This is a genomic window from Microbacterium sp. NPDC056234 (assembly GCF_042267585.1).
Lineage (GTDB): Bacteria > Actinomycetota > Actinomycetes > Actinomycetales > Microbacteriaceae > Microbacterium.
In genome coordinates this window covers 501546-557741 of record NZ_JBHJTE010000001.1, presented here as the reverse complement: position 1 = coordinate 557741, position 56196 = coordinate 501546, and the positions used below count along the sequence as shown (strand labels likewise).

The window sequence follows — 56196 nt, the reverse complement described above, 5'->3', positions numbered from 1 at the left end:
GAGATCCGTGGAGGGGCCGCCACCCGTGCTCGCGACGTCGGACACCCGAACGGAGTACGTCGTCTCATCGTCGAGGGGGACGGTGAAGCGGACGCCGACGCTGCGCCCGGCGGCGTCCACGGTGAAGGGCACAGCGGGCTCGACGGTGACCTGCTCCGCGTCGATCGGAGTCAGCGGCTGGTTCGTGGTGAGGATCAGGCGGCTTCCGGAGACCTCGATCGCCTGTGCGGGGTCGATCTGCTCGGCGACGAGTCGCGGTCCCTGCGTGAGGCTGATGACGCCCAATGTCGCTCCCACGATGGCCAGGACGCCGAGGACCGATACCAGCAGGATGCCGAAGCGGTGGTCGCGCCGGGTGCGGGTCTTCTCGGGTGCCGGGCTCTTCGCCGCGGGCGAGGCGGCGGGTTCGGGAGCATCGGAGGGCGAGGAGGGGACGGCGGGTTCGGGGGCAAGCGTCGTGTCCGGTTCCGTCTCGCCCTGTGCGACGACCATATCGGCCGCCTTGGCGGCCGGGACCGGCTCGGGAGCCGTCTCCGTCACCGGCTCGTATCCCGAGGAGGTGGCGCGGATCGCCGCATCGAAGGCCGTCAGGCGGCCATCCGGGGCACGTTCCGGCGCGGGCGCCGACGCCTCTGCCGCGGCATCCGGAGCGTCGCGGGTCGCTGCGCCTTCCGCGGCCGCCGCCTCCGCGGCCGCGCGCAGTGCGCGCGCCTCGGCCCGACTCCGAGGCGTCGGTGAATCAGTACTCATACGGATCCCCCGGCTCGTCGATCGGGGTGACCTCGGTGGGCTCGACGCTCAGAGTGCCACCGTCATCCGCCGTGATCGTGCCGGTGATCTCGACCCACTGGCCCACCTCGTAGTCGCTCGACCACGAGGCGGAGATCACCGGGATCGACGCCGGCTGCGCATCGATCACGCAGTGGGTGATCACGAGGCGGGAGAGGTTCATCTCGTCATCCCCGTCGCCGGGCGTGACGAAACCGGTGAGCGTGACGGTCGAGCCGTCGTAGCTCTCCGGACGGGTCGCGGTGGCGAACACGCTCGACCAGTCCCCCACGCCGAACGTCGACGTGTCCGCGACGCCGAGCGTGACCGTGTCCGCGCCGGCGAACAGGGTCCCTGCCTCGCCGGCCCGTGACATCGCCAGCTCGACGGACAGGGATGCCGGCGGCAGCACCAGTCCGGCGATCACGACGCCCGATGCCACGACACCCGCCGAGATGCTCCCGACGGTCGCCAGCGAGCGCCTGACCGATGAGGCGTCAGCGTCCGCGGCGTCCGTCCCGTGGTCGTGGTCGTGATCCAGCTCCGCGCCGAGCGGGAGGGTGCACGACCAGACCGCGCCGGCGAGCGTGACGATGGCGCCGGCGACAGCGAACCAGACCGACTCGGGGCTGATGTAGAGCGACAGCCGTCCCGTGAACGCCAGGCCGAGCGTGACGACGGCGAGGCCCGTGGCGAGGCCGACGCCCAGCCACCGCGACCACAGTGCGCGCCGACGGGAGACCTGCTCAGACAAGGACGTTCACCCCGATCCCGATGACGAACGCGTTCAGCAGGACGACTCCGACGATCCCCACCAGGGTGCGGCTGGTGAAGGTGGTGCGCATCAGCGCGAGCATCTTGATGTCGACGAGCGGGCCGACCAGAAGGAACGCGACGATGGCACCGGGCGAGAACGTCGAGGCGAACGACAGCGCGAAGAACGCATCCACGTTCGAGCAGATCGCGACCGTCATGGCGAGCGCCATCATCGCCACGATCGACAGGACGGGATTCGATCCGATCGCGAGCAGCACGTCCCGCGGGATGAGAACCTGCACGGCTCCGGCGACGGCCGAGCCGATCACGAGCGCCGGCATGACGGCGCGCAGTTCGATCAGGAACTGCGTGAGGCTGCGGCGGACGGGCGTGCCGTGCTCGTGGGTCACGCGGTCGCACGTCGCGATGAAGCGCTCGGTGAGCAGGGCATCCGGCGAGGGGTGACGGCTGTAGATCCAGCCGATGAGGTTGGCGATGAGGTAGCCGCCGACGAGCCGCGCGACCAGGATGCCGCCGTCCCACCCGAAGGCGGCATGCGTGGTCAGGATCACGATCGGGTTCACGATCGGCGCGGCCATGAGGAACGTCAGCGCTTCGGCGGGGGCGAGCCCGCGCATCATGAGCCCGCGCGCGAACGGCACGTTGCCGCATTCGCACACCGGGATCAGCATTCCGAGCAGCGACAGCACAGCGCGGCGCGCCCAGGCGCGCTTGGGCAGCCAGCGCTGGATCGCATTCGGGGGGAGCCACACCTGCACGACGATCGACAGCACGACGCCGAGGATCACGAACGGCAGCGCTTCGATCAGCACGCTCAGCGACAGCGTGAGGCCGTCCTGCACGCGGTTGGGCAGCGACACCGAGTACAGCGTCGGCAGCACCAGATCGATGACGAACAGCACCACGAGGATGCCGAGACCGACCGCGATGCCGACGATCGGCGACGGGCGACCCGACCCGGCCGAGGTCGTGAAGCCCGTCGAGGGCCGTGAGGTGAGCACGTTCACGCGGTCGCCGACTCCTGTGCCTGCTTCTTCTTCGCACACGGGGTGCACAGACCGAAGATGTCCACGACGTGGGCCGCCTCGGTGAACCCGTGCAGAGCAGCGGTGCGGTGAGCCCAGGCCTCGACGTCCTTGGCCTCGATCTCGACCGTCAGGCCGCACGAGCGGCAGATCAGGTGATGGTGGTGCCCCTGCGTCGAGCAAGCACGGTAGAGGGCTTCACCCTCTGGGCTCTGCAGCGAATCGGCGTCTCCGGATGCCGCGAGACCTGCGAGGGCGCGATAGACCGTCGCCAGACCGATGCCGGTGTTGTCATCCCGCAGGGTGGCGTGCAGTGTCTGGGCGCTGACGAATCCGCGCGCATCGGCGAGGGCATCGCGCACGCGCTCGCGCTGCCAGGTGTTGCGCTGAGCCATACCCACGATTCTAGGCGGCGGGCCTTGTGCGGGGCTGGGAGCCCTTCAGGGCAGCGCGCAGCGCGACTCAGGCGGTCCGTCGCACGCGCCCCCGACGGTGCTGGATGACCCAGCAGGCCACGTAGATCAGGAACGAGATCGTGGTGATGTACGGGCTCACCGGCAGCGTGCCGGCGAGCGCGAGCAGGATCCCGCCCACAGCGGAGACGAACCCGAACAGCGCCGCCAGCAGCGGCACCACGAGCGGCCCTGCCGTCACGCGCATCGCTGCCGCGGCGGGGGTCACGAGCAGCGCCATCACGAGCAGGGCGCCGATGATGTGCACCGCGACGGCGACGATCAGCCCCAGCAGGATCATGAAGGCGAGGCTGATGCCCCTGGTCGGGATGCCTCGAGCCGACGCCGCGACCGGATCCAGCGAGTCGAAGCGCAGCGGATTCCACATCAGCAGCAGGCCGAGCAGCACGAGGAGGCAGATGCCGATCAGCCAGCCCAGATCAGGGTTGGACACCGAGACGATCTGGCCGGTGAGCAGGCTGAAGCGGTTCGCGCTCCGGCCGTCGTAGAGCGACAGGAACAGGATGCCCAGACCCAGGCCGAACGGCATGAGCACGCCGACGACGGAGTTGCGGTCTCTGGCCTTCGAGCCGAGCAGTCCGATCAGGATCGCCGCGACGAGCGCGCCGCCGATCGATCCGACCACGACGCTCCCGCCGAACAGCAGGGCGGCCGCGGCGCCCGCGAAGGACAGCTCGCTGATGCCGTGCACCGCGAACGCGAGATCGCGCTGCATCACGAAGACGCCGACGAGACCGCCGACGAGTCCGAGGACGGCTCCGGCGATGATCGAGTTCGACAGCAGCGCCACGAGCGCGCCGTAGTCCTCGAACGAGAAGACGTCGCTCCAATCGACCATCGGGGCGATCATGCGTGCTCCTCGTGGTCGTGGTCGTGGTGCGGCTCGGCATCCGGGATGCCGACGACGACCAGGCGGTCGCCGGCCCGCAGCACGAAGACGGGCGTGCCGTACAGGTCGGTCAGCACCCGGCTCTGCAGCACCTCGTCCGGCGTCCCGAGAACGAAACGGCCACCCGCGATGTACAGGATGCGGTCGACACGGCCGAGGATCGGGTTGATGTCGTGCGTGACGAACAGGACGGCCGCGCCGCGATCACGGCGCTGGCGGTCGATGATGTCGGTGACCGCCCGCTGGTTGGCGAGGTCGAGCGCCGAGAGCGGCTCGTCGCACAGCAGCAGATCCGGATGGTCGGCGAGCGCCTGACCGACCCGGAGTCGCTGCTGCTCTCCGCCCGAGAGCTGGCCCACCCTGCGGTCGGCGAACTCGGTCGCTCCGACCGCTGACAGCAGGCCTTCGACGCGCTCGGAGTCCCCTCGTCGCGGCACCGGGAAGCCGAACCGGGTCCCCTGCACGCCGAGGGCGACGACATCGCGCGCCCGCATGCTGGTGTCCGGCGGGAAGGGCCGCTGCTGCGGGATGTACCCGATGCGCGGATTGCCGCGGTGCACAGGCGACCCTCCGACGCGGATGCTCCCTGCGGAGAGGTCCTGCAGCCCGAGGATGGCGCGCAGCAGGGTGGTCTTGCCGGAGCCGGACGGGCCGAGCACCGCGATGAACTCACCGGGTCGGACGTCGAGGTCGAGCCCTGCCCAGAGCTCCCGGTCGCCGCGCTGGATCGCGGCGTCACGGATCGTCAGGATCGGTGCGGCGTCGTCGTGCGCGGGTTCGAGGCCCGCCGCGCTCACGATGCGAGCGCGTCGGCGAGGTTCTGGATCGCGTCGGCCATCCACTCAGAGTACGACGATCCGTCCTCGAGCAGTTCCGTGAAGGCGACGACGGGGATGCCCGCGGCGTCGGCGGTCTCCTCCACGCGCGTGGTCTCGGCGCCACCGGTCTGCGCATTGGTGAGCAGCACGGCCGCGTCACCTGCTTCGATGACCTCGATCGCGGCCAGGAGAGTCGCCGGGGACACATCGCTGCCCTCCTCGACCGCCTCGGCGAAGCCCTCCGGAGTGACGTCGGTGAGACCGGCGGCCTCGGCGAGGTATCCGGGCAGCGGCTCCGTGATGAAGACACCGGTGCCCGCGTACTGCGTGTTCAACTCGGCGAGGTCGGCCTCGTAGCCCTCGAGGTCGGCGATGATGTCGTCCGCGGCTGCGGTGAAGTCCGCCTCGCCGTCCGGATCGAGCGCGGAGAGTTCGGCGGCGATGTCCTCGACGACGTGGATCATCGTGTGCGGGTCGAACCAGACGTGCTCGTTGAACCCCTCGATGTGGTCGTGACCCTCGTGCTCGTCGGCGTGCTCGCCCTCGGCGTGTTCACCTTCAGCGTGCTCTTCTTCGGCGTGCGCTTCGTCGACGTGCTCTTCCTCGTGCGCGTGGGCGTCCGCATCCTCTTCGTGCCCCTCATTGCCGGGGTAATCGTGCGCGAACTCGACGGCCGTGAGGATCGCGGCATCCGACCCCTCGAGGAGGTCCTCGATGAACGAGTCGTATCCGCCGCCGTTCTCGATGACGAGGTCGGCGTCCTGAACGCTCAGTCGGTCGCGGGCAGAGGCCTCGTACGAGTGCGGGTCCTGCGCTGCGGAGTCGATGATCGAGGTGACCGAGACGCGCTCTCCGCCGATCTGCTCGGCCAGCGAGCCGTAGATGTTGGTCGTAGCGATCACGGTGAGGGCGTCGGTACTGCCGGTACCGCCTTCCGCGCTCGGGGTGGTCGCACATCCGGCCAGAGCGATGGCGGAGGCGGACACGAGCGCGAGGGCGGCGACGGGCTTCTTCATACCCTCATCGTACGTTCATGAGAATGATTCTCAAAATCGAGTAGATCGATCTAATGCCAGGCGAGTGCCACGATGACGTCGCCGATCGCGAGAACTCCGATCGCATACAACAGGCCGCGCAATCCGGCATCCGAGGACTCGCGGTTGCGGAGAGCGCGCTGGCGCACCATCGCGACGATGACGATCGCCAGGATCACGACGGCGATCGCCAACTTCACGATCATCTTCGACTCGACGACCTCGAGACCGTCGAACTTGCGCACCGCGATCAGGGCGCAGCCCGAGACGATCTGCACGATCGAGCCGACCAGCATCGGCGAGAAGTCGAAGGACTTGCGCCACGGCATCTGAAGGATGAACGCGCCGACGATGGCCGACGTTCCGACGATATGCACGACGAGCAGGACCAGGCGCAGGATCTCCAGAGCGGACACGAGGACTCCCGGGGGTAGGTGAGTGTTTACTCACCCGATGCTACAGTGAGTGAACACTCACCTGTCAACCCACCGCGAGGAGATTCGCATGACAGCCCGCGAACGCATCCTCGATGCCGCAGCCCGCATCATGCGCGAGCAGGGCATCGTCAGGGCGACCACCAAGGAGATCGCCCGAGCCGCTGCATGCTCGGAAGGGTTGCTGTACAAGAACTTCGCCGGCAAGCATGAGCTGTTCGTCGCGGTGCTGCAGGAGCGGCTCCCCCGCCCCTTCGCCGGGATCGAGCCGGGGATCGGTGACGCCGTCGAGAACCTCGAGCGCGCGACGGTCGGGCTGATCGAGTTCTTCGCGGAGGGCTTTCCGATCGCTGCCGCATTGTTCGGCGATCGGGAGCTGCTGTCGGCCTGGCGCACCCAATCCGATGCGCGCGGAGGCGGCCCTGAAGCGCCGCAGCGCATGCTGACCGCGTACATCCGAGCCGAACAGACGGACGGCAGGATCCGTGCGGATGCCGACGCCGACGCGGTTTCGGCTCTGCTCGTCGGCGCCGCGCTGCACGAGGCGTTCCTCGCGAGCTTCTCGAATCGGCGCATCGATGCACCGGAGTCGCTCGCTCGACGCTGGGTATTCAGCGCACTGGGCTGATCCGGGGACGCGAATGGCCGCCTCGACGCGATCGAGACGGCCAGTCGCGACACCTAGGTCAGTCGGTCGGTGCGATCCAGACCGTGGTCTCACCGGGGACGGATGCCTCGGCATCCGCACCGCTGGAGAGGAGGACCGAGCCGGCATCCGCGTCGAGGGCGAAGGGCTCGGTGCCGAAGTTGGTCACGACCTGCCAGCCGTTCGGCCGGACGAACCGCAGCACATCCGCTCGCCCGGTCTCGAGCCATTCCAGGCTCTCGTCCGTCTGCAGTTCGTGCCGCAGCGCCAGCGCACGACGGTAGAACGCCAGCGTGGAGGCCGAGTCGAGAGCCTGGCCGTCCACCGCGTACTCGGCGAACCACGCCGGCTGCGGCAGGTGAGAGCCCGCCGAGCCGAAGCCGAAGGAAGAGCCGTCGGCGGTCCAGGGCAGCGGAACGCGGCATCCGTCGCGGCCGAGGCCGTCGAACGCGCCGCCGCGGAAGAAGGCGGGATCCTGACGCTGCTCGGAGGTGATCGCCGCGACCTCGTGCAGACCCAGCTCCTCGCCCTGGTAGAGATAGGTGCTGCCGGGAAGGCCCAGCAGCAGGAGCGTGGCTGCGCGCGCGCGGCGCAGTCCGCCCTCGCGATCGAGCTGGTCCTCCGGTCCGCCTGCGGCCACCCATTCGGTGCCCTGCTTGACCGCACGTCCGGCGAGCGGGGGCAGACCGTAGCGCGTCGCGTGCCGGGTGACGTCGTGGTTCGACAGCACCCACGTCGTCGACGAACCCGTCACCAGCGCCTCGGCGAGGTTGACCGTGATGAGCCTGCGGAACTCCGTCGCGTCGAAGTCGGCCACGAGCAGGTCGAAGTTGAACGCCTGACCGAGCCCGTCGGCCGACGCGTACTTCGCCCGGCGCTCCGGAGTGTCCACCCAGGCCTCGGCGACGGCGGTGCGCGGCGGGTCGTACGAGTTGAAGACCTTGCGCCATTCGGCGTAGACCTCGTGCACGTCGTCGCGGTCGAACAGCGGGTGGTTGCCGTCGCGCGGAATCGCCTCCAGCTCGGCCTGGCTCGGCAGAGGGTCGGCGAGATCCTTCGTGAGCATGTGGGCGACGTCGATGCGGAAGCCGTCGACTCCACGGTCCGACCAGAAGCGCAACGTCTCGAGGAAGTCCTCGCGCACCTCCGGGTTCGACCAGTTCAGGTCGGGCTGCTCGACGGCGAAGTGGTGGTAGTACCACTGGCCGTCTTCGACGCGCTCCCACGCGCCGCCGCCGAAGGTCGAATACCAGTCGGTCGGCGGCTCGGAGCCGTCGACGCCGGTGCCCTCGCGGAAGATGTAGCGGTCGCGCGCAGCGGAGCCGCGGCCCGCGGCGAGCGCCTCCTGGAACCAGACGTGCAGGTTCGAGGTGTGGTTGGGCACGATGTCGACGACGACGCGGATGCCGCGCTCATGCAGCGCTTCCACCATCGCGTCGAAGTCCGCGAGCGTCCCGAGGCGGGGGTCGACGTCGCGGTAGTCCGCCACGTCGTACCCGCCGTCGGCGAGCGCCGACGGGTAGAACGGGCTCAGCCAGACGGCGTCGATGCCCAGCTCGGCGAGGTAGTCCACGCGGGACAGGATGCCGGGGATGTCGCCCAGACCGTCGCCGTTCGCATCGGCGAAACTGCGCGGATAGATCTGGTAGACGACCGCCTGGCGCCACCAGGCAGGTGTCTCCTGGTCTTCGGGGGTGTCGATGATGAGCGCATCGGTCATGAGTGCGAGAGCTCCTTCGGTGTTCGAGATGGTTCGGATGGTCGGCGGAGGCCGCGTCAGCCCTTGACGGCGCCCTGGGTGACGCCCTCCATGACCCAGCGCTGCGTGAACAGGTAGGCCACGATCGCCGGCGCCATGGCCATGAGGTACGACGCGAACGAGATGTTGTAGTTGTTGCTGAACTGGTTCTGGAACAGGTTCTGCCGCACCGGCAACGTCTGCATGGCAGGGTCCGAGATGATCAGCGACGGCATCATGAAGTCGTTCCAGGCGTACAGGAACGCGAAGATGCCGACGGTCGCGCTCATCGGGGCGAGCAGCGGGAAGATGAGCCTCCAGAATGTCTGCCAGGTCGTCGCTCCGTCGATGCGCGCGCTCTCCTCCAGCTCGAGCGGGATCGAGCGCAGGAATGCGGTGAACAGCAGGACGCTGAAGCTCAGCTGGAACATCGTCGCCAGGATGATGACCCCCAGCGGGTTGTCCAGTCCGACGCGTCCGGTGAGCTGGATCTGCGGCAGCGCCACCACGGGGAACGGGATGAACATCGCCGCGAGCAGGTAGAAGAACGAGTACCGGAACAGCCGGCGGTCCCAGTTGCGCACGATCGCGTAGGAGGCGAACGCCGCCAGGATAATCGTCGCCACGACGGTTCCTGCGGTGACGATCAGCGAGATCGCCGCGCCGACGGGGAACTTCGTCAGGTTCCATGCCGCCACGAAGCCGTCGATCGAGAACGGCGCCGGCAGCGAGAAAGCATTGCCGTCGACGGCCTGACCGGTGGTCTTGAAGGCCATCGAGATCGTGACGTACAGCGGCAGCAGCACCGTGACCGTGCACAGGATCAGGATGATCGTCCCCGACCAGTTGACCCGCTCCATGCGGGTGCGCGGCTTCCCGCCGGAGGCGGTCCGGGTGGTGATGGTCTCGGTCGACATCAGAATGCGTTCCTTCCGCGCGTCAGCGAGAGCTGAAGGAGGGAGATGAGGACGGCCACGACGAAGAAGATGGTCGCATTGGCCATCTGGTACGCGTAGTCGCCGCCGTTGAAGCCCGTGATGATCGACATGGCGACGCTGCGGGTGGAGGTGCCTGGACCGCCGTTGGTGAGGCCGACGATGATGTCGTACGCGTTCAGGAAGCCCTTGAACCCGAGGATGACATTGATCACCACATAGCCCGCGACGAGCGGCACGGTGATCCGCATCAGCTGCTGACGCTTGTTCGCACCGTCGATCGATGCCGCTTCGTAGACCTCGCCCGGCACCGACAGGAGCCCGGCGATGTAGATCAGCAACGTGCCGGGTACCGCCTGCCACGCCGTCACGAACACGATCGCGACCCACGCGAGATCGGGATTGGCGAGCAGGCTGGACTCCAGCGCCTCGATGCCGAGCGCGGACCCGAGCGCGGGCAGCGAGTTCGAGAACAGGAAGTTGAAGACGTAGGCGATGATGATGCCCGAGATCACCATCGGGATCACGAAGATCGTCCGAAGCCCCGTCTTGAACCGGATGCGGGACGTGAGTCCGACCGCGAGCAGGAAGGCCGCGATGTTCACGACGATCACGGTCGCGATCGAGAAGCCGAACGTGAACAGATAGCTCTGCAGGATCGCCGGATCGCTGAACAGGGCGATGTAGTTCGTCAACCCGACGAAGCTCCACTCGCCGATGCCGATCGAATCAGTGAAGCTGAAGAAGATCCCGATCACGCCGGGAACTGTGATGGCCAGGGTGAACAGCAGCAGGCTCGGCAGCAGGAACAGGTAGTAGATCGGCTCGACGCGGCGAGTGCTGCGCCGGATCTTCGTGTCCCCGGCCGTGACGACGGTCGTCGTGGTGCTCATCCTTCGGACTCCTTCGTCTCGGCCGACGGGGCGGGCGCGCGGAAGGCGAGTCGCGCCCAGTCCGCATCCAGGGTGGCGAGGATCGCGTCCGGGTCACCGCCGAGCACCAGGGCCTGCGTGTAGTTGAAGACCGGGATCGTCTTGGGCACGAGCACGGACGGACCCTGGTAGACCTTGCCCTCTTCGTAGTACGGGATCATCCCTGCGATGCGCGGATCGTCCGGGGCCTCGGCATCCTCCATCGGGGTGAAGCCGAGCTGGGAGGCGTTGTAGGACTCGATGTTCTCGGGGAGGTACAGGTACTCGAGGAAGTCGCGCGCGGCATCCTTGTGCTTCGAGCCCTCGGGGATCATGGCCGCGAGGTCCATGTTGACCCGCACGGCGAGGTCCTCGGGGTCCTCGGTCATGGGCAGTGGGAACGTGCCGAGTTCGAGGTCCGGCGAGGTCTTCGCGATCTCGCTGAACGCCCACGGCCCGTGCATGTACATCGCCGCCTCGCCCTTGGCGAAGGCGAGGTTGCCGTCGCCGTAGCCACGGCTGGGAGCGTCCTCGTTCACGTACGTCTGCATGAGCTGGAGCATCCGATCGATCGGTTCGGCGAAGTCCTTCTGGAACGAGACGTCCGAATCAGGTCCGACGTCGCCGCCTTCGGCCGCCAGGTCGTCGAAGAACTCCAGGACGTCGAGGGATCCGCCGAGCGCGTAGTCGTACCAGCCCTGACCGACCGTCCAGTCGTCCTTGAACGTGGCGTAGAACGGGGTGACGCCCGCGGCCTGGAGTTCGTCGCAGACCGCGAGCAGCTCGCTCCACGTCTCGGGGACGTCGAGGCCGTGCGCGTCGAAGATCTCCTTGTTGTAGATGACGGATGCCGCTGTCACCGAGTACGGCAGCGCGCTGGTGCGTCCCTCGCACGATCCGTACTGGTTCATGAGGGGCTCGAGGTCGGCGCGGATGCCGGCGGCGGCCTCCGTGTCCGAGACATCGCTCAGCGCGCAGCGCTGGATGAACCTGGCGACCTCGTGGTTGTAGTTCGCGAGCATGATGTCCGGCGGGTTGCCGCGGACGAAACTCGCGGAGATGACATCGGGTCCCGAGGTGTCGATCTCGACATGGACGTCGTCTTGCGATGCGTTGTAGGTCGCGACCAGGTCGGTCACGAACCCGATCGCCTCACGCTTGTTGAAGGTGAAGCGGATGGTCTCGCGGCCATCGGCCGAGCACCCCGCCAGGGCCGTGCCGACCAGCGCCAACGCGGCTGCGCCGGCCGCCCAGCGCGCCATGGATGTCGATCTCACAGACACCGTCGTCCTTCCGTAGATACACGGATCTTAGATCCGTGGAGTAAATCTAGTGAGCGAATTTACTTCGCTCGACGGTACTCTCTCATTGGAAGACTGGGAGGTCAAGCCAGTGGAGGAAGTCACCGTGAACCTCGGCACCGGACGCGCGAGCGTCGGCGCCGTGCTCGACTTCGCCTGGACGGCCGGGGATTTCACCGCCACGGAGGCGATGGCGAGCACCTCGCTGACCCGGTCGACGGCGATCGACGCCATCGACACGCTCGTGAGCGTCGACATCCTCCGCGAGCTCCCCAACGCCCGAGCGGCCGGCAGCTACCGCTCCGGTCGTCCGGCCCGCCGTTTCGCCGTCTCGCCCGACCTCGGCGTCGTCGTCGGCGTGGATGCCGGAGACATGCACCTCGCCGTCACCATCGCCGATCCGCTCGAGGCCACGCTCGTGCACCACCGCATCGACCTCGATCCCACCCACTCCCCCGACCAGCGGCGCGCGGAAGTGCTCGCCCGCCTGCAGCAGGCACTCAAGGAGGCCGGTGTCACGCAGGACGCGATCCTCGCGATCTGCGTCGGCGTCGCCGCCCCCGTGAATCGCGACGGCATCTCGCCGCCGCATCCCGACGGCTTCTGGGAACGCACGAATCCCCACCTGGCCGAAGCGCTCGGCGGCTGGGCCCCGATCGTGGAGATCAAGAACGACGCGCTGCTCGCCGCGGTCGCCGAGGGCTCGGATCCCCGAGGCGCCGCGATCGGATGCCGCGACTACGTCGCCCTGCTCGCCGGCGAGCGCTTCGGCGGCGGTGTCGTGGTCGACGGACACCTGCTGCACGGCGCGCACGGCGGCGTCGGCGAAGGCATCGTGTTCGATCACATCATCGGCGTCGGATCGGCGTTCGGGCTCAGCTATGCGCTGCACGACCGGGTGCGCGAAGCCGTCGATGGCGGCGAGATCGCACGCGACTCGGTCGTCGGACGGCTCGCGGACGCCGACCGCGCCGACCCGCGCTCCATCCTCGCTCTCGCCGCCTCCGGCGATGCGGACGCCGAGCTCGTCACGAGTCGCGTCGGCGCGACGCTCGCGAGGATCGTCGGCGTCCTCGGCAGCATGTACGACCCCGCCACGGTGATCGTGTGCGGCGCGGTGGCCGAGAGCATCGAGCCGGTGCTCACCGCCGCCCGCGGCATCCTCCCCACGCAGTTGCACCTACCGGCTCCCGAGCTCGTGGCCTCGGCGCTGGGTGCCGAGGTCGTCTCGCTGGGTGCGGTGGCCACCGCTCGCCGCGCCGCCCGGGAGCGGACCGTTCCACGGCTCGCCGAGCGGCGGCTTTCTCGGGCGATGTAGCCCCATCGTCGAGATCTCGGCCAGACTGACGAGATGGTTCACGTCGTACTGATGTGCGGTCCTGCCGGGTCGGGCAAGACGACGGCTGCCCGCCGGCTCGAGGCTCAGGGATACGTGCGGCTGTCGCTCGACGATGTCGCGTGGACCCGCGGTCATCGTCGGCATCCGATCCCACCCGAGGTCGAACACGCCATCCGCGCCGAACTCCGCGAACAGGCCATGCGCCTTGTCGCCGACGGGCGCGACGTGGTGGTCGACGGCTCGTTCTGGTCGCGCAGCAGCCGTGACGAGTACCGCCGGATGCTGGCCCCGCTCGACGTCATCCCGGAGGTCCACTATCTGGCGACGCCGCGCGACGTCGTGCTGGCGCGCGTCGCGCGGCGCGACAACAGTGCGCCGGATTCCCTCGCGCTGCCGCCTGAGCTCGCCGCAGCCTACGTGGATGGGTTCGAGGTGCCGTCGCCCGAAGAAGGCCCGCTGCGGATGCTCCGCAGCTGACGCGCCGTCCTCAGTCGACGAGCAGCGCCGGCTCCTCGAGGATCGCCGCGACATCCGCGACGAAACGGCTCATGCTGTCGCCGTCGATCACGCGGTGGTCGAACGAGCCGGCGACGGTCGTGACGTAGCGCGGTCGCACCTCGCCGTCCACGACCCACGGCTTCTGGCTGATCGTGCCCATCGCGACGATGCCCGCCTCGCCGGGGTTGATGATCGGGGTACCGGCATCCATGCCGAACACGCCGATGTTCGTGATCGTGATGGTGCCGCCCTGCTGGTCAGCCGGCGGGGTCTTCCCATCGCGCGCGGTCAGCGTGAGGCGGTTCAAAGCGCGGGCGAGATCCTTCATGCTGAGATCCTGCGCGTCCTTGATGTTCGGCACCAGCAGACCGCGCGGCGTCGCAGCCGCGATCCCGAGGTTCACGTAATGGCGCACGCGGATCTCGGCGCCGTTGTCGGTCTCGACCCAGGCCGCGTTGACCATCGGGTTGCGGCGGACCGCCCAGATCACGGCACGGGCGACGATCAGCAGCGGAGAGACGCGGATGTCGGCGTAGTCCGGCGACGCCTTCAGGCGCTTGACGAGCTCCATCGTCCGGGTGGCGTCGACGTCCTTCCACACGGTGACGTGCGGCGCGGTGTAGGCGCTCTGCACCATCGCGTTGGCGCTGGCCTTGCGCACACCCTTGACCGGGATCGCCTCGCTGCGCGCCTCGGCATCCTGTGCGGGCGCCGTCGACGCCAGGCCGCGGGCGACGCCGACCGGTGCGGACTGCGGCGCCGGCACGGTCTCTTCGCGCACCTCGCCCCATTCCGGCGTCTCGATGTTGCGGAACACGCTGGCCTGCGACGCATGCTTCACGACGTCTTCGCGCAGGACCTCGCCATCCCCACCGGTCGGAGCGACCGAGGCCAGATCGACGCCGAGGTCGCGGGCGAGCTTGCGGATCGGCGGCTTCGCGATGACGCCGACCGACGAGCGCACCGAGCGCTGCGCCGTGCGCTTGCGCCGCGAGGTCGCCCCCGTGCCACTGCCGTAGCCGACCAGCACCGAACCGCCGCCCTCCTCGGCCGCCGGGGCAGCCGCAGGCGCAGGGGCGGCGACGACGGCATCCGCCACGAAGGAGATGATCGGCGTGCCGACCTCCACGGTGGTCCCCTCGGCCACGAGCAGCTCGCCGACCGTGCCCGCGTGCGGCGAAGGCAGTTCGACGAGCGACTTGGCCGTCTCGATCTCGCAGATGACGTCGTTGATGGCGACCTGATCGCCGGGGGCGACCTTCCACGCGACGATCTCGGCCTCGGTCAGGCCCTCGCCGACGTCCGGGAGGGTGAAGTTCTGCGTGCTCATGTTCATGCCCTTCGACAGGCTCGGGGAGCGGATGGGATCAGTAGGCGAGGGAACGATCGACGGCCTCGAGGATGCGATCGGCATCCGGAAGGTAGACGCCTTCGAGCTTCGCGGGTGGGAACGGTACGTCGAAGCCGGACACGCGCAGCACCGGCGCCTCCAGCGCGTAGAACGCCTGCTCCATGACTGTCGCGGCGATCTCGCTGCCCACGCTCACGAAGCCCTGCGCCTCCTGGGCGTAGACCATGTGGCCCGTCTTGCGGATCGAGTCGAGGATCGGTCCGTAATCGACGGGCGACAACGAGCGGACGTCGACGACCTCGCAGCTCGTGCCTTCGGCATCCGCCAGCGCAGCGGCCTGGAGCAGGGTCGTGACCATGGCTCCGTGCCCCACGAGGGTGACATCCGTGCCCTGGCGCACGACGCGGGAGGAGTGCAGCGGCACGGCCGGGGCGGACAGATCGACCTCGCCCTTGGTCCAGTAGCGACTCTTCGGCTCCATGAAGATGACCGGGTCGTTCGAGCGGATCGCGTCCTGGATCATCCAGTACGCGTCGTTCGGCGTCGACGGGCTCACCACGCGAAGACCCGGAGTGTGCGCGAAGTACGCCTCGGGGCTCTCCTGGTGGTGCTCGACGGCGCCGATGTGGCCGCCGTAGGGGATGCGGATCACGATCGGCAGGCTCAGCCGGCCGTCGTGACGGTTGGTGAGCTTCGCCAGCTGCGTCGTGATCTGATCGAAGGCCGGGAACACGAAGCCGTCGAACTGGATCTCGATGACGGGGCGGAACCCGGCCATCGCCATGCCGATCGCCGTGCCGACGATCCCGGATTCCGCCAACGGCGTGTCCAGTACGCGCCGGGTGCCGAAGTCGCGCTGCAGGTGCTCGGTGATGCGGAAGACTCCGCCGAGCTTGCCGATGTCCTCGCCCATGAGCAGGACCTTCGAATCGTCCTCCATGGCCTTGCGCAGCCCGGCGTTGAGCGCCTTGCTGAACGGCATCGTGTCGATGCTCATGCCGCTCCCCCGTCCTCGAACGATGCTTCGTACTGCGCCAGCCACTCCCGCTGCTGTTCGAGCAGCGGGTGCGGCTCGCTGTAGACGTGGGTGAACATCGTCTCGGCCGTCGGGGAGGTCAGCTCGAGTGTGCGCACGCGCAGATCCTCTGCGGCATCGGCGGCTTCGGCCTCGACCTCGGAGAAGAAGGATGCCGCCGCTCCCCTGCCTTCCAGGAAGGCGCGCATGCGGGGAATCGGGTCGCGTTCGGCCCACGACTGCTCTTCGTCGCTGCCGCGGTACTTGGTCGGGTCGTCGCTCGTGGTGTGCGCGCCGAGGCGGTAGGTCACGGCCTCGATCGCGCGCGGACCCTGGCCGCTGCGGGCCTCGTCCAGTGCGACGCGCGAGACGGCATAGCTGGCCAGGACGTCGTTGCCGTCGACGCGGACGCTCGGGATCCCGTAACCGGCACTGCGCTCGACCAACGGGACGCGGGACTGCGTCTCGACCGGCACGGAGATCGCCCAGTGGTTGTTCTGCAGGAAGAACACCGTCGGCGCCTGATAGCTCGCGGCGAACACCATGGCCTCGTGGACGTCGCCCTGGCTGGACGCGCCGTCGCCGTAGTAGACGATGACCGCCTCGTCGCGCTCGGGGTCACCGGTTCCGGTGCGTCCGTCGAACGTGAGGCCCATCGCGTATCCGGCGGCGTGCAGCGTCTGCGAGCCGAGCACCAGCGTGTACAGACGGGTGTTGCCGTTCTTCGGGTCGGCCGGGTCCCATCCGCCGTGCGAGACGCCGCGCATCAGCTTGATGATGTCGACGGGGTCGACGCCACGGATGCGGGTCACGACGTGCTCGCGGTAGGACGGGAAGATCGTGTCCTGCGTGCGGGCGGCGCGGGCGGAGCCGACCTGAGCGGCCTCCTGCCCACGACTCGGCGGCCACAGCGCGAGCTGCCCCTGACGCTGCAGGTTGGTGGCCTGGGTGTCGATGGCGCGGATGACGACCATGTCGCGATAGAACTGCTCGAGCTCGGCGTCGCTGATCGCGTCGATCAGCGACAGATACGGCTCGGCGGCAGCGTTCGGCGCGAAGCGGCCATCCGCCTCGAGGACGCGGACGAGTTGGGTCTCTGACGAGGTCACGACCCCCACGCTACCGGCGTCCGCATGCCCGGTCACGCATACCTAGGGGGCCCTTGTATCTGCCCGGAATCCGGATGAAACCGGGTCAGCGGAGGGATGCCGCGACGGTCAGCACTCGTTCGATCGAGGCCTCTTCGCCCACCGAGATGCGGATGCCGTCGCCCGAGAACGGACGCACCATGAGGTCGGCAGCGACGAACGCCGCCGCGATCTCGTCGGTCCGCTCGCCGGTGGGGAGCCAGATGAAGTTGCCCTGGGCATCCGGCACCTCCCAGCCCTGCGCGCGCAGACCGTCGCGCAGGCGCGTGCGGCGTTCGACGATGACGGCGACCCGCTCGCGCAGCTCGGCTTCGGCATCCAGGCTGGCGATCGCGGCCCGCTCTGCGGCGGAGGTGACGGACAGCGGGATGCCGGTGCTGCGCGCGGCATCCAGCACGCGAGGGTGACCGATCGCGTAGCCGATGCGCAGCCCGGCGAGTCCGAACGCCTTCGAGAAGGTGCGCAGCACCACCACGTTGGGATGCGTCTCGAAGATGCGCTCCGTCAATCCGTCGACGGCACCCGGAGCGGTGACGAACTCGGCATAGGCCTCATCGAGGACGATCAGCACGTCGGAAGGAACCCGCGCGACGAAGGCGGCGAACTCCGCGCTGGTCACGACCGGACCGGTGGGGTTGTTCGGGGTGCACACGATGATCGCGCGGGTGCGGTCGGTGACGGCGGCCGCCATCGCCTCGAGATCGTGCGTCGCGTCGGCGCGCAGCGGCACAGGCACGGAGGTGGCACCGGCGATCAGCGGGATGCCGGGATACGCCTCGAACGAGCGCCAGGCGTAGATCACCTCGTCGCCGACGGATGCCGCGGCCCCGACCAGCTGGTAGAGGATCGAGACGGAACCGGCCGCGACGTGCACGGCGTCAGGGTCGACGCCGTACCGCTCCCCCAGCCTGACGCGCAGGGCACCGGCCGAGGCATCAGGGTAGCGATTGACGGGCACCGCGCTCTGCAGCGCCTCGACGACCGACGGCAGCGGGTCGAACGGGTTCTCGTTGCTGGAGAGCTTGAACGCGTCGGCCCCGGCCTGCTTGCCCTGCCGGTACGGCGGGAGTGCGGCGATCTCGGGACGGATGCGGGGCAGCGTTGGCTCGGTCACGCTCTGAAGTCTACGAGCGAGGGAAGGACCCGGGGAGCCGGCCTTCCGACGGTCTCCATGGAACGGCATGCGAGAGTGGATGCCGTGAGACACGGATGGCTGCGCGAACTCCTCGGCTGGCTCGGCGCTGCGGCGATCGCGGTGATCGTCACGGGGCAGGTCGCATCGACCGCACGCGAAGCCCTGCTGCTGCGGGACGGCGACTCCCTGGTCGTGCCGATGTTCGTCCGCTCGATCCTGGAGGGTCAGGGGTGGGACTGGGCGATGTCCACGGTCCTCTTCCTGCCCGAATCGGCGATGTTCGCGTTGCTGCGGCTGGCTCTTCCGGTCGGCATCGACGCGTCGCTGCTCGTCAACGCGGTGATCAACGTGATCGCGCTGTACGGCGCCGTTCGGCTCGTCGCCGGTCGACGCGCCCCCGGCAAGGCGCCGGTTGCGTGGTCGCTCGCCGCGATCGCCGCATGGGGTGCTATCGCGGTGACCGAGACCAGCGCGGTGCGCGAGTCCGCCGAGCTGGCGTCGCTGCTTCTCACGACCACGTACTACTCCGCGACCGTGATCGCCGTCGTCGCGTCGATCGGCATCGCGCGGCGGGTGAGCGATCGGTCTGGCCGGCGCCAGGGGATGCTGATCGCGCTCGGCGTCGTGGCCGCCGTCGCGACGCTCTCGAACCCGCTGTACCTGGTCTGGGCCACTGTGCCGCTCGGCGCGGTGCTCGGCGTCGCGGCGCTGCGCTCAGACGATCGCGCCCGCATGCTCGCGCTGCTGTGGTGGCTCGTCGGCGGGACCGCTGTCGGCCTTCTGGGTCGCATTCCGTTCACGGCATGGATTGAGAACTCCGGCCTCGGATACGCGCAGCCGCAACTCTGGCCGGAGTCCGCCGCGTACTACGGCGGGCTCGCTCTCGACCGCCTGTCCACTCCGCTGGGGTGGGGCGGCGCGGTCGTCATCGCCGGTCTCGTGGTGCTCGCCGCCGTCCGTACGGCACGAGCGTCCCGCCGAGGAGAGCGGCTTGTCGCGGCATCCGCCTGGATGCTGCCGCTCCTCGTCGTGATCGGTGCGATCGCTCTGGGCACGCACGCGGCGCGATACCTCGAGCCGGTCGTGTTCGCGCCGTTGCTCGCGCTCGTCGCCGACCCGAAGGTCCTCCCGCGCCTGTCCCCCGCCCTGTCGCGGATCGCCACCGCCGTCGTCGCGGTGCTGCTGCTCGTCGGCGCCGGGCTCAGCGTCCCGCGGGTCGTGTCAGCCGCGACAGCGTCCGATGCCGACCTCGCGTGCGTCGTCGACTGGGTCGACGAGTCCGACCGGTCCGGGGCCGGCCAGTTCTGGACCGTGCGTCTGCCGAAGCTGCACCTCGAGGACCCGTCCCGGCTCGTACAGGTCGACCACCAGCTCAACGGATACTCGTGGCTCGTGAACCGCCGCGATTTCGACACCACCGCCGTGAGCTTCCTGGTCGTCGACGACCAGTCGGCGAACTGGGAGCTGTCGCTGGGCGCCAGGCAGGTCGACGTCGTCGAGTGCGGCCGCTACGCGATCTACGACCTCGCCCCCGAAGAACTGCCGCTGGGCTTCCCGCACTCCTGAGCCCGCGCCCGGATCATCGTGCCGGCGGAGTCGCCGTCGTCGTCCCGGCTCTGAACCGGCACGTCAGATGCTGGGAGGCCGAGGCCTCGCCGCGCAGCATCCGTGTCGCCTGCTCCCCTGCGGCGCGACCCTTCTGCGTCGCCGGCTGCACCGAGGTCGTGAGGATGTGGCGGCCGATACCGTCGACGGTGACGCCGTCGAAGCCGGTGACCGAGAGGTCCTGCGGCACCCGCAGTCCGCGTTCCTCAGCGGCGCGGATCACGCCGGCAGCCAGAAGGTCGCTCTGCGCGAGCACGGCCGTCGGTCTCGTATCCGCATCGGCGAGAAGTGCGCGACCCGCGATGACCCCCTCATCGATGGAGCTGTGGGCGGCGGAGACGGCGGGAGCATCGGGGAAGACCTCGCGCACGCCGTCCAGTCGATCGAGGGTGACGTCGACGGTCGCGGACGCGAGGCGTGCCGGTGTCACCGGCCCCCGCGCGCGCGCACTGTCCAGCGGCAGGGTGAGCACGGCGACCTCGCGGTGACCGAGCCCGTGCACGTGCAGGGCGACGTCGCGCGAGGCATCCCTGTTGTCCAGCGTGATCTGGGGAATTCCGTCGCCGGCATCCCCCTCGATGACGACGACGGGGATGCCTCGGCCGCGCACGATCTCGAGTGAAGCCCTGGTACGACCGGAGCAGCCGATCAGGACCGCCGCGTCGACCGGCGCGTTGGCCAGGTTGGCTGATTCTTCGGTGGCGTCCTCCCGAAGCAGCAGCACGGCGGCGCCCAGGTCGGACAGCCCATCGGTGATGCCGTCCATCATCGCGATCGTGACCGGATCGAGGAAGACGGTGCGCAAGGGACCGTCCAGGACGACCGCGACGATGCCGCTGCGTCCGGTGCGCAGGGAGGCGGCCCTGGGGTCGGGACCTGCGTATCCGAGGGATGCCGCGGCCGCGAGGACCCTCTCGCGCGTGGCCTCGGCGACCTGCGCCTTCCCGCTGAAGACCACGGATGCCGTCGAGGGCGCGACACCGGCGGCACGTGCGACATCGGCGATGGTCGCGCGTCGGGGAACTGGGTCCATCCTTCGAGGATATACGCGCCCGGTTTCCGCCGCTCGAATCGATTCGATACGCTGTAGTGATGGATGCCGAACTGACCCGATCGCAGTACGTGCGGTGGCGCAACGCGATCTTCGCGATCTTCCTCGCCAGCGGCGTATCGATCGCGACCTGGGCCGCGCGCGTGCCCGACATCAAACTCGCGCTGGACATCGACAACGCCCAGATCGGTCTGCTGCTGCTCGGCATGGGCATCGCCTCGATCCTCGGCATCTCCACGAGCCCCGCCGTCATGGCGCGCACCGGAGCCCGCCGCGGGATGCTCGGGCTGCTGATCACGCTGGCGATCGGCATCGCGCTCATCGGCATCGGCGCGACCGTTCTCGGATCGTTCCCCGTGGTCATCATCGGTCTCGTGCTCTTCGGCTTCGGCAACGGCTGTCTCGACGTCATGATGAACGTCGAGGCCACTGCGATCGAACAGCACGCGGGAAAGACGATCCTGCCCCTGTTCCACGCGTTCTTCAGCTTCGGCACCGTGATCGGCGCCGGTGCGGCGTGGGCCGCGACGAAGCTCGACATCGAGGTGGCCCCGCACGCCGGACTCATCGCCGTGCTGATCCTCGTGACGGCGTTCGTCAGCATCGCGAATGTGCCGCGCCGCGCCGAGACGCTCGATCCTTCCGAGCCGGGGGAGAAGCCGCACTGGCGCGAGCGCATGCACGTCGCGCTGTCGGCCTGGCGGGAGCCGCGCACCTACGTGCTCGGCATCGTCATGCTCGGCATGGCCTTCGCCGAGGGGGGAGCGAACGACTGGCTGGCGCTCGGCGTCAGCGAGGATCACGGGTTCGGCACTGAGAACGGCGCCTTGGCCCTCACGGTGTTCTCCATCGCGATGACCACGGTCCGCGTCTTCGGAGGCCCGTTGGTCGACCGCTTCGGCCGTGTGCTGGTGCTGCGTGTGCTGGCCGTGTCGGCGGCGGGCGGCATCCTGCTGTTCATCCTCGCGCCGACGCTGCCGCTCGTGTTCCTCGGTGCAGCGCTGTGGGGCGTCGGCGCCTCGCTCGGCTTCCCGCTCGGGATGTCGGCGGCGGCGGACGACCCTGCCAAGGCAGCGGCTCGCGTGAGCGCCGCCGCGACGATCGGCTACGCGGCGTTCCTGTGCGGCCCGCCGATTCTCGGCCTGATCAGCGAGCACATCGGCCTGCTGAACACGCTGTACATCCTCGTGGCGCTGGTCGCGGCATCCGGTCTCGCATCCGGTGCGGCCCGCCCGCTCACGGAAGCCGAGAAGACGCCGGTGCGCTGAGCGGAGATCGTCTCACGCTTCGCCGCGCACGCGGACCTCACCGGACCGCACGAGGGCTGCGGCATGCGAACGACTGCGTGCACCGAGCTTGGACAACACGTTGGACACGTGGGTCTTGACCGTCGGAATCGAGATCCCCAGCCGCTGACCCAGCTGGGCGTTCGACAGTCCGTTCAGGATGCCGTCGAACACCTCCCGCTCCCTGGCCGTGAGCCCGACGGCGACCGCACCATCCGTCTCCGACGCCGGCGCGACAGCGCCGACGATGGCGGCGAGCGCACGCCGCGTCACTCGGGGATCCAGCACACCGTCGCCGGCTGCGACGGCGGCGACCGCCTGCACGAGCGTCTCGGCATCCGCCGTCTTGAGCAGGAACCCGGCCGCACCGGCTGCGAGCGCTCCGAGCACGAGGTCGTCCTCGTCGAAGCTCGTCAGCACGAGGACATCGGCGAGGCCCCGTTCGACGATCTCCCGCGTGGCCGAGATGCCGTCGCGCCCCGGCATCCGCAAGTCCATCAGGACCACATCCGGGCGAAGAGCCGCGGCGTTGCGCACCGCGACCTCGCCATCGGCCGCCTCGCCGACGACGACGAGACCGTGCGTCTCCAGCATGATCCGCAGTCCGGCGCGGATCGCCGCGTGATCGTCGGCGACGAGCACCGTCACGGATGCCGTCATGGCTGTCTCCCGTCCGGTATGGCCGCCCGCACCGACCAGCCGTCCGCGATCGGGCCCGCCGAGAACGTCCCCTCCAGCGCGCGGACGCGTTCGCCGAGCATGCTCAGCCCCCACCCGCTCCCGGTCGCCTGCGCACGCGGGGAGCCGCCACGCGACTCGATCGCGACCCGCACCCACCCAGGCTCCTGGTCGACCTCCACCTCGACGACGGCACCCGCGGCATGTCTCTCGCAGTTCGTGAGCGCCTCGCGCACGATCCGCAGCACCGCCTGCTCCACGGGGGCGGACAGCCCCAGCGGCGGCGCGCCCGCGTGCACCACCAGCCCGGAACGGCGCGCACCGTCGACGGCTCTGTCCCAGTCGGCCGGCCCCAGAGGAACGGCGAGGTCGCTCTCGCCGTCGCGCAGCACCGCGATCATCGTGCGCAGCGCCGCGTGCGCGTCCAGCCCGGCATCCCGCACGGCCTGAAGAGCCGCCCGATCTGTGCGCTCATCCGGGGCGACGGACAGTGCGGCCTCCGACCGGATCGCCATCGCCATGACGTGACCGGCGATCGTGTCATGCAGCTCTCGTGCCATGGACTCCCGCTCCCGGCGCACGGCTGTCTCACGCTCCTGCAGCGCCTGCCGCTCGACCTCTTCGGCGCGCTGCCGATGAAGCTCGGCGAGTTCGTGCGCCTGCGATACGGCGACCGCCCACCAGTAGTCCGTACCGAAGATGGCGCCGAATTGCAGCGAGATCACGAAGGCGGCGGGAAAATCGCCGCCCGTGGTGATCATCGCCGTGACGAACAGGACGATCGCCGCGCCGATGAGCAGCCAGGAGAGGATCCTTCTCGTCCGCGGACCGGCCACGAAGACCGCCGTCCAGAGGACATCCAGGAGCACGACCAGCGTTCCGATCCCGCCGACCGTGACGATATCGGCGATGAAGAGCACGCTGACCAGGACGAGCACGATCATGGGATGCCGCCGCTTGCCCAGCGCGAGCGCGCAGGCCGGAACAGCGAACACGAGCGCCGACCAGGGGGAGAGCTCCGTACCGGAGACGAAGAACGATCCCCAGATCCCGTGGAAGCCGAGAGCGGCGAAGACCAGGCTGAGCAGCGCCATCGCGGCCGGATCCAGCACCCACCGATGGCGCTGATACCACGCACCCATCCGCGGCCGCCTTCTCCCGTGCATCCCACCATGCAACCACGCGGCCGTGACCCACGCATCCGACCAAGGGATGAGTGCCCACCGCGACCTTCGCCCGATCCGCTGCATCGCGTCGCGCAGAATCCTGGGGTGATGGAGATCTTCGCCGGAGCCCCGATGATGCTGTCACTCGCCGCGCTGGCGCTGCTGGACAGCCTGAGCATCGGCACGCTGCTCATCCCTGTGTTCCTGCTGCTCTCGCCGGGTCGTGTACGAGTCGGGCGGATGCTGCTCTATCTCGCCACGATCGCCGGCTTCTACCTCGCCGTCGGACTGCTGTTCCTCTGGGGGCTGGTGAACGTCGTCGATGTGGCGGCCGATCTGCTGTCGTCGCCCGCCGGTGCGACGGTCAGGCTGCTGATCGGCGCTGGGCTTCTGATCGGATCGTTCTTCATCCCGACGTCCTCGAAGCAGAAGACCCCGGTCGTCGCGGGCGCCGGCAACGGCATGTCCGCCGCGCCGGACGTCGCAGCGCCAGGCCGCATCACGCGGTGGCGGGAGCGCCTGCTCGCGCCGGGCGCGACGCGCTGGGCGCTCGTATCGGTGGCGATCGCCGCCGGAATCGTGGAGGTCGCCACGATGGTGCCCTACATCGTCGCGATGACGATGCTGGCGGACTCCGGCGTCGGTGCCCCGACCCGCGTCCTCGCACTCGTCGGCTACTGCCTGGTGATGATCGTCCCCGCGCTCGTCCTGCTCCTGGTGCGCCTGGTCGCCGCCCGCGCGATCACCGGTCCGCTCGAGCGCTTCGCCGCGTGGATGCAGCGCACCGCCGGTGAGACGACCGCCTGGATCATCGGCATCCTCGGGTTCCTCATCGCGCGCGCCGCCGCGACCGAACTCGGACTGTTCGATCTGCTCACTCGGCTCGGGGACGGCTGAGGGCTCCGACGGCGAGCACCAGGACGTCCGTCGGCTGCAACTCGACGCGCGAACCGGCCGCGTACGCCGTTCCGGTGAGCAGATCCGTGCCGTCGGCGTGCAGCACGATCGTCGCCGGATCCGGGCCGTGGTGCAGGACGAAATCGATCCGCTCACCGCCCGGCGCGACCCGCGTCGCGAGCTCGACACCCGCCGCATCCGCGTACGGACCCATGAGGTCATGGCGCTCGAGCGCGGAACGCACGATCCGCGCCAGGCCGGACTGCGCGAGCTGCGTGCCGAGATACCAGACCTGTCCGCCGGATGCCGCAGTGCGCCGCGTCACGGCCGGCTCACCGGCATAGAAGTCATCGCCGTAACGGGCGATGACTTCGGCATCCTCGGCGACCAGGACCTCGAACACGAGGCGGCCTTCGGTCACGCCGTCCGAGAAGAGGATCCGATTCGCCAGGCCCGGATCGGCGGCATCCGTCTCTGCCACCCGGATGCCGGCGAGACCGGCCAGGGGACCGGGAGCGTCCATGAGGAACCGCCGGTCGTCCTCGTCCACCCGCCCGGACAGGCAGCCGGTGAGGACCGTCCCGCCGCGCTCGACGACCTGCTCCAGCCGTTCGATGAAATCGCCCTTGATCATGTGCAGCAGGGGAGCAGCCACGACGTCATAGCCGGAGAGATCGGCGGTGACCGGCACCACGTCGACCTGCGCCCCGGCATCCCAGAACGCGCGTCCCCACTCCTGAAGGGTCGGCATGTAGCGCAGCAGGCGATTGGGACCGTCGGCCATCTCGACCGCCCACCACGAGTCCCAGTCCACGACCAGCGCGCAGCGGGCCGGGGTGCGGGCGCCCAGGACGGCGTCGCCGACTTTCCCGAGCTCCGCGCCGAGGCCCGCCACCTCGCGGAAGGTCCGGGTGTCGCGGCGACCGGAATGGTCGAGCACCGCGCCGTGCGTCATCTCGCACGCGCCGCGCGATGCGCGCATCTGGAAGAACAGCACGGAGTCGGCACCGTGCGCGACCGCCTGCCAGGACCACAGCCGCATGACTCCGGGTCGACGCACGGGGTTCACGTCCCTGGATGCCGTGACCGACGGCGCCTGCTCCATGAGCCAGAACGGCGCACCGTCCTTCAGCCCGCGCATCAGGTCGTGGGCCAGCGCAGTGCTCCACGGCTGATCCATGGCGCGCGGGTAGTTGTCCCATGAGGCGAAGTCGAGGTGATCGGACCAGCGGTGGTAGTCCAGAGGCTCGTAGAAGCCCATGAAGTTCGTCGTGGCCGGCAGATCGGAATGCTCGCGGATCGCCGCCTTCTCCTCGGCGAACTGCCGGATCGCGTTATCGGTCGAGAAGCGGTGGTAGTCCAGCGTGATGCCCTGGAAGGCGGTGTACCCGGGCCCGCGCCAGTGCTCGGTGAGGGCGCTGGGCGGTTCGATCTCGTCCCAGTGCGTGAAGCGGTGAGACCAGAACGTCGTGTTCCACGCCTCGTTCAACTCGTCGAGCGTGCCGTATCGGATTCGCAACCAGATCCGGAACTCCACCGCGCACAGATCGCAATAGCAGCGCCCGCCGTATTCGTTGCCGATGTGCCACGCGACGACGGCCGGATGCGACCCGTACCGTTCGGCGAGGCGTCCGGCGACCTGAGCGGCCAGGCGACGGAAGTCGGGCGAGCTCCAGCAGGCATTGTGCCGCTGACCGTATCCGTGCCGACGCCCCTCGTAGTCGGTTCGCGTGACGTCGGGGTAGCGTCGTGCCATCCAGGGCGAGAGCGCGCCGGTGCCGGTGCCCAGACAGATCACGCGGCCCTCGTCGGAGGCGCGCTGGATGATCTCGTCGAGCACGGTGAAGTCGAAAGTGTCCTCATCTGGTTGCGTCAGCGCCCACGTGAAGACGCCCACCGTCAGGGTCGTGATGCTCGCCGCATCGAAGGCTTCGTGATCCTCGGCCCAGACCTCCCGATCCCACTGCTCGGGCGAGTAGTCGCCGCCGAAGGCGATGTGATCGAGCCGAGGAAGACGTGCGGGGGTCGTCATCGGGTGAACCTTTCGGTGACGTCGGTCATGACGGGACGGGCGAGGAGTGCGAGCAGGGCGACGAACGCCCACGCGAACATCAGCAGGGCGAGCTCGGACACCAGGAGCACCAGGGCCCCTGCGACGAGCACCAGCGAGAGGATGCCGAGGGAGAACCGCCACTGCGACAGCAGCTGTGCGAGCGCGATGCGCGCGGCATCCCTGGTGCGGAAGCGGAATCCGGCCGTGAGCACAGCCATGTGGCCGCACCAGACGACCGCGACCACCACGATCACGACGAGGACGGGCCGGATCATCGCCCCGCCCTCCACCGCGTCGAGGTGCACGAGGTTGAAGGTCAGCACGGACAGCCCGACGGTCGCAGGGACGGCCCAGATCAGCGTCGGAAGCAGGTCACGACGGTAGGCGAGCACGAAGGCGCGACCCGGCGACAGATCGGGGGAGCGCTGCCAGACGCCCAGTGCCGAGATGCCGGCGACGAGCGCCGGCGCGAGCGGGAGCAGGGCAAGGGTGAAGAACGGCACGTTCGACGCATCCCGGCCGAGCAGCAGCACGACGACGAGCGTCGGCAGCATGGCGAGGACGATCAGGCCCTCCAGGACCAGCATCCGGTACACGAACGCGGCGCCGCGCGAGAGCGGGCCGCGGCCGACCTCGTCGGCGGCATCGGCCCTGGTACGCGTGTCCGTCATGGTGATTCCTCTGTTCGAGCGAGCCGGGGGCGGCCGGTCGCAGTCGACCCGGCCGCCCCCTGGGATCACTTCTGCGTCCGCTCCAAGGCGGTGTTCATGGTGTCGATCAGCTGGTCGGAGCCGAGGCTCTGCATCTCGGTCACGTACGCATCCCACTCGTCGAGCGAGCGCTGGCCGGTGATGAACGCCGCGGTCGCGGCCTGAACGGCGTCCTTGAGCTGGGTCTCGACGAGCGTCGTCTGCTCGAGCTCCATCTCGTTCAGTCGCGCCGCCGGCGCCACCGGGAGCACCTCCTTCGCCTCGAGCTGGGCCGCGGTCCACTCGGCGATCTCGGGCGTCATCATGGCCTGGGTGAGCGCGGCGGACGAGCCGTTGGCCAGCACGAACACGCCGTTGCTGTACCCGAAGTCCGCGTTCAGCTTCTTCGGCGCGTCCGGGTTGATCGAGCTCCATCCGATGTCGCTGAGAAGCTCTGGGGTCCCGTCGGAGCCCCGTTCGAAGGTCTCGCCCTCGACTCCGAACAGGCCGAACTCGAGGCCCTCGTCGGAGTAGTACATCCAGTCGATGAACTGCAGCAGGGCCTTGAAGTACGGCTTGTCGGCGACGTCGCTGCTGAGCATGACCCCGGAGGTGAACCGTGTGCCCCCGACGTTGGAACCGGCGGGTCCCGCCGGCACCGAGATCAGTCGGATCGGGAGGTCGCCCTTGCCGGCATCCGCCAGCTTCGTCCGGTAGTCCGACAGCGCCTGCGTGTTGCCGGAGATCGCTGCCGACGCACCCGAGACGAACTTCTGGATCGCCTGATCGTCGCTCTGTGTGATCTCGGGGTCGAGGAGCCCCTGCTCGACCAGATCGGCGGCATAGCCGACGAGGTCCTTGTACTCGTCGGTCGCACCGGTGAACACGTATTCCTCGGCATCCCGATCGAAGTAGGTGTTCGCGTAGCCCCAGCCTGCGGACGTGCCGTAGTTCGGCGCCATCACGTTGAGGAATGAGCCGAGCGGGGTCTGATCGGTCCAACGGTCCGACAGCGCGTACTGGAGTTCGGGGTTCGCGGCCTTGACCGTCGCCAGCTGCTCGGCGAACTCGTCCCAGGTCTCGGGGTCCTCGGTGATGCCGGCGTTCTTCCACAGGTCGTCACGGATCATGACCGAGTACTGGATGTCGGGCACTTCGCGCACGCCGGGGAGCAGGTAGTTCTTGCCGTCCTCCTGCTTGCCGGCATCCAGCTCCTCTTCGAGGCCCCAGTCCTCGATCTTCTGCTGGAAGTTCGGCATGTACTCGAAGTAGTCCGACACGGGCAGGATCGCCCCGCCCGAGACGAACTGCGTCTCCTGGCCGGAGTAGGTGACCGAGATGATGTCGGTGGCCTCGCCGCCGCCGATCAGCAGCGACCTCTTCTGCTCGTAGTCGGCCATCGGGATGTCGGTGCGCGAGAAGGTGACGTTGCGATCCTCTTCGAGGTGCGTGAACACCGACCAGTCGTCCTTGACCGGATACCCGGTGTGATCGCGATACATGAGAGAGAAGTCGACGGGCTCGGTGGCCTTGAAGCTCGTGCCGGCCTCGAACTCCTCCATCGCGCCGACGGACTGCTCCGCGCCGATGGTGGCGCTGCCGTCGCCCTCTTCCTCGGGCGCGGCACTGCTCGTACAGGCGGTGAGCGTGAGCGCGGCGACGGCGAAGCCCGCCACTGCCGCGGATCGGATGTGCTTGTTCAACATGATGTCTCTTCCTGTGATTCGTGTGGAACGTCGTCGTTCGACGCAGGGTGGTGGGGGAGGTGGCGATCAGCCCTTGACGGAGCCGAGCATCACGCCGGAAACGAAGTAGCGCTGGATGAACGGGTACAGACAGACGATGGGCAGCACCGTGAGCAGCATGGTCACGGCCTGGATGTTCGAGGCGACCTGCGCCGCCTCGCCGGCGACCGCCATCTCGGGAGCGCCCGTGGCGGAGGCGATCAGGTTCCGCAGGTACACGGTGACCGGGAACAGGTCCTTGTCGTCGAGGTACAGGAACGCCCCGAACCACGAGTTCCACATCGCGACGGCGTAGAACAGCGTCATCGTCGCCAGCACGGCCTTCGACAGCGGCAGGACGATGCGGAAGAAGACGCCGTACGTGGACAGCCCGTCGATCTCCGCCGCCTCTTCGAGCTCGGTGGGGAAGTTCTCGAAGAACGACTTCATCACCAGCAGGTTGAATACGCTCAGCGCCCCTGGGACGACGACCGCCCAGATGCTGTTGCGCCACCCGAGCCAGCTCGCGACGAGGATGTAGTTCGGAATCAAGCCGCCGCCGAAGAACATCGTGAACACCGCGATGCCGACGAAGAACGTGCGCCCCTTCAGGTTCGGACGGCTGATCGCATAGGCGTACGTCGTCGTCAGGAACATCGAGATGATCGTCGCGACGACCGTGTAGAGCACGGTGTTGCCGTAGTTGGTCCAGAACAGCTCGTCGCCCATCACCGCCTTGAACGTCTCGAGGTTGAAGCCGACCGGGATGAGGTTCACCTGGCCGGCGGCGATGTAGCCCTCGGAGGAGAAGGCCTTCGCGACGAGGTTGATGAACGGATACAGCGTCACCACGCAGATCAGGATCAGCGCGACCGCGTTCACGACGCGGAACGTGCGGTATCCGACCGACTCCTTGATGATGCCGTGCTCCGGCCTGACCTCGGCGATGTCGGGCTTGGGCGGCAGAACGTCTGCCGCGGGCGTGATTTCGGTCACCATAGCGAGGTACCCACCAATCGACGGGAGATGAAGTTCGCGCCCAGCACGAGCGTGAGGCCGATCACTGCCTCGAAGAGGCCGATCGCAGTGGCGTAGGAGAACTGCGCGGATTGGATGCCGACGCGGTACAGATACGTGGAGATCACATCGGCCGTGGAATAGATGAGCGGGTTCTGCAGGAGCAGCACCTTCTCGAAGCCGACGGCCATGAACGAGCCGATGTTCAGGATGAGCAGCACCATCATCGTGGGACGGATGCCGGGAAGCGTGATGTGCCAGGTCTGCTGCCAGCGGTTCGCGCCGTCGATGCGGGCGGCCTCGTAGAGCTGGTCGTCGATGGTCGTGAGGGCCGCGAGATAGAGGATCGTGCCCCATCCGACCGTCTGCCATGCCTCGGACGACACATATATGGTGCGGAACCATTCCGGTCGCTGCATGAATGGGATGGCATCCCCGCCGAACGCATCGATGATCTGGTTGATCGTGCCGGTCAGCGAGGTCAGCTGCAGCACGAGTCCGGCCACGATCACGATCGACATGAAGTGCGGAAGGTACGAGATCGTCTGCACGATGCGCTTGAACCGGCGTGAGCGCAGCTCGTTCAACATGAGCGCGAGGACGATCGGCAACGGGAAGCAGATCAGCAGCGTGATGGTGCCCAGGATCACGGTGTTCCAGAACACCTGCCAGAACTGCGCGTTGTTGATGAACGCCTCGAAGTAGTAGAAACCGACCCACTCATCGCCGAGGATCGATCCGCCTGGGCGGAATCGGCGGAACGCGATGATGTTGCCGACCATCGGGATGTACCGGAAGATCAGCAGGAACACCAGCGGCAGGACCAGGAACGTGTAGAGGCGCCAGTCGCGGGTCAGCGCCTTGCGCCAGGTGAGGCTGCTGGTGCTCTTGCTCCGTCGCCACCACCGCCGCCCGGTCGTCTCGGTGATGACTGCTCTCGTCTCGGTCATCCGTTCCTCCGCTCCGCGTCGACGGCTTCGGCCGTGACCGGCTCGGCGATCCTGCTCGTGCTCAGCAGCACGCGCGTGGAGTCGACCGGTCGCGTCGGACCCACCAGCTTCAGGGGGAGCGAACGATGCACGTCGGCACTGGAACGCGCCACCTGCAGTTCGACGGCCCCCGGCTCGACGATCCGTTCGCCGCTCAGCCCGGTGAAGGACGTGAGATCGGCGTGCACGGTGAAGGTCACCTGCACGCGATCACCGGGAGCCATCGTGACGCGCTGGAATCCGAGCAGCTGGGAGACCGGCCGGGTGACCTGGGCCGCGACGTCATGCAGGTAGAGCTGGACGACGTCGGAGACGACACGGTCGGATTCGTTCGAGAGATCGAGCGTGAGCGTCACCTCACCGTCGACGGCCCATTCCGTGTCCTCACACGAGACATCGCCCCACGTGAGAGACCCGTAGGACTCGCCGTGCCCGAACGGGAACAGCGGGGTCGGGTCGATGTTCGACGGGGCATCCTTGCGGCCGAGCGGCGGGGCGAGATAGGTCGACGGTTGGGATCCGGCAAGCCGCGGGATGCCGACGGGAAGGTGGCCCGAAGGGTTGGTCGCCCCGGTCAGGACCTCGGCGATCGCCTGGCCGCCGAGCTGGCCGGGGAAGAAGGTCTGCACGATGGCCGCCGCACGGTCGGCGAATGCGCCGAGCGCATACGGTCGCCCCGACAGCACGAGCACGACGGTCGGCGTGCCGGTCGCGAGCACCGCTTCGACGAGCGCGTGCTGCTCACCAGGGAGTCGCAGGTCGGCGGCATCGCAGCCCTCGCCCGACGTGCCCTTGCCGAAGAGCCCTGCCCGGTCGCCCACGGCGACGATCGCGACGTCCGCCTGGCGGGCGGCCGCCACCGCCTCGTCGAAGCCGCCACGTCCCGGCCGCATGACGTCGCAGCCGATCGCGTGCGAGAGCGCCCCGCCGTGTGCACTGGCCAGTGCTGTCCGGACGGTGGAGATGTCGATGCCGACCGGCACATCGGGGTGGCGCACGCCGACGTGCAGGGGGAACGAATAGCAGCCCAGCATCCCGAACGGATCGTCGGCGAGCGGTCCGACGAGTGCGACGCGGGAGGTCGGGGCCAGCGGGAGGATGCCGGAGTCGTTGGCGAGCAGCACCACGCTCTCGCGGGCCAGCCGGAGCGCGGTGTCGCGCTGCTCGGCCGTGTCGAAGGACAGGTCGCCATCGGCATCCGGTGTCCAGTCCTCATCGAGGAGGCCGAGTTCGGCCTTCTGCGTGAGCACACGGACCGCGGCGCGGTCGACGAGCGCTTCATCGATCAGACCGGTGCGCACGGCATCCCGCAGCGGATCGCCGTAGGCGAAGACGGACGGGAGCTCGACATCGATGCCTGCGGCGAGCGCCAGCGCCGCGGCCTCTCCGTCGGTCTCGGCGACGCGATGCAGAGTGCGCAGGAACGCGACGGCGAAGTAGTCCGCGACGACGACGCCGTCGAAGCCCCAGTCATCGCGGAGCAGTTCGGTGAGCACCGAGCGATCCGCTGCGGCCGGTACACCGTCGACCTCCGCGTACGAGTTCATGACCGAACGGGCGCCTCCCTCGCGAAGCGCCGTCAGGAACGGCGGGTGGAAGACATCGGCCATCTCGCGCGGCCCCGCGGACACGGGGGCGTGATTGCGGGCCGCACGGGATCCGGAGTAACCCGCGAAGTGCTTGAGGGTGGCGACGACATCCGCCGATTCGATTCCGCGGACGTAGGCCGCACCGACGGCGCCGATCAGATACGGGTCCTCGCCGATCGTCTCCTCGACGCGCCCCCAGCGGTAGTCGCGCACGACATCGAGAACGGGGGCGAGACCCTGATGGATGCCGGCGGAGCGCAGGGAGGCGCCGATCTGCGCCGCCATCTCCTCGACGAGCACGGGATCGAACGACGCACCCCACGACAGCGGCACGGGGTACGCGGTGGCCTGCCACGCCGCGAAGCCGGCCAGGCACTCCTCGTGGACCTGCGCGGGAATGCCGAAACGATTGGACGCCATGATCCGACGCTGCGCTCGCGCCAGCGACTCGGCTCCCCTGGCCGGCTCGATCGGGTCGGAACCGAACGGGCGGACGAGCTGGCCGAGCCCTTCCTCGATCACGTCGTCGAAGGTGATGCCGGCATCGCTCATCTCGCTCTGGAACGGAGCGACGTCGCCCCCGGAGACGTCGGCGACGACCCAGAGCCCGACGAGCTGGCTCGTCTTCTCGTTCAGGGTCATCTCGGCGACGAGGGCCCGTGCGCGCTGGTCGGCCGGAAGCGTCCGGTCGTGCCAGGCACCGGTCACCCGCGTCATCGGGGATGGATCGATCATGCGTCTCACTTCTTCGTGACTCGAAAGTATCGGTGTGACATTCGAAAGAATGGCTAGGTCCGACCGTAGAGTTTGTTGTCGTCTCCGTCAATCCCCACTTTCTGCCAGGCAGTCCTGGGTGACAAGCGCCTCCTCGTACGACTACGCTTGCCGATAGTTTCGAGGGGACATCATGGTCAAGGCACGCGCAACCATCGCCGACATCGCCGCAGAGGTCGGCGTCTCGGTGCCGACCGTGTCGAAGGTGCTCAACGGCAGAGTCGATGTCGCCGAGGCGACGCGCCTGCGGATCGAGGAGGCGTTGTCGCGCCACGAGTACCGCAAGCCCGTGAGCTCCCGCGCCGCAGGGGTGAAGGCGAGTGGGCCGAGGCTGCTCGATCTCGTGTTCCACGAGGGCGAGAACCTGTGGGCGCAGGAGATCATCAACGGAGTCGAGCGCGTCTGCGGTCCCGAGCGCGTCGGCGTCGTGCTCTCCGGCCTCGGCGGCTCGCACCGCCCTCCGCAGGAATGGATCGACGATGTGATGGCTCGCCGGCCCCTCGGCGTGCTGCTGGTGCTCTCCGGCCTCGACGAGACCCAGCGTCACCAGCTGCACTCGCGGTCGATTCCGTTCGTCGTCCTCGACACACAGGGCAACCCGCCCACCGATGTGCCGACCGTCGGGTCGAACAACTGGAACGGCGGACTCGTCGCGACCCAGCACCTCATCGGGCTGGGTCATCGCCGCATCGGGGTGATCATGGGCCCGTCGGACGTGCTCTGCTCGCGCGCCCGCGTCGACGGGTTCCGCAGCGCGCACGACGAGGCCGGCCTGCCGTGGGATCCGAGCCTCATCCGCTGGGGCGAGTTCGCGGCGGGTTCAGGGTTCCACCATGCGATGGAAGTGCTGGCGCGCCCCGATCGTCCGACAGCGATCTTCGCCGGCTCCGACTACGTCGCGCTCGGCATCGCACGGGCGGCCCGCGAGCACGGACTGCGCATCCCCGAGGATCTCTCGATCGTCGGTTACGACGATCTCCCGATCACGCAGTGGTTGAACCCGCCGCTGACCACCGTCAACCAGCCGCTGCGGGCGATGGGCGGCCTGGCCGCTCAGATGCTGCTCACCCTCGCCGACGGGCGCGCGCCGAGTTCGACGCGCGTCGACCTGATGACCGAACTCGTCGTGCGAGACTCGACGGCGCCACCGGCCACCGTCTGATCCGCCGAGACACCGACCTCTGGGAGCGAAGATGCCCACCGACACCACCGTGTTGCCCACCGCCGCACCCGAGGCGCATGGGCTGCGCCCGACCGACGTGCGCCGCCTGATCGACGAGCTCGAAGCGGGCGGGCTCGACCCGCACGCACTGCTCATCGCCCGCCACGGTCACGTGCTGTTCCGCGGCGCATGGGAGCCGTGGAGCTCCGACGCACCGGCTCTGGTGTACTCGGTCTCGAAGACGTTCACCGCGATCGCCATCGGGTTCCTGGTCGCGGACGGCCTGATCGATGTCGATGCGCCGGTCGACCGCTACCTCGACGAGCCGAACCCGCACGGGATCACCGTCAAGCACCTGCTGACGATGAATACGGGGCACAGCCGCGCGCAGACTCTCGAGTTGCCGTTCTCGGTCCGATCTCTGCTCACGGTTCCCGGTGCGTTCGCGCCCGGTACGCATTTCGCGTACAACTCGCCCGCCAGCTTCGCCCTCTCGGCGATCGTCACTGCGGTCAGCGGCGAGTCCCTCACCGGCTACCTGCGCCCGCGACTCTTCGAGCCGCTGGGCATCGGGCCGCGGTGGTGGATCCCGCTCGACGGCATCGATCAGGGCTTCTCCGGCCTGCACCTGAGCGTCGACGATCTCGCCAGGCTCACGATCTGCCTCGCCGACGGCGGCCGCTTCGCAGGCCGCCAGGTGATCCCCGCTTCCTTCATCGAAGAAGCGGTCGAACCCTGGTCCGACACCCGCGACCCGGCCGATCCGGATGCCGAGACGGGCGACTGGGGACTCGGATACGGGTACCAGATCTGGCGCAGCCGTCTGGGGTACCGGCTCGACGGCGCCTACGGGCAGTTCGGCATCGTCGTGCCGGAGCGCGGCATCGCCATCGCCTACCAGGGCGCATCGACCGAGGCCCATCGCACGCTCGATGCGTTGCTGCGCCTCGTCGACGCGTTCTCGGACTCGACCGTGGAAGCGGAGCATGACGAACTCGGCGCCCAGAGCCTGGACTCCTGGCCGGCGCGCGCACTGCTCGCGCCGACGGATCCGGTTGAGGATGCCGAGGCGTGGGCGCTCGCTGATGCGGACGCCGATCGGTGGCTCTTGACGATCCCGAACGCCGGTACGCTCCAGGTCGATGCCGGCCGATGGCACCGTACGACGCTCGGCAAGGGCGACGCGTCGTTGGTGGTCGCGGCGCGCGGCGAGCGCCGGGCGGACGGATCCGTGCTCGTGCATCTGGTCGTGCCGACGTCTGCGCACCGCGTGATCCTGGTGCGCGGCGACGCCGGTCTGCAGGTGCGGTGGCACACCACGCCGCTGTGGCGGCCGATCATCGGAACGCTCCACGTCCCCGAGTGGGTCGCTCATCGGACTCCGACACCGTGAGGACGAAGTAGGCTCGTCGGGTGCGTCTCGTCATCGCCCGCTGCTCGGTCGACTACACCGGTCGGCTCAATGCCCATCTCCCGCTCGCCACGCGCCTGCTGGTGCACAAGGGCGACGGCAGTCTGCTCGTGCACTCCGACGGCGGCAGCTACAAGCCGCTGAACTGGATGAGCCCCCCGTGCTCCCTGTCCACCGAGGTTCCCGGCGACGAGGAGTCGTCCGCGGGCGTCGTCGAGGTCTGGCGGGTGACCCACAAGAAGACCGGTGACGCCCTGCGGGTGCAGATCTACGAGATCCTGCACGACACGAACCACGACCTCGGCATCGACCCCGGTCTGCAGAAGGACGGCGTCGAAGCCGATCTGCAGCGGCTGCTCGCCGAGCAGGTCGAGCTCATCAGCGAGGGCGCCACCCTGGTGCGGCGCGAGTATCCGACGGCGATCGGCCCTGTCGATCTGATGGTGCGGGATGCCGCGGGTGCGGCGATCGCGGTCGAGATCAAGCGCCGCGGCGACATCGACGGCGTCGAGCAGCTCACCCGATATCTCGAGCTCCTCGGCCGCGACCCTCATCTGTCGCCGATCCAGGGCGTGTTCGCGGCGCAGGAGATCAAGCCCCAGGCGAGGGTGCTCGCCGAGGACCGCGGCATCCGCTGCCTTGTGCTGGACTACGAGGCCATGAAGGGCATCGAGTCGGGCGTCCCCCGCCTGTTCTGACCGCGCGCTCGCCCGGATCGGATGAGTCGGGCGAGCGCCCGAAGCGGCCGGTGGGATGATTTCCGCCGTCGGAGTGCGATCCTCCGCTACCCCGTGGGAGGGGCTCGTGAACACACTGACGGCGATGCGCGATGCTGTCTTCTTCGAGGGGGCGGAGGCAGGCCGACGCTACTCGCGCTTCTGGCTGCTGATCGTGCTGGCGAGCGTCATCGCCGCGGCCGGCGTCGTCGCCGATTCGACGGCGACCGTGATCGGAGCGATGATCGTCGCTCCCCTCATGACCCCGATCCTCGGCGTCGTGCTGGCGACGGTCCTCGGCAGCCGGCGCAATCTCGTCCGGTGCTGGACGCTGGTCGTCCTCGGCGCGCTGTCCGCGGTGGCGATCGGCTACGTCATCGGACTCGTCGTCCCGTCACCGATCATCGCGTTGAACAATTCGCAGGTCGCCGGGCGCATCGCACCGCACCTCATCGACCTGCTCGCCGCTCTCGCGACCGGCGTCGTCGGAGCGGTCGCCCTCGTGCGCAAGGACATCTCGGACACTCTGCCGGGAGTGGCCATCGCCATCTCGCTCGTGCCTCCGCTGAGCGTGGTCGGGTTGACGCTCGAGTCCGGCGCATGGTCGGAGGCCGGTGGTGCGCTGCTGCTGTTCGCGACGAACGTCGCGGCGATCCTCGGCTCCGGCATCATCATCCTCGCCCCGTTCCGCGGTCGCTGGCAGGGCGTCGCCGATGAGGATGCCGTCGGCACGGCGCGCCCGTACCGTTCGCTGATCTCGATCATCGTGTCGCTCGCGATCATCGCGATCCCGCTCGCCACCACCTCAGTCCGGTTCTCGACGGATGCCCTCATGGAGGCGCAGATCCGTCAGGTGGCCGAGCCGTGGGCCGATGAGGCGGAGTGGCAGATCGACGGCCTCTCGGTGAGTGGGGGACAGGCGGAGATCACGCTCACCGGAGCGCCGCCGCTGCCGGATACGGACGAACTGGAGCAGGCCCTGCGCGACGCAGGCGTCGCACCGGACGATGTGGCCATCGAGTTCGTGCCGGCGTACCGGATCGACCTGGGCGACGAACCGGAGCAGTGAGCGCGCGCCTCTAGGCTGGAGGCATGCCCCATTCCCCGTATTCCTGCGTGCTGTGGGACGTCGATGGCACGATCGCCGATGCGACTCCCGGTATCTTCCCGCGGCTCCTGGAAGTGCTGGCGTCCTTCGGCGAACCGGCACCGGATCCGGCGTCGCTGTCGCGCTGGGTGGGCCCGCCGATGTACGAGTCGTTCCAGACGCTCGCCGGTCTGAGCGCCGTTCAGGCCGAGGATGCGCTGACCCGCTACCGCGAGCTCGCCGCGCGCGACGGCTACGCGGCCTCGGTCGACATCTACCCCGGTGTGCCCGACGTCATCCGCGCAGTGGCCGCGGCGGGGATTCCGCAGGCGACCGCGAGCACCAAGCCCGAGAATCAGGTTCGCGCGATTCTGGAGCACAACGACCTGCTCGCCCTCTTCACCGCCATCTCCGGTGCGCGCAGCGGCAGCATCGGGCGCAGCGACAGCAAGGCCGACGTCGTCGGATGGGCGCTGGAGCGCCTGCGGGCCGCAGGAGCCGACACTTCGAAGCCGGTGCTCATCGGCGACCGGCATCACGACGTCGAGGGCGCGGCCGAGTACGGCATCCCGGTCATCTTCGCCGAGTGGGGATTCGGCGAATCATCCGAGGGGGACGCCGCCGCGTTCCGAGCCGTCGACGCCGCCGCGCTGCAGGCTCTGCTGCTGACGAACTGACGGGCCCCCGAAGCACAGAACTCCCCGCCGGTTGCGCGGATCCGCGCCCCGGTCGGGGAGTCCTGCGAAGAATCGCCTCAGAGGGGGCGAATGTTCTCGGCCTGCAGGCCCTTGGGGCCCTGCGCCACATCGAACTCGACGCGCTGGTTCTCGTCGAGCGAGCGGTAGCCGGATGACTCGATGGCGGAGTAGTGCGCGAACACGTCGGCGCCTCCGTCGTCAGGGGAGATGAAGCCGAAGCCCTTCTCCGAGTTGAACCACTTGACCGTGCCCTGGGTGCTCATGTACTGCCGTTCTGCTGGTGTTGACGCCGACGCAGGGGTGCCCCGGCACGGCTAACGCTAGTGGAGCACGGCGCCGTCGGAAACGGGCAGATCGAAGAAGGTAACCCAAATGTTGCATGCGGGTCACGCGGCGAGCGCGGCGGACGGCACCGGAGAAATGGAGTGGCCCTCACCGCGGGGGGAGCGATGAGGGCCAGAAGACGACCGGAGGGTGCGTCGGATACAGCCTAACCCGAAATCAAGATTCTTGTCCCCCATTTGGGGGACAAATCTCGAAATTCGTGGCAAAATGACTCGATAGCGGCCCCCTCGAGTAGCCCATTGGGGACTGAACTACTCGAGGGGACCCAATCGCATGTGCGGATCGCCGGCTCTGGGGAGAACCAACCGTCTTCTGGGGTGAGACGGAGGCGATCGATCCCGGTGCGCATGCGCCTTCACCATAGGGGAGGATGAGCGGCCGCGTCCATGGTCCGAGACCACGGCTCACGGCCCCTGAAGGTCGGGAACGACGCCGTGGGAGTTGCTAACGCCTCATACCCCCGGCGTCAACCCCGTCGACCCCGTCGACCGGGTCGCGCAGAGTGGGTTCTCCGAACGAAGGAGGATGACATGGGCATCGATGACAAGGCGAAGAACGCCGCCGACAAGGTCGCCGGACACGCTAAGGAGGCTGCTGGCAAGGTCACCGACAACGAGAAGCTCGAAGCCGAGGGCCGTGCCCAGCAGGCGAAGGCCGACCTCAAGCAGGCCGGCGAGAACGTCAAGGACGCGGTCAAGGAGTAACCCCGAACGATCAGGGATACGATCATGACCCGTTTCGGGGTCGAGGAAGAGTACTTCTTCCTCGACCCCGACTCTCTCGCCCCTGCCGCAGCGGCCGATCGCGCGAAGCGCACCCTCGCCGATGCCGCACACCCCGGTGCGTTCACCAGCGAGTTCCTCACCTGCCAGCTGGAGTACGCCACCTCGCCGTTGCACACGGTCGGTGAAGCCCGTGCGCAGCTCACGGCCGCACGAACCGCCGCCGCGGAATTCGCCGCAGGAGAGGATTGCATCCTCGGTCCGGTCAGCACGCCGTTCGGTACGGGCGACGCGCACGTGTCGCCGTCGACCCGCTACCGCGAGATCGCTCGCTGGCTCGCGGAGATCGCCGGCGGACACCACGTCTGCGGCTGCCACGTGCACGTCGAGATCGAGGACCCCGAGGAACGGGTCCGCGCGCTGAACCGCCTGCGCCCGTGGCTGCCCGCCCTGTTGTCCCTGGCGGGCAATTCGCCGTTCTGGCATTCGCGCGTCACCGGATTCCGCAGCTGGCGGACGGTGATGATGCGTCGGCTGCCGACCATGGGGTGCCCGCCGATGTTCCGCGATCACGCGCACTACCGTCGCCACCTCGATCAGCTGATCCGCCTGGGCGCGTCCCCCGACGCGGCATCCCTGGCGTGGGCGGCACGGCTGTCGGATCACTACCCGACGGTCGAGGTCCGGGTGTTCGACACGCAGCTGGACCCCGAAGACACGCTGCTCCTGGCCGCGCTGGTGCGAGCGATCCTGGTCGCAGACGATCTCGCCGTGCTCCCTCTGGACACGGATCTCCTCGACGCCACGCTGTGGATGGCCGCACGAGAGGGGCTGAATGCGGCCCTCATCGACCCCGTCACCGGAGAGGCATCCAGCGCGCGGATGCTGATCCAGGACCTGCTGATGCTCGTCCAGCCGCACCTCGAAGAGGCCGGCGACGACGATTTCGTCCGCGAGCGGATGGCCTTCGTGCGCTCCGAGGGCACCGGCGCGGATCGCCAGCTCGCCGCTTTGCACGCAGGCGGAGTGCCCGGCCTCGCCGCCCTGCTGGGCGGGAGGTCCGGGCACTCGTCGCACGCGGCATGAATCACGCGACGGCGTGGATCACTCCGGTGAGGATCAGTGTGATGAGCGTCGTCCAGCCCACGATCGCAATACCCTGCCAGATGAGGATGCGTGCCTTGCCGATGCCGCCGGCGGCGAGCATGGTCGCGGTGAACTGGGTGGGCAGAAGAAGCGGCCCGAGCAGGCTGACCCCTGGGACGCCGTAGCGCTCGAGGGCGCGCTGGAACTTGGCACGGCGGGCCGCCTTGCGCTCGCTCTCCTCCGGCGCACCGTCGACGTGCACCGGAACGGACGTCCCGGATGAGGTCACCGCGACGGCCTCGCGCGCCTGCACCTTCGCCCGGTGCCTGGTCACGACGGCGTTGCGCGCGCCGGCGCTGATGAGGACCAGGATCGCGACGCACACGAAGTTGCCGATGATGGCTGCGATCGCGGCGACCACCGGTGGGATGCCGCCGATGATGCCGATCGCCGCTGCACCCTCTCCCTCGATGAACGGCACAGCACCGGCGGCCGCGATGATGAGCGGCTGAACGAATTCGGGTACCTGGGCGACGAGGTCCTGGAAGGTTTCGATGAGGCTCATGATCTGCTCCTGTCTGAGGGCCGGGGCGGTGGTTCCGCTCGGTATGACATCAGTCCATCGCGTCCGCACGATTCGAGTAAGTGCCGGTCCGTCACTGCTTCCCCGGTACGGTTCACGTCCGATGGGTGACAACTGTCATGGCCGTAGTGTGGAACGCATGGATGCCGGAACCGCCACCAGTGCGCGACGACTCGCACGGGGCATCACCGCGACATGGTGGTACACGGCATCGGCCATCGTCTTCCTCGAGCTCACGCTCGTCCTCATCACCTTCGTCGCCGTCGCGCAGACCAGCGCCGATGTCTGGGCGATCAGCATCGTCCTGGTGACGGGACTGATGTGGTGGGGCGCGACGCTCGTGCTGCTGCTCCAGTACCGGCACCGGGACGATACGGCCGGCACCGGCCCGTGGCGACGCATCGTGCTCCCGCTCGCCATCGCCGTGCTGTACGCAGTCGTCGCCGGCCTGGTGACCGGATTGTGGATCGTCGCCGGGTACGCGATCCTGCAGCCGTTGATGCTGCTGAACTGGCCGCGTGGCGTTCGGGTGCGTCTTGTCGTCGCGGCCACGGTCGCCCTGATCGCACTGTGGATCGTCGATCAGCGCACCGTGACGTTCGATACGGTCGGCCAGTCCAGCTGGTGGGCGCTCGCGGTCTTCGCGATCATGCTCCCCTCGATGTCCGTGCTGTCGCTGTGGTGGTGGGACGTGCTCATCACGCTCGACCGCGCTCGCGCCGCCGAATCGCGCCTCGGCGCCACGCAGGAACGTCTGCGAGTCGCGACGGACGTGCACGACCTGCAGGGGCATCATCTGCAGGTCATCGCGCTGCAGCTGGAACTCGCCGAACGCCTGATGTCGAAGGACGCCGATGCCGCGCTCGAGCAGATCCGGCTCGCGCGAACGAGTGTGGACGAAGCGCGGCAGGGCACCCGCGACCTCGCACTGCAGTTCCGTTCCGTCCCGCTGCGCGACGAGATCGCGAACGCCGTGGATCTGCTGCGCGCGGCAGGCACTCCGGCGGAGTCGATCGTGGATGCCGAGGCCGATGCCGCCCCGGCATCCGTCCTCGGCCCGGTGATCCGGGAGACCACGACCAACGTTCTGCGCCACGGTGGGGGGAAGTGGGCGCGGCTCTCGCTGACGCGCGCCGGCGGCGCGTGGCGGTACGAGATCGCGAACGACGCGGCCGCGTCGACGGTCGAGAGCAACGACGGGTCCGGCCTGGAGGGGATCGCACGACGCGCCGCCGAGACCGGCGGTTCCGTGGAGGTCGACCGTGGACGAGGACAGTTCGCCGTGGTCGTGACCGTCCCGGAGGCGCCGCGATGATCCGTGTGCTGGTGGCCGATGACGAGGCGATGATCCGATCGGCGATCGCGGCGCTGCTCAATCTCGAGGACGACATCGAGGTGGTGGCGGAGTGCGCGAACGGCACCGAGGCCGTCGATGAGGCCGTCCGCCTCACCCCGGACATCTGTCTGCTGGATCTGGAGATGCCAGGTCTCGACGGCGTCGAGGTCGCCGAACGCCTGAGCCGCCTCGTGTCGACGCGGTGCATCGTCGTGACCCGCCATGCCCGACCGGGGGTGCTGCGGCGAGCGCTGGCGTCGGGTGTCTCCGGCTTCCTGCCCAAATCCCGCGGGGCGGATGAGGTCGCCGAGGTGATCCGGCGCGTCGCCGCCGGCGCGCGCTACGTCGACCCCGAAGTCGCCGCCGATGCGCTCAGCGACGAGCGGTCGCCGCTCACCGAACGCGAACTGGACGTCCTCCGCGCCGGACGCCGCGGCGAGACGACGGGGCAGATCGCACGTGCCTTGTCGCTCGCACCAGGGACCGTGCGCAACCACGTGTCGACCGTGCTGGGCAAGCTCCACGTCGCCACTCGTCAGCAAGCGGTCATCCTGGCAGAGGAACGCGGCTGGATCTGACGAAGGTCCGATCCGGGTGCATGAAGCTCGTCCGGATGCATGACGGACACACGGCGGATGCCCCGACGTCCGGGAATCCTTCCGACATCCGTACCCGACGGAGTGTCGGGTTCAGCGGTCCACTACCGCCCGAGCGGATGCTTCCGGTCGCAGGTCGAGCCGGCGCAGCAGCTGTGCGTTCAACGCCACGACGATCGTCGACAGCGACATCAGGATCGCACCGACCGACATCGGCAGCACGAACCCGATCGGCGCGAGCACGCCGGCAGCGAGAGGAACCGACAGGAGGTTGTACCCGGCGGCCCACCCCAGGTTCTGTTTCATCTTGCGGTAGGCGGCGCGGGACAGTTCGATCACCGACAGCACGGACCGAGGATCATCGCTGGCGAGGATGACTCCCGCCGAGGCGATCGCGACATCCGTCCCGGCGCCGATCGCGAGTCCGACGTCGGCCTGCGCAAGTGCCGGTGCGTCGTTGACGCCGTCGCCGACCATCGCGACGCGGCGGCCCTCGCGCTGGAGAGTCTGCACGGTCGCGGCCTTGTCCTCCGGGCGCACGCCGGCGAAGAACCGGTCGACGCCCAGTTCATCGGCGACCGAGCGGGCGACGGCTTCGGCATCCCCCGTGATCATGACGACCTGGATGCCGAGCGCATGCAGCGCCTCCACGGCGTCCCGAGATTCGGGGCGGACCTCGTCGGCGAGTTTCAGTGCGCCGACGACGGCGCCGTCGCGCAGGACGTGCAGGATGATCGCTCCGTCCGCTCGCCAGTCATCCGCGATCGCGAGCTCATCGGCCGCCTCCTCGGTGAGCAGATGGGGTCCGCCGACGCGCACCGTCGAGCCTGACACGGTCGCGGTCACGCCGACGGCGGGGGAGGAGGTGAAATCCGCACTGCTGGGGACGGCGAGTCCTCGGTCGGCGGCGCTGCGGACGATCGCCCGCGCGAGCGGGTGCTCGCTGTCGGCCTCCGCGGCGGCGGCCAGCGCCAGGACCTCATCGGCGTCCTCGCCGTCGACGACCGAGATCTCGCTCACCACGGGCTCGCCCTTGGTGAGCGTTCCGGTCTTGTCGAACAGGACGGTGTCGACTGTGCGCATGCTCTCCAGTGCGAGGCGATCCTTCACGAGCACTCCGCCGCGCGCGGCCCGCTCGGTGGCGATCGAGACCACCAGGGGAATGGCGAGTCCCAGCGCGTGCGGGCAGGCGATCACGAGGACCGTGATCGTGCGGATCACGGCTTCATCCGGCATCCCGACCAGCGTCCAGACGAGAGCCGTGAGGATGCCGGCGCCCAGCGCGAACCAGAACAGCCAGCCGGCTGCCGTGTCGGCGAGGCGCTGCGCGCGCGAGGACGAGTTCTGCGCCTCGGTGACCAGGCGCTGGATGCCGGCGAGGGCGGTGTCATCACCCGTCGCCGTCACCTCGACGCGCAGGCCGGAGTCGGTGGCCACCGTGCCGGCGGTCACGTCGTCACCGACACCGCGCGTGACAGTGCGGGATTCGCCCGTGATCATGGACTCGTCCATCGCCGCCCGACCGTCGACGATGCGGCCATCAGCGGGGATGCTTCCGCCCGGGCGCACGACGACGACATCGCCGACGAAAAGGTCGGTGGGGGAGACCGTCACGATCTCACCGCCCTCGACGCGCTCCGCCTCATCGGGAAGGAGCGCCGCGAGCGAGTCCAGGGCCGAGGTCGTCTGGGCGAGTGAGCGCATCTCGATCCAGTGACCCAGGAGCATGATGACGATCAGCAGCGCGAGTTCCCACCAGAAGTCGAGCTCATGGTGCAGGATGCCGAGGGTCGCGCCCCAGGATGCGAGGAACGCCACCGTGATCGCGAGGCCGATCAGCAGCATCATGCCCGGCGTGCGTGCGCGCAGTTCGCTGACCGCGCCGGTGAGGAACGGGCGGCCGCCCCACATGTACATCACGGTGCCGAGGATCGGCGACACCCAGGTCAGGCCCGGGAGGTCGGGGAGCGAGTATCCCAGGATCATCGCGAACATGCCGGACAGCGCGACGGTCGGAACCGCCAGGACGAGCATGATCCAGAACAGGCGACGGAACTGCCCGACGTGGTCGCCATGGCCGGCGTGGCCGGCGTGGCCGCCGTGGTCCCCATGGCCCGACGGATCGCCCGACTCGTGGTGATCGCCGTGCTCCGCATGCCCGGCGTGGTGCTGGTGCGGATCGTTCATCGATCGTCCTCCTGACATCTCTTCGCCTCAGGCATCCGTCGCCTGGCTGCGGAAGGACCGCAGACGCAGGCTGTTGCCGACGACGAACACGCTGGAGAACGCCATGGCGGCTCCGGCCAGCATGGGGTTGAGCAACCCGAGCGCCGCCAGCGGGATCGCCGCGACGTTGTACGCGAAGGCCCAGAACAGGTTGCCCTTGATCGTGCCGAGTGTGCGGCGCGAGAGCCGGATCGCGTCGGCCGCGCTGCGCAGGTCCCCGCGGACCAGAGTGATGTCGCTGGCCTCGATCGCGACGTCGGTGCCGGTGCCCATCGCGAGACCGAGGTCGGCCTGCGCGAGGGCTGCGGCGTCGTTGACGCCATCGCCGACCATCGCGACGACCTTCCCCTCGGCCTGCAGCCGCGTGACGACATCGACCTTGTCGGCGGGCAGCACTTCGGCGATCACGGTGTCGATCCCGACCTCGGCGGCGATCTGCTCGGCTGCGGCGCGGTTGTCTCCGGTGAGCAGGATCGGCGTGAGGCCGAGGTCCTTCAGCTGGGCGATCGCCTGAGCACTGGTGGGCTTCAGGGCATCCGAGACCACCAGGATGCCGCGGGCCAGACCATCCCAGCCGACGGCGATGGCGGTGCGGCCCTGCCGCTCGGCCTCGCTCTTGGCCGCGGCCAGCTCAGCGGGGAGGGGCTGCGCCCAGTCAGCGAGCAGCGATTCGCGGCCGACGAGCAGGCCGTGCCCCTCGACGACGCCCTGCACGCCCTTGCCCTCGATGTTGGTGAAGCCCTCCGGCGCGGGAAGCGTGCGGAATTCCTGCGTCGCCGCCTTGGCGATGGCCTGCGCGATGGGGTGCTCCGAGGCATCCTCGAGGGCTCCGGCCAGACGCAGCAGGTCGGCGCGATCCACGCCGTCCGCGGGGTGCACGTCGACGAGCGTCATGCTTCCTGTCGTGACGGTGCCGGTCTTGTCGAGCACGATCGTGTCGACGCGGCGGGTCGACTCGAGCACCTCGGGACCCTTGATGAGGATGCCCATCTGCGCACCGCGTCCCGTGCCGACCAGCAGTGCTGTCGGGGTGGCGAGACCGAGCGCGCACGGGCACGCGATGATGAGGACGGCGACGGCGGCGGTGAAGGCCGCGGATGCCGGGAACCCGGCGCCGAGCCAGGCACCCAGTGTCAGCACCGCGATCGCGATGACGATCGGCACGAAGATGCCGGAGACCTTGTCGGCCAGACGCTGCACGTCGGCCTTGCCGGACTGCGCGTCCTCGACGAGCTGCGCCATCTGCGCGAGCTGGGTGTCGGCTCCGACGCGGGTGGTGCGGACGACGAGGCGCCCGCCGGCGTTCACGGTCGCGCCGGTGACGGCATCGCCCTCGCCGACCTCGACCGGCACGGATTCGCCGGTCAGCATCGAAGCGTCGACGGCGGAGGTTCCGGAGACCACGACGCCGTCCGTGGCGATCTTCTCGCCTGGACGCACGATGAACTCGTCGCCGACGGTCAGATCCGCGGTCGGGATGCGGGTCTCGACGCCGCCTCGCAGCACGGCGACGTCCTTCGCGCCGAGCTCGAGCAGCGCGCGCAGCGCCGCTCCGGCCTGACGTTTCGAGCGCTTCTCGAAGTAGCGCCCGGCGAGGATGAACGTCGTCACTCCGGCGCCGACCTCGAGGTAGATGTTCGCGGCACCGTCGCTGGGGGCGACGGTCAACTCGAACGGGTGGGTCATGCCCGGCACGCCGGCGGTGCCGAAGAACAGTGCATACAGCGACCACAGGAACGCGGCGAGCGTACCCATCGAGATGAGCGTGTCCATGGTCGCGGCGCCGTGGCGCAGGTTCATCCAGGCGGCACGGTGGAACGGCCACGCGCCCCACACGATGACCGGAGCGGCGAGCGTGAGCGACAGCCACTGCCAGTAGGGGAACTGCAGGGCGGGGATCATCGCCATCGCGATGACGGGCACGGTGAGGACGGCCGAGACGATCAGGCGGGTGCGCAGCCCGGTCAGCTCGGCATCCGGTGCGTCTTCGTCCTCGGTCGAACCGGTGCCGGCGGGCGGGGCCGGGAGCTCGGCCGTGTAGCCGGTCTTCTCGACCTCGGCGATGAGCAGTGCGGTGTCGAAGCCGGCCGGCGCCGTGACCTTGGCCTTCTCGGTCGCGTAGTTCACGGTGGCGGTCACGCCGTCGAGACGGTTGAGCTTCTTCTCGATGCGCATGGCGCAGGAGGCGCACGTCATGCCGCCGATCTCCAGCTCGACGCTGGCGACGTCGTTCGTGGTGTCGCTCATGGGTGTCTCCTCAGAATCGGTCGAGAGGTGTCAGTGTCCACCGTGGTCGTCGCCGCCGTCGGACCCGTGGTCGGGCGCGGCGTCGGACGCCACGGCATCCAGGACGAACTGCGCCGTGCGTACCTGCCCGTCGACCTGGAAGTCCAGGTAGAGCAGGTAGCGACCGGCGGTCGGGACTCCGGCGGTGAAGGCGACCGCGGGGCCGGCGGTGTCGCCCGGCTCCGGCTCATCTCCGTGGGCGTGGACGTGCAGGTAGGCGAGGTCGCCGTCGCGGAGGGCGACGAGGTGTCCGAATGCGCCCAGGTAGGGCTCGAGCGTCGTGACGGGTTCGCCGTCGCGCGTGACCTCGACCGTGAGATCGCTGTCGGCTCCCGCGACGAGATCGCCGGTGATGGCGACGTCGAAGCCGTCGACCGACGCGGTCGTGATGACCTCGGTCGCCGGGTTCGGCGTCAAAGTGCCGGCGACATCCACGGTGCGCGACAGCGTCGCGGCCGTGCCGTCGGAGACGAAGTCCGTGTAGACGCGGTAGGTGCCTGCGGCATCCCAGGTCCACGGCAGCGACCAGACGCCGGTCGCGGCATCCAGCTCGGGGTGCACGTGACGGTACTGCGTGCCGTCGTTTCGCACCACGATGAGATGCAGCTGCTTGCCGTGGGCCGTCTCGTAGGCGGTCACGGGGTCACCGTCGGCGGTGAGGATGCGGAAGGCGAGTTCCCCGTCGGTGCCCGTGGCCGCCGGGGCGGCGAGGGGTGCGAGGGTGAATCCGGATGCCGAGATCGTCACGCCGGTCACCTCCTGTTCCTTCTGTTCTGTGTCTGCGGGTTCCTGCTGCTCGGCTGCGTGGCCGGGGTCGTCCGCATGGCTCGCCTGGCTCCACGCGGCGACCGCGCTGTCCGGCACGATCGCGCCGGCGGCCAGATAGGCAGCGCCGAACGCGACCACGAGGCCCGCGCCGTAGAGTCCGAGGCGGCCGGCGGTGTTCATCAGGCGCGCACCGCTGCGTATCCGGCCTCGTCGACGGCGGCGATGATGGCCGCGTCGTCCACGGGTGCATCGCTCGTGACGACGAGCTTGCCGTCCGAGGCGCTGACCTCGATGCCGCTGACGCCAGCGACCTGGCCGACCTCTTCGCGCACGGACATCTCGCAGTGGCCGCACGTCATTCCGGTGACCTGGTACTCGGTGGTGCTCATGATGCTTCCTCTCGTCGTGTCGAAAGTACCCGGGAGGGGTATCTGACTGATGCAACCCTATACCCATGGGGGGTATTCCCGTCAAGATCGATCGATCGCGTCATGGCGCGCTGATGAGACACCGGAGGCGCCCATCTGCGACAGGTCCGGCACCCCGTGATCACCCGTGAATCGAGGAAACGGCATTGATCAGCGGCGCGGCGTCCTCGACTTCCGCGTCAGCACGGATCGAGCCGTCGCCGATGCCGGCGGCGGTGGCATGCGCCCGCTCCTGTCCACGCAGACACCGGCACCGGGATACACCGATCGGGGTCGACGGTGAGGACTTCGCGCACGAAAAAGTCCTGAGCCACGACTCGTTCATAAACGAAGTCGCGACTCAGGACCTGTGGTGCGCGAGGGGGGACTTGAACCCCCACGTCCTTGCGAACACTGGCACCTGAAGCCAGCGCGTCTACCTATTCCGCCACTCGCGCGAGTGTCTCGCTCCGAAGAACTCAACTTCCCGAGGATATCACGCGTTCAGAGGGTCGGTGAAACCACGGCCTCTCGTGGCCGATGGGAGCCGCCACGCATGCCGCACGCACCCCCTCGCGGGCCGCACGGCGCCCGACTCGCACGGCCCGCCGCCCTGAGATCCCTGCAAAACCGCGGCACGAAGGCGTTCACCCAGAACACCTGGCTACGATGGCCGTACCAGTCGGCATGCCAGAGGAGCCCAGTGGGACTACTTGACAGCTTTGAGAAGGGTCTCGAGCGCGCTGTGAACAGCGCGTTCGCGAAGACCTTCCGCAGCGGCATCCAGCCGGTGGAGATCGCCTCCGCCCTGCGCCGCGAGGCCGACACCAAGGCCGCGATCGTCAGCCGCGACCGCATCATCGCGCCCAACAACTACCTCGTGCGCCTCAGTCCCGACGACACCGAGCGGATGCAGTCGGTCGGCCGTCCGCTCATCGACGAACTGCTGGCGCTGGTCACCAAGCACGGCAAGACGCAGGGCTACAGCTTCGCCGGTCCGCTGACCATCGCCCTCGAAGCGGATGAGAAGGTGGCCACCGGCACCGTCCGCGTGAACTCCTCGACCATCGAGGGCCGCGTCACCTGGCAGGCCGTCGTCGACGTCGACGGCCGTCGCCACTCGATCGCCCGCTCGCGCACCGTCATCGGCCGCGGCAGCGACGCCGACATCACCATTGCGGATGCCGGATCGAGCCGCCGCCATGCCGAGATCCTCTGGGACGGCGAGCGCGCCATGATGCGCGATCTCGGTTCGACGAACGGCACCAAGGTGAACGGGGAAAAGGTCCGCGAGGCACGCCTCGAGTCGGACACCACGATCTCGATCGGTCGCACGGACCTCGTGTTCCGGATCGTCCCGGTGGCCTCGCCGCAGCGCCGAGACGACGACGCGACGCGCGCCTTCGGGGTGAACCCATGAGCACTCCCAGCGAACTGGTCCTCCTCCTCCTGCGCATCGGGTTCCTCCTCCTGCTGTGGTTCTTCGTGTTCGGCGTCGTCTATTCGCTGCGCGCCGACCTCTTCGGCGTCCGGGCGCGCAAGCTCCCCGCCGAAGCAGCGGCCGCGCCCGCGCCGGCGGCGGCCTCGACCCCCGCGACCACCCCGGCATCCGGCGTCGCGGCGAAGGGTTCGGCGCACGCGGCCAAGCCGGGCGCCCCGGCGACAGCGACCAGTGCCCACCGGCTCGTCATCACCTCCGGCCCGAAGGCCGGTCTCGAGATCCCCCTCGGCAGCGAACCGATGACGATCGGGCGCTCCAGCGAATCCGGCCTGGTCATCCGCGACGACTACACTTCCAGCCATCACGCCCGCCTGATGCTGCGCGGCGGCACGTGGACCATCCAGGACCTCGACTCGACGAACGGCACGTATCTCGACGGCAAGCGACTCTCCGGCGGTCCGGCCGCGATCGGCATCGGCATCCCCGTCAAGGTGGGCGCCACGACCTTCGAACTGCGAGCCTGAGCGCGGCATGGTCTTCGAGGGCTCGAGCGCCGCGATCTCCCACACCGGGAAGGTCCGCTCCAACAACCAGGACTCCGGTTTCGCCGGAGCGAACCTGTTCGCCGTCGCCGACGGCATGGGCGGCCACGCCGGCGGCGACGTCGCCTCGAGCATCGCGATCCAGCGCCTCGCTCCGCTGGACACCACCTACGCGACGACGGACGATGCGCAGGCCTCCCTCCAGGCCGCGGCCACCACGGCAGCCGGCGACCTGATCCGCGCCGCCAAGGACCGCCCGGAGCTCGCAGGCCTCGGCACCACCGTCAGCGCGATCATCATGGTCGACGAGTACGCGGTGATCGGCCACATCGGCGACTCGCGCATCTACCTCTTCCGCGACGACGAGCTCACCCAGATCACCGCGGACCACACCTTCGTCCAGCGCCTCGTCGACTCCGGCCGCATCACGCCGGAGGAGGCACGGTACCACCCGCGGCGCTCGGTCCTCATGCGCGTGCTCAGCGACATGGACAACGACCCCGAGCTGGACATGTTCGTCATGCCCACCCTCCCCGGCGACCGGTGGCTCCTCTGCTCCGACGGCCTGTCCGGCGTGGTCGACGAACTCCACATCGCCAAGGTCATGCGCCAGGGGCTCGCGCCCGGTCGCACCGCGGACACGCTGCTCAAGCAGGCACTCGACGGCGGCGCACCGGACAACGTCACGATCGTGCTGGTCGACGTGGGCGGACAGCATCCGCTGTCCTCCGGCACCGCGACCATCGTCGGCTCGGCATCCAACCCGTCCGGCATCCTCGTCCCCGCGGCCCGCGCCGGCCGCAGCAGCTGGCTGCATCCGGTGCGGCAGGCGGCCAACGAGCCGACGCATTTCGAACCGGCCGCCGACTACCTCGAAGAGCTCATCGAAGAGGACAAGCGCCGCGCGAAGCGCCGGCGCATCGGATGGATCAGCGCCGTGCTCGTGGCCCTGCTGGCGCTCGTCGGCGCCGGATTCCTCGCCTACAACTGGACCCAGACGCGCTACTTCATCGGTGCCGACGAGGACAGCGTCGTGATCTTCCAGGGCGTGCAGCAGAACCTCGGCCCCATCACGCTTTCGACGGCCATCGAGGACACCGACATCCTCCTCGCCGACCTGCCGCCGTACCAGCGGGCTTCCGTCGAACGCACGATCAACGCCCGATCCCTGTCGGATGCCGAGGCGATCGTCGAACGCCTCCAGGCCGGAGCGGATGCCGTCAGGGAGGACGAGGGACGCGCGACGCCGACCCCCGCACCGAGTCCGACGCCGACTCCCTCCACCGATGTGGGGGCGCCATGACGACCGACGTCGCCGCGGACACCGCGGTCATCAAGGCCCTCAAGAAGATGCGGCTGCCGCAGACGCAGCGCAACAGGGAGTTCTGGCTGCTGCTGTTCGCGTGCGCGCTCAGCGGCGGGGCTCTCGCGCTCGTTCAGCTCGGCGCGCTCGGAGCGATCGACCCGATGATCCTCTTCATCGGCGGCGCCCTCGCGGTACTGGTGTTCGCGCTGCACATCGTGCTGCGGATCGTCGCCAGCGACGCCGACCCGTTCGTCGTTCCGATCGCCACGCTGCTGACCGGGCTCGGAATCGCGATGATCTACCGCATCGATCTCGCCAAGAACCTCAGCGGCTGGGATGCGTATTCGTCCAAGCAGCTGGCATGGACGGCGATCTCGCTCGCCGGAGCCATCGCCCTCGTCATCGCCCTGCGCAACTATCGGGTGCTGTTCCGCTACACCTACGTCTTCGGCCTCGCCGGAATCGTGCTGCTGCTGCTGCCGTTCGTCCCCGGTCTTCGGGTCACCACGGCGAACGCCGACGTCTGGGTGTCCCTCGGCGGATTCATCTCGTTCCAGCCCGGTGAGCTCGCCAAGCTCTGCCTGGCGATCTTCTTCGCCGGCTACCTCGTGCGCACGCGGGAGAGCCTGACCTCGGTGGGCACCCGCTTCCTCGGGATCACGTGGCCCCGCGCCCGCGAACTCGGTCCGGTCATCGTCGTCTGGCTGATCTCGCTGGGCATCATCGTCTTCCAGCGCGACCTCGGCACCGGTGTGCTGATCTTCGGCATGTTCATCGCGATGCTCTACGTCGCCACCGGCAAGACGAGCTGGGTCGTGATCGGCCTCGCCCTCGTCGCCGTCGGCGTCTTCCTCGCCACGCAGATCCTCAGCTACGTGCGCGGCCGCTTCACGAACTGGCTGTACGCGTTCGACCCGAGCATCGTCGATCCTCAGGGCGCCGGATTCCAGCTGCAGCAGGGCATCTTCGGGCTCGCGCATGGCGGGCTCATCGGCACCGGACTCGGCATGGGCCGCCCCCAGGTGACGCCCCTGGCGCACAGCGACTACATCATCCCCAGCCTCGGCGAGGAGCTCGGGCTGGTGGGCATCTTCGCGATCCTCAGCCTGTACATGGTCTTCATCAGCCGCGGCATCCGGATCGGAATGGCCGGACAGGACGACTTCGGCAAGCTGCTCGCGACCGGCCTCTCGTTCACGATCGCCCTGCAGGTGTTCATCATGGTCGGCGGCGTCACGCGGCTCATTCCGCTCACAGGTCTCACCACTCCGTTCCTCGCCGCCGGCGGATCGTCGCTGATCGCGAACTGGCTCATCGTCGCGCTGCTGCTGCGGGTCTCCGACGGCGTGCGCCGCCAACCGAGGGTGGTGATCGGCTGATGACCAAAGAACTGCGCCGCCTCAGCATCATCATGCTCGCCATGTTCCTGTCGCTGTTCATCGCGACGAGCTGGATCCAGGTCGTCGAGGCCGATGCCCTCGCCCAGAACTCGAACAACAGGCGCACGTTGCTGGACAGCTACGAGATTCAGCGAGGGTCGATCATCGCCTCCGGCGCCCCCATCGCCTACTCGACGCCGACGGACGACACCTACGCCTTCCAGCGCGTCTACACGGATGCCGCGATGTGGGCGCCCGTCACGGGCTACTTCAACCCGGCGCTGCAGTCGGCCACCGGCCTGGAGCGGGCGATGAACGCCGAACTCTCCGGCACCGGCGCCGGTGCGTTCTTCTCCGAGATCGAGCGGATCGTCTCCGGCCAGCCGCAGACCGGATTCAGCGTCGAACTGTCGTTGGATGCCGAGGTTCAGCGCGTCGCCTACGAAGCGCTGAACGGACTGCAGGGCGCGGTCGTCGCGATCGAGCCGTCGACGGGTCGTGTGCTCGCGCTCGCCTCGTCGCCGAGTTACGACACGAACCTGCTCGCGTCCCACGACGTCGCTGCGGCGAACACGACCCACGATGAGCTGGAGAACGCCGTCGACAACCCGCTCTACAATCGGGCGATCGCCGGCCGTCTCAACCCGCCGGGGTCGACGTTCAAGGTCGTCACCGCCTCCGCGGCGTTCTCGACCGGCGAGTGGACGCCCCAGTCGACGCTGCCGAATCCGGCGCGATACACGCTCCCCGGCACCAGCCAGCAGATCTCGAACTCCGGCGGCGGAACGTGCGGGCCCGGCGAAACGGTCACGATCGCCGATGCCCTCCGGCTCAGCTGCAACATCCCGATGGCGCAGCTGGCTGTCGCGATCGGTGACGACGTGATCCGCGAGACCGCCGAGGCCTATGGGTTCGACATGTCATTCGACATCCCCCTCACCTCGACCGCCTCGACGTACCCGCGCGGCCTGAGCGACGACCAGACGGCTCTCACCGGTTTCGGCCAGGGCGATGTCCGCGCGACGCCGCTGCAGATGGCCATGGTGTCGGCAGGACTCGCCAACGACGGCGTCGTGATGAACCCGCGGATGGTGGATGCCGTGATCGGCGACGACCTGTCGGTCCAGACGGCATATGAGGACACCGAGTTCGGCCGCGCGGTCGAAGCGTCCGTCGCGCAGTCCGTGACCGACGCCATGGTCGCGAGTGTCGCTTCCGGTGCCGCGTCTAATGCGAGAATAGACGGGGTCGATGTCGCCGGTAAGACGGGTACGGCGCAGAACGGTGACGCGGACCCGTACACGTTGTGGTTCACAGGTTTCGCCCCCGCGGATGATCCGCAGGTGGCGGTGGCAGTCGTCGTCGAAGACGGCGGTGGTAAGGGTCAGTCCGGATCCGGCAATTCGATTGCCGCTCCGATTGCGAAGAAGGTCATTGAGGCGGTGCTGAACAAATGAGGCCGACGCAGGGTGTGTCGTTCGGTGGACGGTACGAGCTCCAGTCGCGGATCGCGATCGGCGGCATGGGTGAGGTCTGGGAGGCCACCGATCATGTGATCGGTCGTACGGTCGCCATCAAGATCCTCAAGGACGAGTACATGGGGGATCCGGGATTCCTCGAGCGCTTCCGCGCCGAGGCCCGGCACGCCGCACTCGTCAACCATGAGGGCATCGCCAGCGTGTTCGACTACGGCGAGGAGAACGGCAGCGCCTACCTCGTCATGGAGCTCGTTCCCGGTGAGGCGCTCTCGACGGTCCTCGAGCGGGACGGCGCGCTCAGCGCCGACAAGACGCTCGACATCGTCGCCCAGACCTCCGCCGCGCTGCAGGCCGCGCACGCCGCCGGTCTCGTGCACCGCGACATCAAGCCGGGAAACCTGCTGATCACGCCCGACGGTCGCGTCAAGATCACCGACTTCGGCATCGCTCGCATCGCCGACCAGGTGCCGCTGACGGCCACCGGCCAGGTGATGGGAACCGTGCAGTACCTGTCGCCCGAGCAGGCGTCGGGCCACCCGGCATCCCCCGCGACGGACATCTACTCGCTCGGCATCGTCGCGTACGAGTCCCTGGCCGGCAAGCGCCCGTTCACAGGCGAGTCGCAGGTCGCGATCGCCATGGCTCAGATCAACGAGCAGGCGCCCCCGCTTCCTCCGACCGTCCCGATCCCGGTCCAGAACCTCGTCATGGCGATGATCGCCAAGAAGCCGGCCGATCGTCCGAGCTCGGCCGCGACCGTCGCACGTGCCGCGCAGGCGCTGCGGCGAGGCGACCTGAACTCCGCCGCGATCGCCGTTCCGGCCATCGCCACCGGCGGCGTCGCCGACGACGCGACGCGCATGATGGA

Annotated in this window: 52 protein-coding genes and 1 tRNA gene (2 of these 53 running past the window's edge); 21 read left to right on the top strand and 32 right to left on the bottom strand. The window is 68.8% G+C overall.

Going from position 1 to position 56196, the window contains the following annotated elements; translation table 11 throughout:
• From ACFCYE_RS02745 to ACFCYE_RS02710, 8 genes are all read right to left on the bottom strand, one after another.
• On the bottom strand, window positions 1-750 hold the 5' portion of the coding sequence (locus ACFCYE_RS02745; protein ID WP_376176043.1) for a hypothetical protein. 1017 nt of this gene lie to the left of the window's left edge; the window shows 750 of its 1767 coding nt (coding positions 1-750); the start codon lies at window positions 748-750; its stop codon lies off the left edge, out of view.
• Window positions 740-1522 (bottom strand): TIGR03943 family putative permease subunit, encoded by a 783-nt coding sequence (locus ACFCYE_RS02740; RefSeq protein WP_376176041.1) that lies wholly within the window; start codon window positions 1520-1522, stop codon window positions 740-742. The genes ACFCYE_RS02745 and ACFCYE_RS02740 overlap by 11 nt, the downstream gene beginning before the upstream one ends.
• Window positions 1515-2483, bottom strand: a complete 969-nt coding sequence (locus ACFCYE_RS02735) for a permease (RefSeq protein WP_376177120.1) — start codon at window positions 2481-2483, stop codon at window positions 1515-1517. Before ACFCYE_RS02735 ends, ACFCYE_RS02740 begins: the two co-directional genes overlap by 8 nt.
• Before the next feature lie 65 nt (window positions 2484-2548).
• Window positions 2549-2965 (bottom strand): Fur family transcriptional regulator, encoded by a 417-nt coding sequence (locus tag ACFCYE_RS02730; RefSeq protein ID WP_376176040.1) that lies wholly within the window; start codon window positions 2963-2965, stop codon window positions 2549-2551.
• A gap of 67 nt (window positions 2966-3032) precedes the next feature.
• Window positions 3033-3893: a metal ABC transporter permease gene (locus ACFCYE_RS02725; RefSeq protein WP_376176039.1), complete on the bottom strand. Its 861-nt coding sequence runs from the start codon at window positions 3891-3893 to the stop codon at window positions 3033-3035.
• Entirely contained in the window at window positions 3890-4729 is an 840-nt protein-coding gene (locus ACFCYE_RS02720; RefSeq protein WP_376176038.1) for a metal ABC transporter ATP-binding protein, read from the bottom strand. The genes ACFCYE_RS02725 and ACFCYE_RS02720 overlap by 4 nt, the downstream gene beginning before the upstream one ends.
• The gene (locus ACFCYE_RS02715; protein WP_376176036.1) at window positions 4726-5766 is read right to left on the bottom strand and encodes a metal ABC transporter solute-binding protein, Zn/Mn family; all 1041 of its coding nucleotides are present in this window, start codon (window positions 5764-5766) and stop codon (window positions 4726-4728) included. The genes ACFCYE_RS02720 and ACFCYE_RS02715 overlap by 4 nt, the downstream gene beginning before the upstream one ends.
• A 50-nt stretch (window positions 5767-5816) precedes the next feature.
• The gene (locus ACFCYE_RS02710; protein WP_376176034.1) at window positions 5817-6200 is read right to left on the bottom strand and encodes a hypothetical protein; all 384 of its coding nucleotides are present in this window, start codon (window positions 6198-6200) and stop codon (window positions 5817-5819) included.
• 88 nt (window positions 6201-6288) lie between these two features.
• Here ACFCYE_RS02710 and ACFCYE_RS02705 point away from each other — a divergent pair, with 88 nt between their 5' ends.
• Window positions 6289-6846 carry a TetR/AcrR family transcriptional regulator gene (locus ACFCYE_RS02705; protein WP_376176033.1) on the top strand — a complete coding sequence of 186 codons (558 nt, stop codon included), beginning with the start codon at window positions 6289-6291 and terminating at the stop codon, window positions 6844-6846.
• A gap of 58 nt (window positions 6847-6904) precedes the next feature.
• On the opposite strand, the gene ACFCYE_RS02700 is transcribed toward ACFCYE_RS02705, so the two are convergent.
• Genes ACFCYE_RS02700 through ACFCYE_RS02685 form a run of 4 tightly spaced genes read right to left on the bottom strand, consistent with a single transcriptional unit; the run spans window position 6905 to window position 11731 of the window.
• Window positions 6905-8584: an alpha-amylase family glycosyl hydrolase gene (locus ACFCYE_RS02700; protein WP_376176032.1), complete on the bottom strand. Its 1680-nt coding sequence runs from the start codon at window positions 8582-8584 to the stop codon at window positions 6905-6907.
• A 56-nt stretch (window positions 8585-8640) separates the two neighbouring features.
• Window positions 8641-9519 (bottom strand): carbohydrate ABC transporter permease, encoded by an 879-nt coding sequence (locus ACFCYE_RS02695; RefSeq protein ID WP_376176031.1) that lies wholly within the window; start codon window positions 9517-9519, stop codon window positions 8641-8643.
• Window positions 9519-10430: a carbohydrate ABC transporter permease gene (locus ACFCYE_RS02690; RefSeq protein ID WP_376176030.1), complete on the bottom strand. Its 912-nt coding sequence runs from the start codon at window positions 10428-10430 to the stop codon at window positions 9519-9521. Before ACFCYE_RS02690 ends, ACFCYE_RS02695 begins: the two co-directional genes overlap by 1 nt.
• Window positions 10427-11731 (bottom strand): ABC transporter substrate-binding protein, encoded by a 1305-nt coding sequence (locus ACFCYE_RS02685; RefSeq protein WP_376176028.1) that lies wholly within the window; start codon window positions 11729-11731, stop codon window positions 10427-10429. Before ACFCYE_RS02685 ends, ACFCYE_RS02690 begins: the two co-directional genes overlap by 4 nt.
• 109 nt (window positions 11732-11840) lie before the next feature.
• On the opposite strand from ACFCYE_RS02685, the gene ACFCYE_RS02680 reads away from it, so the two are divergent.
• The gene (locus ACFCYE_RS02680; RefSeq protein ID WP_376176027.1) at window positions 11841-13067 is read left to right on the top strand and encodes an ROK family protein; all 1227 of its coding nucleotides are present in this window, start codon (window positions 11841-11843) and stop codon (window positions 13065-13067) included.
• Between the two features lie 33 nt (window positions 13068-13100).
• Window positions 13101-13565 carry an AAA family ATPase gene (locus ACFCYE_RS02675; RefSeq protein ID WP_376176026.1) on the top strand — a complete coding sequence of 155 codons (465 nt, stop codon included), beginning with the start codon at window positions 13101-13103 and terminating at the stop codon, window positions 13563-13565.
• A 10-nt stretch (window positions 13566-13575) separates the two neighbouring features.
• Here the strand turns inward: ACFCYE_RS02675 and ACFCYE_RS02670 are convergent, their stop codons facing one another.
• From ACFCYE_RS02670 to ACFCYE_RS02655, 4 genes are all read right to left on the bottom strand, one after another.
• On the bottom strand, window positions 13576-14916 hold the full coding sequence (locus tag ACFCYE_RS02670; RefSeq protein ID WP_376176024.1) for a dihydrolipoamide acetyltransferase family protein: 1341 nt from the start codon (window positions 14914-14916) through the stop codon (window positions 13576-13578).
• A 37-nt stretch (window positions 14917-14953) separates the two neighbouring features.
• Window positions 14954-15934 carry an alpha-ketoacid dehydrogenase subunit beta gene (locus ACFCYE_RS02665; protein WP_376176023.1) on the bottom strand — a complete coding sequence of 327 codons (981 nt, stop codon included), beginning with the start codon at window positions 15932-15934 and terminating at the stop codon, window positions 14954-14956.
• The gene (gene pdhA / locus ACFCYE_RS02660; protein ID WP_376176021.1) at window positions 15931-17061 is read right to left on the bottom strand and encodes a pyruvate dehydrogenase (acetyl-transferring) E1 component subunit alpha; all 1131 of its coding nucleotides are present in this window, start codon (window positions 17059-17061) and stop codon (window positions 15931-15933) included. The genes ACFCYE_RS02665 and pdhA overlap by 4 nt, the downstream gene beginning before the upstream one ends.
• A gap of 85 nt (window positions 17062-17146) precedes the next feature.
• Entirely contained in the window at window positions 17147-18214 is a 1068-nt protein-coding gene (locus ACFCYE_RS02655) for a histidinol-phosphate transaminase (RefSeq protein ID WP_376176019.1), read from the bottom strand.
• A gap of 84 nt (window positions 18215-18298) precedes the next feature.
• Here ACFCYE_RS02655 and ACFCYE_RS02650 point away from each other — a divergent pair, with 84 nt between their 5' ends.
• A complete protein-coding gene (locus ACFCYE_RS02650; protein ID WP_376176017.1) occupies window positions 18299-19801 on the top strand; it encodes a hypothetical protein in 1503 nt (500 codons plus the stop codon).
• 13 nt (window positions 19802-19814) lie between these two features.
• On the opposite strand, the gene ACFCYE_RS02645 is transcribed toward ACFCYE_RS02650, so the two are convergent.
• The gene (locus ACFCYE_RS02645) at window positions 19815-20873 is read right to left on the bottom strand and encodes a LacI family DNA-binding transcriptional regulator (RefSeq protein WP_376176015.1); all 1059 of its coding nucleotides are present in this window, start codon (window positions 20871-20873) and stop codon (window positions 19815-19817) included.
• Window positions 20874-20932: 59 nt separating this feature from the next.
• On the opposite strand from ACFCYE_RS02645, the gene ACFCYE_RS02640 reads away from it, so the two are divergent.
• A complete protein-coding gene (locus ACFCYE_RS02640; RefSeq protein ID WP_376176014.1) occupies window positions 20933-22159 on the top strand; it encodes an MFS transporter in 1227 nt (408 codons plus the stop codon).
• A gap of 12 nt (window positions 22160-22171) precedes the next feature.
• Here ACFCYE_RS02640 and ACFCYE_RS02635 read toward each other — a convergent pair whose 3' ends face one another.
• Both ACFCYE_RS02635 and ACFCYE_RS02630 read right to left on the bottom strand, forming a co-directional pair.
• Window positions 22172-22837, bottom strand: coding sequence for a response regulator (locus tag ACFCYE_RS02635; protein ID WP_376176013.1), 666 nt, complete (start codon window positions 22835-22837; stop codon window positions 22172-22174).
• The gene (locus ACFCYE_RS02630; RefSeq protein WP_376176011.1) at window positions 22834-23997 is read right to left on the bottom strand and encodes a sensor histidine kinase; all 1164 of its coding nucleotides are present in this window, start codon (window positions 23995-23997) and stop codon (window positions 22834-22836) included. The genes ACFCYE_RS02635 and ACFCYE_RS02630 overlap by 4 nt, the downstream gene beginning before the upstream one ends.
• Before the next feature lie 132 nt (window positions 23998-24129).
• On the opposite strand from ACFCYE_RS02630, the gene ACFCYE_RS02625 reads away from it, so the two are divergent.
• Window positions 24130-24918, top strand: coding sequence for a GAP family protein (locus tag ACFCYE_RS02625; RefSeq protein WP_376177118.1), 789 nt, complete (start codon window positions 24130-24132; stop codon window positions 24916-24918).
• Here ACFCYE_RS02625 and ACFCYE_RS02620 read toward each other — a convergent pair.
• The 6 genes from ACFCYE_RS02620 to ACFCYE_RS02595 form a co-directional block, all read right to left on the bottom strand.
• Window positions 24896-26950: a beta-galactosidase gene (locus ACFCYE_RS02620; RefSeq protein ID WP_376176010.1), complete on the bottom strand. Its 2055-nt coding sequence runs from the start codon at window positions 26948-26950 to the stop codon at window positions 24896-24898. The genes ACFCYE_RS02625 and ACFCYE_RS02620 overlap by 23 nt on opposite strands.
• Window positions 26947-27642 carry a hypothetical protein gene (locus tag ACFCYE_RS02615; RefSeq protein ID WP_376176008.1) on the bottom strand — a complete coding sequence of 232 codons (696 nt, stop codon included), beginning with the start codon at window positions 27640-27642 and terminating at the stop codon, window positions 26947-26949. The genes ACFCYE_RS02620 and ACFCYE_RS02615 overlap by 4 nt, the downstream gene beginning before the upstream one ends.
• Window positions 27643-27707: 65 nt before the next feature.
• Window positions 27708-29366, bottom strand: coding sequence for an extracellular solute-binding protein (locus tag ACFCYE_RS02610; protein WP_376176006.1), 1659 nt, complete (start codon window positions 29364-29366; stop codon window positions 27708-27710).
• 66 nt (window positions 29367-29432) lie between these two features.
• Window positions 29433-30383 (bottom strand): carbohydrate ABC transporter permease, encoded by a 951-nt coding sequence (locus ACFCYE_RS02605; RefSeq protein WP_376176005.1) that lies wholly within the window; start codon window positions 30381-30383, stop codon window positions 29433-29435.
• Window positions 30377-31351: an ABC transporter permease gene (locus ACFCYE_RS02600; RefSeq protein WP_376176003.1), complete on the bottom strand. Its 975-nt coding sequence runs from the start codon at window positions 31349-31351 to the stop codon at window positions 30377-30379. The genes ACFCYE_RS02605 and ACFCYE_RS02600 overlap by 7 nt, the downstream gene beginning before the upstream one ends.
• Window positions 31348-33714 (bottom strand): glycoside hydrolase family 3 N-terminal domain-containing protein, encoded by a 2367-nt coding sequence (locus tag ACFCYE_RS02595; RefSeq protein ID WP_376176002.1) that lies wholly within the window; start codon window positions 33712-33714, stop codon window positions 31348-31350. Before ACFCYE_RS02595 ends, ACFCYE_RS02600 begins: the two co-directional genes overlap by 4 nt.
• 172 nt (window positions 33715-33886) lie before the next feature.
• Here ACFCYE_RS02595 and ACFCYE_RS02590 point away from each other — a divergent pair, with 172 nt between their 5' ends.
• The 5 genes from ACFCYE_RS02590 to ACFCYE_RS02570 all read left to right on the top strand — a co-directional run bounded on the left by ACFCYE_RS02590 (window position 33887) and on the right by ACFCYE_RS02570 (window position 38806).
• Window positions 33887-34915: a LacI family DNA-binding transcriptional regulator gene (locus tag ACFCYE_RS02590; protein ID WP_376176000.1), complete on the top strand. Its 1029-nt coding sequence runs from the start codon at window positions 33887-33889 to the stop codon at window positions 34913-34915.
• A gap of 31 nt (window positions 34916-34946) precedes the next feature.
• Window positions 34947-36308 (top strand): serine hydrolase domain-containing protein, encoded by a 1362-nt coding sequence (locus ACFCYE_RS02585; RefSeq protein WP_376175998.1) that lies wholly within the window; start codon window positions 34947-34949, stop codon window positions 36306-36308.
• A 20-nt stretch (window positions 36309-36328) separates the two neighbouring features.
• Window positions 36329-37024, top strand: a complete 696-nt coding sequence (gene nucS, locus ACFCYE_RS02580; protein WP_376175996.1) for an endonuclease NucS — start codon at window positions 36329-36331, stop codon at window positions 37022-37024.
• 124 nt (window positions 37025-37148) lie between these two features.
• Window positions 37149-38111 (top strand): DUF389 domain-containing protein, encoded by a 963-nt coding sequence (locus ACFCYE_RS02575; protein WP_376175994.1) that lies wholly within the window; start codon window positions 37149-37151, stop codon window positions 38109-38111.
• A 23-nt stretch (window positions 38112-38134) separates the two neighbouring features.
• Window positions 38135-38806 (top strand): HAD hydrolase-like protein, encoded by a 672-nt coding sequence (locus ACFCYE_RS02570; protein ID WP_376175992.1) that lies wholly within the window; start codon window positions 38135-38137, stop codon window positions 38804-38806.
• A gap of 77 nt (window positions 38807-38883) precedes the next feature.
• On the opposite strand, the gene ACFCYE_RS02565 is transcribed toward ACFCYE_RS02570, so the two are convergent.
• A complete protein-coding gene (locus ACFCYE_RS02565; RefSeq protein WP_046014597.1) occupies window positions 38884-39090 on the bottom strand; it encodes a cold-shock protein in 207 nt (68 codons plus the stop codon).
• A 612-nt stretch (window positions 39091-39702) separates the two neighbouring features.
• Here ACFCYE_RS02565 and ACFCYE_RS02560 point away from each other — a divergent pair.
• On the top strand, window positions 39703-39876 hold the full coding sequence (locus ACFCYE_RS02560) for a CsbD family protein (RefSeq protein WP_376175990.1): 174 nt from the start codon (window positions 39703-39705) through the stop codon (window positions 39874-39876).
• A 24-nt stretch (window positions 39877-39900) separates the two neighbouring features.
• Window positions 39901-40980 (top strand): YbdK family carboxylate-amine ligase, encoded by a 1080-nt coding sequence (locus tag ACFCYE_RS02555; RefSeq protein WP_376175988.1) that lies wholly within the window; start codon window positions 39901-39903, stop codon window positions 40978-40980.
• A 1-nt stretch (window position 40981) separates the two neighbouring features.
• On the opposite strand, the gene ACFCYE_RS02550 is transcribed toward ACFCYE_RS02555, so the two are convergent.
• Window positions 40982-41545, bottom strand: a complete 564-nt coding sequence (locus tag ACFCYE_RS02550) for a small multidrug efflux protein (protein ID WP_376175986.1) — start codon at window positions 41543-41545, stop codon at window positions 40982-40984.
• A 157-nt stretch (window positions 41546-41702) separates the two neighbouring features.
• On the opposite strand from ACFCYE_RS02550, the gene ACFCYE_RS02545 reads away from it, so the two are divergent.
• Both ACFCYE_RS02545 and ACFCYE_RS02540 read left to right on the top strand, forming a co-directional pair.
• On the top strand, window positions 41703-42878 hold the full coding sequence (locus ACFCYE_RS02545; RefSeq protein WP_376175984.1) for a sensor histidine kinase: 1176 nt from the start codon (window positions 41703-41705) through the stop codon (window positions 42876-42878).
• Complete coding sequence (locus ACFCYE_RS02540) at window positions 42875-43477, top strand: response regulator (protein ID WP_376175983.1); 603 nt, start codon at window positions 42875-42877, stop codon at window positions 43475-43477. The genes ACFCYE_RS02545 and ACFCYE_RS02540 overlap by 4 nt, the downstream gene beginning before the upstream one ends.
• 111 nt (window positions 43478-43588) lie before the next feature.
• Here ACFCYE_RS02540 and ACFCYE_RS02535 read toward each other — a convergent pair whose 3' ends face one another.
• The 5 genes from ACFCYE_RS02535 to ACFCYE_RS02515 form a co-directional block, all read right to left on the bottom strand.
• On the bottom strand, window positions 43589-45682 hold the full coding sequence (locus tag ACFCYE_RS02535) for a heavy metal translocating P-type ATPase (RefSeq protein WP_376175981.1): 2094 nt from the start codon (window positions 45680-45682) through the stop codon (window positions 43589-43591).
• Between the two features lie 27 nt (window positions 45683-45709).
• Entirely contained in the window at window positions 45710-47968 is a 2259-nt protein-coding gene (locus ACFCYE_RS02530) for a heavy metal translocating P-type ATPase (protein WP_376175979.1), read from the bottom strand.
• 30 nt (window positions 47969-47998) lie between these two features.
• Window positions 47999-48955, bottom strand: coding sequence for a heavy-metal-associated domain-containing protein (locus ACFCYE_RS02525; protein WP_376175977.1), 957 nt, complete (start codon window positions 48953-48955; stop codon window positions 47999-48001).
• On the bottom strand, window positions 48955-49164 hold the full coding sequence (locus ACFCYE_RS02520) for a heavy-metal-associated domain-containing protein (RefSeq protein WP_376175976.1): 210 nt from the start codon (window positions 49162-49164) through the stop codon (window positions 48955-48957). The genes ACFCYE_RS02525 and ACFCYE_RS02520 overlap by 1 nt, the downstream gene beginning before the upstream one ends.
• A gap of 389 nt (window positions 49165-49553) precedes the next feature.
• Window positions 49554-49640: transfer RNA gene (locus ACFCYE_RS02515), tRNA-Leu, on the bottom strand.
• A 245-nt stretch (window positions 49641-49885) separates the two neighbouring features.
• Here ACFCYE_RS02515 and ACFCYE_RS02510 point away from each other — a divergent pair.
• The 6 genes in view from ACFCYE_RS02510 to ACFCYE_RS02485 are tightly spaced (at most 7 nt apart) and all read left to right on the top strand, a layout consistent with a single transcriptional unit that may run on beyond the window.
• Window positions 49886-50602: an FhaA domain-containing protein gene (locus ACFCYE_RS02510; RefSeq protein ID WP_376175975.1), complete on the top strand. Its 717-nt coding sequence runs from the start codon at window positions 49886-49888 to the stop codon at window positions 50600-50602.
• Entirely contained in the window at window positions 50599-51147 is a 549-nt protein-coding gene (locus tag ACFCYE_RS02505; RefSeq protein ID WP_376175974.1) for an FHA domain-containing protein, read from the top strand. The genes ACFCYE_RS02510 and ACFCYE_RS02505 overlap by 4 nt, the downstream gene beginning before the upstream one ends.
• A gap of 7 nt (window positions 51148-51154) precedes the next feature.
• Window positions 51155-52468, top strand: coding sequence for a PP2C family protein-serine/threonine phosphatase (locus tag ACFCYE_RS02500; RefSeq protein ID WP_376175973.1), 1314 nt, complete (start codon window positions 51155-51157; stop codon window positions 52466-52468).
• Window positions 52465-53850: an FtsW/RodA/SpoVE family cell cycle protein gene (locus ACFCYE_RS02495; RefSeq protein ID WP_376175972.1), complete on the top strand. Its 1386-nt coding sequence runs from the start codon at window positions 52465-52467 to the stop codon at window positions 53848-53850. Before ACFCYE_RS02500 ends, ACFCYE_RS02495 begins: the two co-directional genes overlap by 4 nt.
• The gene (locus ACFCYE_RS02490) at window positions 53850-55307 is read left to right on the top strand and encodes a peptidoglycan D,D-transpeptidase FtsI family protein (protein ID WP_376175971.1); all 1458 of its coding nucleotides are present in this window, start codon (window positions 53850-53852) and stop codon (window positions 55305-55307) included. The genes ACFCYE_RS02495 and ACFCYE_RS02490 overlap by 1 nt, the downstream gene beginning before the upstream one ends.
• A protein-coding gene (locus tag ACFCYE_RS02485) for a serine/threonine protein kinase (RefSeq protein WP_376175970.1) crosses the window boundary here: on the top strand, window positions 55304-56196 show its 5' portion. It continues 874 nt past the right edge of the window; the window shows 893 of its 1767 coding nt (coding positions 1-893); it begins with the start codon at window positions 55304-55306; its stop codon lies off the right edge, out of view. The genes ACFCYE_RS02490 and ACFCYE_RS02485 overlap by 4 nt, the downstream gene beginning before the upstream one ends.

Coding starts and splice junctions, on each gene's coding strand:
- ACFCYE_RS02730 (WP_376176040.1), bottom strand. CDS start 2,965: ATGGCTCAGCGCAACACCTGGCAGCGCGAGCGCGTGCGCGATGCCCTC.
- ACFCYE_RS02725 (WP_376176039.1), bottom strand. CDS start 3,893: ATGATCGCCCCGATGGTCGATTGGAGCGACGTCTTCTCGTTCGAGGAC.
- ACFCYE_RS02715 (WP_376176036.1), bottom strand. CDS start 5,766: ATGAAGAAGCCCGTCGCCGCCCTCGCGCTCGTGTCCGCCTCCGCCATC.
- ACFCYE_RS02705 (WP_376176033.1), top strand. CDS start 6,289: ATGACAGCCCGCGAACGCATCCTCGATGCCGCAGCCCGCATCATGCGC.
- ACFCYE_RS02700 (WP_376176032.1), bottom strand. CDS start 8,584: ATGACCGATGCGCTCATCATCGACACCCCCGAAGACCAGGAGACACCT.
- ACFCYE_RS02695 (WP_376176031.1), bottom strand. CDS start 9,519: ATGTCGACCGAGACCATCACCACCCGGACCGCCTCCGGCGGGAAGCCG.
- ACFCYE_RS02690 (WP_376176030.1), bottom strand. CDS start 10,430: ATGAGCACCACGACGACCGTCGTCACGGCCGGGGACACGAAGATCCGG.
- ACFCYE_RS02675 (WP_376176026.1), top strand. CDS start 13,101: ATGGTTCACGTCGTACTGATGTGCGGTCCTGCCGGGTCGGGCAAGACG.
- ACFCYE_RS02670 (WP_376176024.1), bottom strand. CDS start 14,916: ATGAGCACGCAGAACTTCACCCTCCCGGACGTCGGCGAGGGCCTGACC.
- ACFCYE_RS02665 (WP_376176023.1), bottom strand. CDS start 15,934: ATGAGCATCGACACGATGCCGTTCAGCAAGGCGCTCAACGCCGGGCTG.
- ACFCYE_RS02645 (WP_376176015.1), bottom strand. CDS start 20,873: ATGGACCCAGTTCCCCGACGCGCGACCATCGCCGATGTCGCACGTGCC.
- ACFCYE_RS02640 (WP_376176014.1), top strand. CDS start 20,933: ATGGATGCCGAACTGACCCGATCGCAGTACGTGCGGTGGCGCAACGCG.
- ACFCYE_RS02635 (WP_376176013.1), bottom strand. CDS start 22,837: ATGACGGCATCCGTGACGGTGCTCGTCGCCGACGATCACGCGGCGATC.
- ACFCYE_RS02630 (WP_376176011.1), bottom strand. CDS start 23,997: ATGGGTGCGTGGTATCAGCGCCATCGGTGGGTGCTGGATCCGGCCGCG.
- ACFCYE_RS02625 (WP_376177118.1), top strand. CDS start 24,130: ATGGAGATCTTCGCCGGAGCCCCGATGATGCTGTCACTCGCCGCGCTG.
- ACFCYE_RS02620 (WP_376176010.1), bottom strand. CDS start 26,950: ATGACGACCCCCGCACGTCTTCCTCGGCTCGATCACATCGCCTTCGGC.
- ACFCYE_RS02615 (WP_376176008.1), bottom strand. CDS start 27,642: ATGACGGACACGCGTACCAGGGCCGATGCCGCCGACGAGGTCGGCCGC.
- ACFCYE_RS02610 (WP_376176006.1), bottom strand. CDS start 29,366: ATGTTGAACAAGCACATCCGATCCGCGGCAGTGGCGGGCTTCGCCGTC.
- ACFCYE_RS02605 (WP_376176005.1), bottom strand. CDS start 30,383: ATGGTGACCGAAATCACGCCCGCGGCAGACGTTCTGCCGCCCAAGCCC.
- ACFCYE_RS02600 (WP_376176003.1), bottom strand. CDS start 31,351: ATGACCGAGACGAGAGCAGTCATCACCGAGACGACCGGGCGGCGGTGG.
- ACFCYE_RS02595 (WP_376176002.1), bottom strand. CDS start 33,714: ATGATCGATCCATCCCCGATGACGCGGGTGACCGGTGCCTGGCACGAC.
- ACFCYE_RS02590 (WP_376176000.1), top strand. CDS start 33,887: ATGGTCAAGGCACGCGCAACCATCGCCGACATCGCCGCAGAGGTCGGC.
- ACFCYE_RS02585 (WP_376175998.1), top strand. CDS start 34,947: ATGCCCACCGACACCACCGTGTTGCCCACCGCCGCACCCGAGGCGCAT.
- ACFCYE_RS02575 (WP_376175994.1), top strand. CDS start 37,149: ATGCGCGATGCTGTCTTCTTCGAGGGGGCGGAGGCAGGCCGACGCTAC.
- ACFCYE_RS02570 (WP_376175992.1), top strand. CDS start 38,135: ATGCCCCATTCCCCGTATTCCTGCGTGCTGTGGGACGTCGATGGCACG.
- ACFCYE_RS02565 (WP_046014597.1), bottom strand. CDS start 39,090: ATGAGCACCCAGGGCACGGTCAAGTGGTTCAACTCGGAGAAGGGCTTC.
- ACFCYE_RS02560 (WP_376175990.1), top strand. CDS start 39,703: ATGGGCATCGATGACAAGGCGAAGAACGCCGCCGACAAGGTCGCCGGA.
- ACFCYE_RS02555 (WP_376175988.1), top strand. CDS start 39,901: ATGACCCGTTTCGGGGTCGAGGAAGAGTACTTCTTCCTCGACCCCGAC.
- ACFCYE_RS02550 (WP_376175986.1), bottom strand. CDS start 41,545: ATGAGCCTCATCGAAACCTTCCAGGACCTCGTCGCCCAGGTACCCGAA.
- ACFCYE_RS02545 (WP_376175984.1), top strand. CDS start 41,703: ATGGATGCCGGAACCGCCACCAGTGCGCGACGACTCGCACGGGGCATC.
- ACFCYE_RS02540 (WP_376175983.1), top strand. CDS start 42,875: ATGATCCGTGTGCTGGTGGCCGATGACGAGGCGATGATCCGATCGGCG.
- ACFCYE_RS02535 (WP_376175981.1), bottom strand. CDS start 45,682: ATGAACGATCCGCACCAGCACCACGCCGGGCATGCGGAGCACGGCGAT.
- ACFCYE_RS02530 (WP_376175979.1), bottom strand. CDS start 47,968: ATGAGCGACACCACGAACGACGTCGCCAGCGTCGAGCTGGAGATCGGC.
- ACFCYE_RS02525 (WP_376175977.1), bottom strand. CDS start 48,955: ATGAACACCGCCGGCCGCCTCGGACTCTACGGCGCGGGCCTCGTGGTC.
- ACFCYE_RS02520 (WP_376175976.1), bottom strand. CDS start 49,164: ATGAGCACCACCGAGTACCAGGTCACCGGAATGACGTGCGGCCACTGC.
- ACFCYE_RS02505 (WP_376175974.1), top strand. CDS start 50,599: ATGAGCACTCCCAGCGAACTGGTCCTCCTCCTCCTGCGCATCGGGTTC.
- ACFCYE_RS02500 (WP_376175973.1), top strand. CDS start 51,155: ATGGTCTTCGAGGGCTCGAGCGCCGCGATCTCCCACACCGGGAAGGTC.
- ACFCYE_RS02495 (WP_376175972.1), top strand. CDS start 52,465: ATGACGACCGACGTCGCCGCGGACACCGCGGTCATCAAGGCCCTCAAG.
- ACFCYE_RS02490 (WP_376175971.1), top strand. CDS start 53,850: ATGACCAAAGAACTGCGCCGCCTCAGCATCATCATGCTCGCCATGTTC.